Genomic DNA, 57,671 nt, shown 5'->3' with positions numbered 1-57,671 from the left:
TCACCATCGACCCGGCCCGCCGCCTGGCCCAGTCGCTCGGCCTCACCACGCTGGACAACACCCCGCGGGAGGTCGCCGGCATCGACGAGTCCGCCGGTGGGCGGCTCGACGCGATGATGCTGGACATGAAACGGACGTTCGACGAGATCGTCCTGGCGCACAGTTCGCCCGAGCGGGCCCAGGCCCTGCTCGACAACCCCTTCTACCAGACGTTGTCGTCCTCCTTCGCCGGAACGCAGGAGTACATGGCGATGGAGAAACTCGGCCAGCTCGACGCGAGCGACGAGTGGGACCTGATCGTCGTCGACACCCCGCCGACCCGGTCGGCGCTGGACTTCCTGGACGCGCCGACCCGGCTCGGCACGTTCCTCGACGGCCGTCTGCTACGCGTTCTGCTGGCCCCGGCGAAGGCCGGCGGCCGCGCGTACGCGAAGGTGCTCGGCGCGGGTATCGGGATGTTCACCCGGGTGCTGACGAAGGTGCTCGGCGCGCAGCTGCTCACCGATCTGAGCGTGTTCGTCGCCGCGCTCGAGACGATGTTCGGCGGTTTCCGCGCCCGGGCCGACCAGACCTACCGTCTGCTCGGCGAACAGGGCACGTCGTTCGTGGTGGTCGCCGCGCCCGAGGCGGCGGCGCTGCGGGAGGCGTCCTACTTCGTCGACCGGCTCGACGCCGACGGTATGCCGCTGGCCGGGCTGGTGGTCAACCGGACACATCACAGCGATGCCGGGACGCTCACCGCCGAACGCAGCCTCGCCGCCGCCGAGAACCTCGACGAACACGGGGAGCATCCGTTGGCGGCTGCGGTCCTGCGCATCCATGCGGAGCGGGCGCGGCTGGCCGACCGGGAGGCGCGGCTGCGGGAGCGGTTCACCAGCGCTCATCCGGACACCCCGCTGGTCGAGGTCGAGGCGCTGGCGGAGGATGTGCACGATCTCGACGGCCTGCGGGAGATCGGCTGCGCTCTCGCGCGGGTGGAGTAGCGGGGTAGCGCGGTAACGGCGGTGCTGGTCCGCGCCGGGACGTCGTTGTCCTCGGACGGAACCGGGAAGCGGATGGCGTTGGGCCAGGCGGAGCGGCCCGAAGCTACCCGGCGGAGGCTGACCGGTGGTCGGCCTGGGCGTCCGCGAGCAGCTTGCGCCAGGACGTGACGTCCGGACGGCGACGAAGCAGCGCACGGCGCTCTCGTTCGGTCATACCGCCCCAGACACCGAACTCGACGTGGTTGTCGAGGGCGTCGGCGAGGCACTCGGTGCGGACGGCGCAGCCGAAGCACCGGGTCTTCACCCGGTTCTGGGCGGCGCCCTGGACGAACAGCTCATCCGGGTCGAGGTCGCGACAGGCGGCGTGCGCCGTCCAGTCGCCGTCGACGGTGGAGCCCACCAGGGGGTTCGGGTTGGCACGAAGGGGACTGACGGCGGGGGCCAGGCTTCTGGTCATGCCACCTGCCTTTCTTCTCGAGGCCGGGTCAGGGGTCCCGTGCGGGTGGTGACGTGGCGTTGACCCGAAACCGTACGGAGTGGCGTGGCCACGGCCCAGACCCCACACGGATGGTTGTCCAAATGACTAGTCCGGGCCATTGATCCGGATCGCTACGGTAGTGCGTTCTGTGGCAGCCAGATGTCCGTTGCGTGACAGGCCGATGCCGGCACCGCGCGGAGGGTGCGTTCGCCATCCGGTCCTGCCTGGCCGGAAACACGACTCGGCCCACGAGCCCGCCTCGGGATGATCATCGGGGGGAACCCCGTCGGACGGCCCGCCGGATCTGGTTGATGTGGATGTCGTCACTCTGGTCCCGGGCACGCCTTGGTGGCCCCGGCGAGCCCCGACTGTCAGGAGTGCGCCTGCCCAGGTCAGGGCGATTTGGGCAGCTCCACCGGGATGCTCCTCCATAGTTGTACCGGTCTGTGGGTACCCGCCGGGCGCCGTTGATCAGATGTTGGCCCGTATGCTGCGACTGGTGTCCCGGCCTGGCTGGACGGAGGTCCGCCGATGAGCACGCCCCCCGGGCCCCCGGCGCCCGACGGGCCCGCACGGCGGCTTTACCGTCCCGGTTTCGGGGCCGACGGCCCGCTGGCCGGGCGTCGCCGTCCGGTGACCTTCTGGGCCCGCCGCCTGTCCGGCGTGGGTCTGCTGAGCGTGCTCTGCGGCGTCCTCGTCGGCATGCTGGCGCTGCCCGTGGTCGGCGCGGTCGGACTGACCGCCAAGCACAGCGCCGACGACTTCCTCGACCTGCCGGAGAACCTGGTGGTGCGGCCGCTGGCGCAGGCCTCCCGCATTCTGGACGCCCGCGGCAACCTGGTCGCCGTGCTCTCCGGCGAGCAGGACCGTGAGGTCGTCTCGCTCGGCCGGGTGCCCCAGGTGATGCGCCGGGCCATCATCGACATCGAGGACTCGCGCTTCTACGAACACGACGGGCTCGACTACAAGGGCCTGGCCCGCGCCTACCTGACCAACCGGGAGAACGGCTCGGTGACCCAGGGCGGGTCCACCCTGACCCAGCAGTACGTCAAGAACGTCCTGCTGATGTCGGCCACCACCGACGCGCAGCGCCGCGCCGCCACCGAGCAGACGGTGCACCGCAAGCTGCGGGAGGCCCGCTACGCGCTCTACCTGGAAGCGCACCTGAGCAAGGACGAGATCCTCGAGCGCTATCTCAACATCGCCTATTTCGGGGACGGCGCCTACGGCATCGAGGTGGCCGCCCGGCACTACTTCAACGTGGACGTCGAGAAGCTCACCCTGGCCCAGGCGGCGCTGCTCGCCGGCCTGGTGAAGAACCCGACCGCCTACAATCCGGTGCTGCATCCGCAGGCCGCCGTGGCGCGGCGCAACATCGTTCTCGACCGGATGCGCGAGCTGCACCACATCAGCGACGCGGAGTTCCACGCGGCCCACGACAGCCCGCTGGTGCTCGACCGTCCGGCCCGCTCGGCCGACCCGTGCGCCGACTCCGGCGCCCCGTTCTTCTGCGCCCTGGTGCGCCAGCAGCTGCTGAACGACCGGACCTTCGCCCCGACCGAGGAGGATGCCCGCAGGCTGCTGTTCGAGGGCGGCCTGACCATCACCACCACGCTGGAGCCGGTCGCCCAGCAGGCGGCGCAGTCAGCGGCGACCGAGGTCATCCCGGTCGGCAACCGGGTCGCGGCCGGCGTCGTGACGATGCAGCCCGGCACCGGCCAGGTGCTGGCCGTCGCCGAGAACCGGGAGTACGGCCCCACCGCCGACGGGCTGGTGTCGAGCCTTTCCACCGACTTCGTGCACACGAAGGAGGTCTATCCGGTCGACGAGGACTCGTTCAGTCCCGGATCGACCTTCAAGGTGTTCACCCTCATCTCCGCGCTCAAGGCCGGAATGCCCCTCTCGACGACGCTGCACGCGCCGATCTGCTACCAGTCGAAGGTGTTTCCGAACCCGCAGCCGAAGAACATGTACTGCAACGCCGACCCCAGCGAGGACGGCTTCTACTCGCTGACCACGGCGACGTGGAACTCGGTCAACACCTACTACATCCAGCTCGCCGAGAAGCTCGGCGTGCTGCGCACCGCGCAGATCGCCCGGGACATGGGCGTCACGTCGTGCCGTATTCGTCCGCACGGCAACAGCGATCCCGAGTGCAGGGGGGTCGACGGCATCAGCTCGGCCGACGGCTCGGCGATCCTCGGCTCCAACGAGATCAGCACCCTCGACCTCGCGACCGCCTACTCCACCCTCGCCGCCCGTGGCCGCAAGTGCGCGCCGCGCACCGTCACCGCCATCAGCCAGCGGATCGGCGGTGCCGACCGGCCGCTGCCGTTCAACGCCGGGGCAGCCTGCGAGCAGGTCCTCGACCCGAAGATCGCCGACACGGTCAGCTCGGTACTCGAAGGTGTCATCAGCCACGGCACCGCCAGCGGCAACGCCCAGATCGGCCGGCCGGCCGCCGGCAAGACCGGTACCGCCGAGGGCTTCAGCACCGCCTCGTTCGCCGGCTACATCCCGCAGTTGGCCACCGCGGTCACCCTCGCCGACCCGCGCGGTCCGACCGCCCACCCACTGACCGGTGTGTTCGGCCGCAACGTGTTCGGCGGTGGCTACCCGGCCCAGATCTGGGCCCGCACGATGACCCGAACCATCGACGGTCTCGGTCTCCCGGTGGCGCCACTGCCGCCCGAGGACGGCACCCAGCCGCAGGTACCCACCAGGCCGGTGCCCAACGTCGTCGGCCAACCGCAGGCGGTGGCCGAACAGATCCTCGTCCAGCAGGGCTTCCACGTGTCCGCGCAACCCGTCGTCTGGCCTGGCCAGCCGGGAATCGTGGTGGCCACGACGCCGCCGGCCGGCAGCGTCGTGTCCCTGAACACCGAGATCCGCCTGGCCATCTCCGGCGGCCTGACCGGCGCCCCCGTCCTGCCCGGCGGCTCCCCGCCCGGTGGCATCGGACTCGGCGGCGGTCAGCCGGCCGCGGTCACCCCGGCGGTCGGTGACAACGGCCTGGCCGGAATCCTGGCGCAGCTGTTCCCCCGGACCCCGCTCGGGGCCCGCACCTTCGCCAACACCGCCGAACCGGCGCTGAGCCCCGAGCGGCGATCCCGCCGCCCCTGATCGCCCCAGCCCCTGGTCGGTCAGGGGAGATCAGGTGTTGGCGAGGCGGGCCTTCACCAGCGCGGCGACCCGGCCGCCCGTGGCCCGGCCGTCGACGGCGGTCTGCACCGCCTTCATGGCGGGGCCGATGGCCCGCGGCCCGCTCAGGCCCAGCTCGCCGAGCACCCGGTCGATGATCGCGGTCAGTTCGTCGTCGCCGAGTTCCTGGGGCAGGTAGGCGGCGAGCACCTCACCCTCGGCGCGTTCCCGTTCGGCGGCCTCGCTGCGGCCGGCGGCGGCGAAGGCCTCGGCGGCCTCGCGGCGCTTCTTCACCTCGCGAGCCAGTACCCGCAGGACCTCCGCGTCGTCGAGGGCGCGGGCCGTGTCGCCGGCGACCTCGACCTCCTTCACGGCGGTGAGGGTGAGGCGCAGGGTGGCCGTCCGCAGTTCGTCGCGGGACTTCATCGCGGACGTCAGATCGCCACGCAGCCGCTGCTGCAGCGATCCCGGTTCGGTGCGCTGGCCTGGCTCCGGGGGGGTACTCATAGTGCGCCCAGCCTATGGGGCGCACCGGCGGCCTGGTCAGCTCCGACCACACGACGACGACGGTGGTCTCGGATCGGCGGCATCGGCGAGGCCCACCGGCCGCCGCGGCGAGCGGGATGAGACGGTGGAACGCCGCTGGCCACCCCCGGGCATAGCCCGAAGGTGCCAGGCGGGCATGGATCCGCGCGACGGCGGGGGTCCCCGAATGTGTGCTCCCCCTGGGAAGGTCTGGTCTGGATGCGTGGTGTGCCGATGGGTGTGGGCGTGACCGCGGGCATGGGCGTGGGCGTGCTGGCCTACGGTGCGCTGGTCGAGCGCACCGCGTACACGCTGCGTCGGGTGTCGGTTCCGGTGCTGGCGCCGGGCACACCCGCGCTGCGGGTGCTGCACCTGTCGGATCTGCGGGTCACGGTCGGTCAGCGCGGCAAGCTGGCGTGGCTGGGCGATCTCGCCCGGCTCGTCCCCGATCTGGTCGTGCTGACCGGGAACCTGGTGTGCGCGGACGAGGCCCGTGATCCGCTGCTGGCCGCGTTGGAACCGTTGTTCTCCTTCCCGGGCTGCTTCGTGCCCGGGACCCACGACCACCGTGCGCCCACACCGGGTGGCCCGCTCGGCCGCCCGGGCGGTGGCACCCCGGCCGAGCCGCGGGGCCGCGAGCTGGACTGGCCGACGCTGGCCGCGAAGCTCGTCGCGGCCAGCGGATGGCGGGATCTGACCAACACCCGGGCGGTCGCCGATGTCGGCGGGCTGCGGCTGGACCTGCGCGGTGTGGACGACGCCGGACTGCGCCGCGATCGCCTGGAGGCGGTGGCGGGCCCACCCCGGGCGGGCACCGACCTGGCGATCGGGCTGTCGCACACCCCGCGGCCGCGGGTCCTCGACGCGTTCGCGGCCGATGGTGTGCGGCTCGTGCTGTCCGGCCACACCCTGGGGGGGCAGATCCGCCTGCCGGGGATCGGTGCCCCGGTGGCCAGCGCCGGCCTGGCGCGGTCCCGGGTCCGGGGGCTGTCCCGGCAGGTCAGCGGTGGCACCGAGAGCTGGCTGCATGTCTCGCCGGGCCTGGGGACCTCACCGTTCGCGCCGATCCGCCTGGGCTGTCGGCCGGAGGCGACGCTGCTGGGGCTGGTTCCGCGGGTGATCTGACGAATCGGGACGGCCCGACCCGTCGCGAGCCCCGTCGCGTCGGGTATGCTTCTGTTCGGTCGCGGGGTGTGGCGCAGCTTGGTAGCGCGCTTCGTTCGGGACGAAGAGGTCGTGGGTTCGAATCCCGCCACCCCGACCAGGGTCAGGGGCATGATCAGATATTTGGATCATGCCCCTGACGCATGTCCGGTGGCGGTGCGCGGGGCGTCCGCGGCAGTGAGGGCCGGGCGGGCGGCCTCCGGTGGCCTCGTCCTGGTGGGGTGGTGTGGGGTGATGGGCACCGCATTCGTGTGGCCACATCGGGCATTTCGTGACGACCTGGACGTCCGGCGATGGCCGGAGGCGGGTGTTCTACCGTGTACCCAACTCAGCCGAGTTCCATGATCGATCTGACCATGATCGACCAATGTGTCCAGGGCGTTAGGATCGCACGATGGAAAAGGGAAAGCGGGAGACTGTGGCCAAATACCGTCGAGTGGTCGTAAAACTGAGTGGTCGGGCGATTGCCGGTTCCGCCGAATTCGGTTTCGACTCCAACGCGTTGGAACACCTTGCCCGGGAAATCATCGCCGTCCGCCAGTCCGGCGTCGAGGTGGCCATCGTCGTGGGCGGGGGGAACCTGTTCCGCGGCAACCAGTCGGACCGGTGGGGTATCGACCGGGTCGAGGCCGACAACATCGGCATGCTCGGCACGGTGATCAACAGCCTGCTCCTGCGCGGCAAACTGACCGCACTCGGTGAGGACAACCTGCGGGTGATGACGGCGGTTCCGGTGCCCGCGGTGGCCGAACCGTACATCCGGCTGCGTGCTGTGCATCTGCTGGAAAAGGGTGCGACCGTCATTCTCGCCTGCGGCAACGGCCAGCCCTTCCTCACCACCGACTATCCGGCGGTCCAGCGGGCCCTGGAACTTGGCGCGGACGCCGTGCTCGCGGCCAAGGACGGCGTCGACGGGGTCTATGACAGCGACCCGAAGCTCAACCCGAACGCGGAGCGGTTCTCCCATCTCAGCTACGACGAGGTGATCAGCCGTGGGCTGCGGGTGATGGATCAGTCCGCGTTCATCCTGGCCCGGGACTTTGGTATCCCGCTGCATATCTTCGACATCGAGCAGCAGGGCGCGATGACCGCGATCTGTCGCGGCGAGCACCGCGGCACCGTCATCACCGGTTCCGCCCCCGAGGACGGCGTGGCTGGTGCGGACGCCGCCGTGATGGCCGGTTCCGCCGAATCGGTGGGCTGAGCGCCCGGTCAGACCCCTGGGGACCCGACCGGGCGGCCGCCCACCCGGCGTCTCGACGCGCCCCGACGCGCCTCGTCGCTCAGGCCCGGGCCAGATCAGGCCTGAGCGCTCGGACGGCCCGGAAGGTCGATCAGGTGCGGGTGGTCGATCAGGTACAGGTGTAGCTGAGGGCGGAGGAGGTGTCCGTCGCCCGGGCATTGTTCGCGGTGGCGGTGGTGACGGTCTTGAACTGGTTCTGACCGGCGAACGCGCACGGAACGGTCGCGCTTTCGCCGATGCCGGCACCGCCCCAGAACGACTTGCTCACCGGCTCACCGACGTTCGTCCACTTTCCGTTCGCGTACTTCTTCAGCTGGTTGCTGATCGTCATCGATCCGGTGTACCAGCTGTCGCAGACGACGGTGCCGTTGCCGGAGATGGTGGACCCGACGATCGACCCGCTGCCAGTGGGCGGCAGGGCGGAGACGCTGCAGCCGGTTCCGGGCAGGGCCGCCGTGGCGGATGCCGGTGTGGCGGTTCCGATGAAGGCCACCGCCACGGTGCCCGTGGCGCCGATGGCTGCGGTCCGCAGAGCTGTGCGGGTACGGGGCACGGGTTCCTCCTGATGAATGCCGGTACTGCGGGAACACAGCACTGCGGGAATGCGGCACTGCGGGAATGTGGCGCCGCGGGAATGCGGCGCTGGGGGTGGAAGGTCGGCGGTTCAGCCGCGTGGGCCGCCCTGGCCGTGGGTGTAGGTGTAGGTGCGGGTCAGGGGCTGCGGCGGGCCGAAGAAGGTGCTTATGGTGGTGAGGCCGTGCTGGTCGAACGTGGCGACGTCCAGACCGGCGAGTACGACCTGGCCGATGCTGTCGCGCAGCCCCCACTCCCAGCGGGCCCGATCATGGTGGACGTCCACGGCGCTGACCCGCACCGGCCGGTGCCCGGGATACGGCCCGAGGAACTCCCCGATCAGCGCGCTGAGCGCGTCGACGCCGACCGCGGCGCCCAGTGGGTTCGCGTAGCTCACCTGGTCGGCGCAGCAGCCGGCGAGCAGGCGGGTGCGGGTGTCCGGATCAGGCTGCGCCCAGGCGGTGTACAGGCGGTCCGCGAGCCCGTCCACCCGCGTCTGGACGGAGGCGGGCCCGGTCGCGGCGCCGAATCCGAGGCCGGTCATGGCGCCGGTCGTCGGGCTGGTCATGAGGCGAACCTGCGGCGGACCTGGGCGCGCTGCAGCTTGCCGGAAGGCGTCTTCGGCAGCGAACCGGGCGGCAGCACGATCACCGGATGCGGGGTCACACCGAGTGCGGCGCGCACCTCGTCCGCGACAGCCTGGCGCAGCGTCTCATGGTCATCGCCGTGGGTCTCGACGGCGACGGCCAGGCCCTCACCGGCGGGCGGGCCCGGCCGTGGGGCGGCGAAGGCGACGATGTTCCCGGCTCGGGCGCCCGGTGCCCGGGCGGCCGCCCGCTCCACGTCCTCGGGATAGATGTTGCGACCACCGAGGATGATCACATCCTTGTGTCGGCCGCAGACAACCAGTTCCGCGTCGGTGAGGTAGCCGAGGTCACCGGTCGCGAGCCAGCCGTCCGGGTCGGCGGGTGGGGCGCTGTCCGGTGACTGGTCGTGGTACGAGGCGACCGAGGTGCCCCGGACCTGCACCTCGCCGACGGTGCGGGCGGGCAGTTCCACGTCGGTGTCGGGATCGACGACACGGATCGACAGTCCGGCGATCGGCTCGCCCAGCAGCACCAGCCGCCGGGTCCGGGTCCGGCCACCGGCTGTGGGATCCTCCGGGCCCGTCTGCTCCAGCGGGTCGTTTGGACGTGCGATGCCGGCGGCGAGGGCGTCGGCGTCGACGTGGTCGTAGCGGGCGCCGCGGCCGAGGTCGGAGAAGGTCACCGCGACGGTCGCCTCGGCCAGCCCGTACGCCGGCATGAAGGCCTCCGGATGGAAACCGTGCTCGCCCGCGGCGGCCAGGAAGTCGTCCACGGCGGCCGGGTCGATCGGCTCGCCGCCGCACAGGGCGTAGGCGAGGCAGGACAGGTCGAGCCGCGGACCGGTGCGCAACAGCCGGGCGGCGACAGCGTAGGCCGAGCCGGGTCCGACGGTGGTGGTGGCACGGTGATGGGAGATCTGCTGCATCCAGCTGGCCGGCCGGGCGAGGTAGTCCGCCGGGCTGGAGAGCAGGGTGTCGCAGCGTCCGCAGGCCAGCGGCAGGATGAGACCGCCGATCAGCCCCATGTCATGCGACAGCGGCAGCCAGGACAGCATCCGTCCGTGCACCGCCTCGTGGCCGGTCGCGACCCGGATGCCCTCGATGTTCGCCGCGAGGTTGCCGTGGCTGATCCGGGCGATCTTCGGCGCGCCGGTCGTGCCGCTGGTGAGCTGCAGGATCGCCGGGTCCTCGGGGCTGAGCGTGGGCGGCCGCCACGGCGCGCTCGGCTGGGCGTCGACGACCTCGGCCAGCGACGCCACGATCCCGCCACCGCCGGACAGCGCCGCAATCGCCTGTTCCCAGGGGGCACCGACCAGCACCAGCGGGTCGCCGAGGGCGTCGAAGCGCTCCCGGGAGTCGGCCAGGTAGCGGGCCAGGTCCACGGTGCGCGCCGGTGTCGGGGCGAGCGTCACACTGGCGCCGGCGAACCAGGCGGCCATCGCCGCGGTCACCGTGGCCCGGCTGGTCGAGGCGAGCAGCACGACCGGCCGCCCCGGGCGCACCCCACGTTCCTGGAGCCCGGCGGCGACCCGGCGGGCATCGTCGTGCAGCACGGCCCAACCGACCCGTTCACCGCCGTCCGGCGCGAGGAACGTGACACCGTTCGGACCCGCGCTCGCGCGTTTCATGCGATCCAGCAGATACACCATGGTTGCCGGCTTTCCTTGGACGGATGGGCAGGCGTCGTGCGGTTGTTCGGCGGCCCGCGCGGACGTTCGCGATCAGGGGCCGGCGGCTCGTCCGGTCAGCCTGTCCAGATGTTCCGGGTAGGCGGCCAGGATCAGACGGTCCCAGTAGCGACCGTGATAGTAGTCATGTCCGCGCAGACGACCCTCAAGTTCGAGCGCACCGCCCGCCGCATTCGCCCGGTCGGCGCCGGAGAACTGCGGGTAGTTGAATTCTGGGAGCTCGAAGTACAGTTTTCGAAAAGGCCAGATATCAAAGATGTAACGAACGAAGAGGTTCAGGGCCTCGACCGCGAGCCCGGAGCCGGTGTAGTCCGCCGACACGGCCGCGCCGACATACGCGAACCCGAGGGTGAACTCCGGGTTGTAGCAGATCGCGTGCCCCACCGGCCGGCCCGTCTCGACCGACTCGATCACGAACTGCGTCAGCACACCCTGCCACAGCTCCTGCTCGAACTGCGGGTAGGACGGCACCGAACCCCGGTAGCGCCAGCGGAAGCCGACGTCCGGCGTGACGGCCAGCTCGTACAGGAACGGCGTGGATGACGGCAGGACCGGCATCAGCCGCAGGAACCGCCCGGCCAGGCACGGCGCCGGCACCGGCATGGACGCCGGATTCTCCCCGGTCTCGATCGCCCGGACGGGGTCGCCGGAAACGGCCGCTCGGGTGGCTGCCCGCGGGGTGGACGAGGCGGCATCGGCGGCCTGGCCGGCACGATAACTGCCGTACAACTCGCCGATGGTCTCGATCTCCAGCCAGTTGGCCTCGGAGATGTCGGTACCGAGCTCCGCGACGAAAAGACACAGATCAAGCAGGCGGAAGGAATCAAGGCCGAGATCGGCGTGCAGTCGGCTGTCGGCGGTCACCGCTGAGCCGGAAAGACCGAGGCGGCGGGCGACAAGCTGTTCGAATTCGTCCGGTCGGAGCATGATACCTGTTCTGCGGGAACGTAAGGCAAAACGTCAGGACGATTTCGGCCGGGTGGGGTGCCGCTGACGTTAGCAAGGGAGCCGAACGGCCGCAATTTCGCTGACCCGTTTCGGCTAACGCGCCCGGTCGGACCAGGGCCGAAGGGCTGCCCCTTCGGGTGCCACACCGCCGCCCCGGGCCTGGTATGTCAGAGCCGGGGTATCCCAGCCCCGGGTATCCCGGGCTCGGGGCCCGGGCGGCGGCTCTCGCGTGTGGCGGCGCCCCCGGAGTTCGGCTTCGCGGCCTGGCTCCGGGGGCGGGCGGGATCAGTAGGAGCGGGCGATCAGGGCGACGAGCTCGTCGGCGGGGGTGCCGGGAGCGGGGATCTCGCCGTCGGCGGTCTGCAGGCAGCGAACGGTGAGCGCGTCCTCGGCGAGGCGTGCCTCGCCCTCCTCGCCCACGGCGGACCAGGGAATGCGGGCGAAGCCGGTGGCCGCCGCCGCGGCGGCGTCGGCGATGGTGGTCACATCCGCGGTGCGCTGCTCGCGCAGCGCCACGGCCTCGGCGTACAGGCCGGCCTGGACCTCGTCAAGCGCGGCCGACACGCGAGTGGCGACCTCGGCGAGCGGGACGGGGGTCTTCACCGAGGTGTCTCGGCGCACGACGGTGACGGTGCCGGCGGCGAGGTCACGCGGACCGACCTCGACCCGGACGGGCATGCCCTTGATCTCGGCGTCGGTGACCCGCCGACCGAAGGACAGGCCCGGCCGGGCGTCGAGCCGCACGCGCAGGCCGGCGTCGGTCAGCGACGAGACGAGCTCCCGGGCGGCGGCCACCACCGCCTCGTCGTCGCGCACGGGCAGGACGATGACCTGGGTGGGTGCCAGCCGCGGCGGGACGCGCAGGCCACCGTCATCACCATGCGCCATGATCAGGCCGCCGACCATGCGGGTGGAGCAGCCCCAGGAGGTCGTCCAGGCCAGGTGGCGGGCGCCGTCGGCACCGAGGTAGTCGATGTCGAAGGCGCGCGCGAAGTTCTGACCGAGCTCGTGGCTGGTGGCCATCTGCAGCGCCTTGCCGTCGCCCATCATGCCTTCGCAGGTCATGGTGTTCGTCGCGCCGGCGAACCGCTCACGGCGGGTCTTGACCCCGACGAGCACCGGGATCGCGAGCACGTTGGTCAGGAAGTCGCGGTAGACCTCCTGCGCGATCCGCCGGGCGTAGGCGGCCGCGTCGGCCTCGTCGGCGTGCGCGGTGTGCCCTTCCTGCCAGAGGAACTCGCTGCTGCGCAGGAACAGCCGCGGCCTCAGCTCCCAGCGCACCACATTGGCCCACTGATTGAGCAACAACGGCAGGTCGCGATAGCTCTGGGTCCACTTGGCCAGATACTCGCCGATGACGGTCTCGCTGGTGGGCCGCACGACGACAGGTTCCTCGAGCTCCTTGCCGCCACCGATGGTGACGACCGCGAGCTCGGGGCTGAAGCCCTCGACGTGCTCGGCCTCCCGGCGCAGATAGCTCTCCGGGATGAACAGCGGGAAATAGGCGTTCTGGGCACCGGCGGCCTTGATCCGGGCGTCGACCTCGGCCTGCATCCGTTCCCACAGGGCGTAGCCGTACGGTCGGATCACCTGCGTGCCGCGGACGGGGCCGTTCTCGGCCAGTTCGGCCTTGGCGAGCACATCCTGGTACCAGCGCGGAAAGTCGGTTGCCCGGGGGGTGAGTACAGCCACCCGTCCACGATATTGCCTGGGCCCGACAGTTCCGCGCCGGGACGGTCCGGCGCCGCGCTGGTCGGGCGCCGGCGGCGTCCTCACCGCGGCGTCGGCTCCTCCGGCGAGCTGCGGGGCGGCTCGCGAAAGACCAGCGAGACGTCGACGTCGCCGTGATGGCTGATCAGGCTCGCGGCCGGCGGGACCAGGATCATCGCGGTCGTCAGGTCGGCGGCGGTGGCACCGGGCGCGAGGGTCAGCTCGTGCCGCACGGCCGGCCCGTCGTCGACGGTGACCACCTCGGCGAGCGTCGGGGGGCGTCCCCCGAAGCCTGGGCGGGGCTCGGGCAGCAGATCGTCGCTGTCGAGAGTGTTCATCTTCGGGCTGTCCTCCGGTGCGTCGATCGAGTGGGCAGGGGCGGCGCGGGGTGGGACGACAGGTGACGCGGGTGACGCGGGTGACGAGGGTGGTGCGGGTGGTGCGGTCGACCCCGCGATGGTGGTCCTTGCGTGGTCGACGGGATACTCCTGGCGATCCTGGCCGGGGGGTGATCCGGCGGGTCGAACCGCTGGATATCCCTGCGATACTGTCAGCAACCTCGATGTTGCTTGACAGCAAATCACGGGAGAGCTGTGCTGGCTACGGGAGATCTGGGGACGGATCGGACGTCGGGTAACCGTGGCCGAACATCCTGATCATCTGCGTAGCGGCGCGCGTGGCTTGGCCGCTTCGCCGGCTGCATCCCACTGTGTGGCCGGGCGCAGTAGGTCAGGCCAGGGCAGGTGGCACGTGGATGAACATTCGCCGCTGTCGGAACATCCGGTGCGACCGTCTCGATGACCTTCGTCGATTCCGAAATGCCACATTTAGGACGTTCCGCTGTTCATGCGCTCTTCTCGGAGCCACTCGGCGGACACCGTGGCCATCTCGTCAGCGAGCCGGCCATGCCTGGTCGTGCGGGTTGATCTCCAGTTGGGATCACTTTTCGCAATATTGTCGACACACGCCGTCGTAAGTAGGAGGGGTTTCGAGGGGTCAACGGGTCGCAAATCCTCCGACATGGATGTGTTCTGGTTGGTGACTGGTTGGCGTATGCGCCTGTTCATCTTTCGTTCATCCCGAATCGCTTCGATTCTCGCCGGCACCCCGGTCCGGGGGGCGGACGACATTCGGCGCCGGGCTCGGCGTTGGGACGAAGGGTTGCTTGTGAAGCTAGGCAAGCGTCAGGCCGCGGTCGGGGCCGCGATGGTCGCGCTGCTCACCGTGGCAGCGTGTGGAACTGACGACAACAACGACGCGGGTGGCACCACCGAGGCGTCGGCGAGCGCCAGCGCGATCGCCTGCGCCAAGGGCTCGATCACCGGGTCGGGCTCCTCCGCGCAGAAGAACGCCGTCGACGAGTGGGTGAAGGCGTACCAGGACGCCTGCTCCGGCGCGACGATCAACTACCAGTCGACCGGCTCCTCGACCGGTCGTCAGCAGTTCATCTCCAAGCAGGTCACCTTCGCCGGCTCCGACTCGGCGCTCAAGGACCAGCAGAAGACCGATGCCGACAAGCGCTGCGCGCCCGGCACCGCGGTCGACCTGCCGATGGCTGTCGGCCCGGTCTCGCTGATGTACAACCTGTCCGGTGTGAAGGACCTGCAGCTGTCCGCCGAGACGCTGGCCGGGATCTTCTCCGGCAAGATCACCAAGTGGGATGACGCGGCCATCAAGGCGGAGAACAGCGGCGCCTCGCTGCCGTCCGCCACGATCGCCACGGTGCACCGTTCCGACGGCTCCGGCACGACGGACAACTTCACCAAGTTCCTCAAGGGCGCGGGCGGCAGCGCCTGGACGTTCGACTCCGGCTCCGACTGGAAGGCCCCGGGCGGCCAGGGTGCCAAGGGCTCGGACGGCGTCACCTCCACGGTGAAGTCGACCGAGAACTCGATCGGCTACGCGGAGCTCTCCTACGCGGAGAACGCCGGCCTGTCCACGGTCAAGGTCAAGAACGCCGCCGGCGAGTACGTCGCGCCGAGCACCGAGGGCGCCTCCCTGGGCCTTGGCACCGCCAAGATCGCGGATGGCGACGACCTCAAGCTGACCTTCGACTACACGACCGCCACCAAGGGTGCCTACCCCGTGTACCTGGTGACCTACGAGATCGCCTGCACCTCCGGCCTGCCGGCCGAGGAGGCCGCGCTGGTCAAGTCCTTCCTGACCTACACCGCCTCGGACGCGGCCCAGAAGTCGATCGGTGACCTCGGCTACGCGCCGCTGCCCGACGCCGTCGCCAGCAAGGTCCGCGCGGTCATCGCGAAGCTCGCCTGAACCACCGCACCGCCTGAACCACCGCACCACCGCACCACCTGACCGGCCCGGTCGAACCCGCGGTGGGGACATCGCGCCCCACCGCGGGTTCGTCGGCGTATCTAGGAGAGGACCATGACGACGGAGCCGGACAGCTCGGCGCAGTCCGCCGAGCAGCGGGGGGCCGCTTCGGCGACGGTCCCGCCGACAGACGACCCGGTCGGGGCCCCCGCGAGCGGGCCCACCAGCACCGGGTCGGACCAGCCTGATCACGATCCGGCCGCGTTCACCCGGCCCGCGCCCACGACCACCGGCAAGGCCGCGGTCGGCAAGGCGGACGTGGCCTTCAAGAACCTCACCCGGGCCGCCGGCCTCGGACTGCTCGCCCTGATTGTCGCGATCGCGCTGTTCCTGGTGCTGCGGGCGACGCACGCACTCGGCGAGAACGACGGGAACTTCCTCAGCACGCAGGAGTGGTTCCCCAACCAGGACCCGCCGAAGTTCGGTGTGGCCGCGCTGCTGTTCGGCACGATCGTCACCGCCGCCATCGCGATGATCATCGCGGTGCCGGTGGCCGTCGGGATCGCGTTGTTCATCACCGTCTACGCGCCGCGACGGCTCTCCTCGCCGCTGGGCTACATCGTCGACCTGCTGGCCGCGGTGCCCAGCGTCGTCTACGGCCTGTGGGGCCTGCTCGTGCTCGCCCCGCACATGAAGGGCATCCAGCTCTGGCTCAGCGACTACCTCGGCTGGATTCCGCTGTTCAGCGCCGACTCGGTGGGCCGTTCGTTCTTCGTCGCCGGTGTCGTGCTCGCGATCATGATTCTGCCGATCGTCGCGGCACTGTCGCGTGAGGTGTTCCTCCAGGTGCCCACCGCGCACCGGGAGGCGGCCCTGGCGCTGGGCGCCACCCGCTGGGAGATGATCCGCACGGCGGTGCTGCCGTACGGCAAGCCCGGTGTGATCAGCGCGTCGATGCTGGGGCTTGGCCGGGCGATGGGCGAGACGATCGCCGTCGCGCTGGTCCTGCCCGCCTCGTTCAAGATCTCCTGGAACTGGCTGGAGCCGGCCGGGAACACCATCGCGGCCAACGTCGCGAACGGCTGGGGCGAGGCCAACGACATCGGACGTGGCGCACTGATCGCGTCCGGTCTGGTGCTGTTCGTCGTCACGATGATCGTCAACATCATCGCGCGGGCCATCGTGGCGCGTCGCCGTGACTTCTCCGGGAGCTCCGCATGAGCACCGCGACCGTTCCCGAGCCCACCGTTCCCGGGCCCGCCAACCCCGGCGAGGACCGGCTGAACCTGCGCGGCGAGACCCTGCCCCGCTTCGTGCCGCCGGTGGTCGCCGCCGGCTCGCTGGTCGTCGCCCTGCTGATCTATCTGCTGACGCCGATGGACAGCGAGATCCAGATCGTGCTGATGGCCGCCCTGATCTTCGTGGTGGCGATGACCGCGATCTCCACCAGGGTGGAGGGCCGCCGCCGGGCCCGTGACCGGTTCGCGACCACCCTGGTCTACGGCACCTTCCTGCTCGCGCTGATTCCGCTGGTCGCGGTGCTCGCCAGCGTGATCAGCAAGGGTGCGAGCCGGCTCGACATCTCCTTCCTGACCCATTCGATGAACGGCATCGGTGCCCGCGACTCCGGTGGTGGCATCTACCACGCGATCATCGGAACGGTCGAGCAGGTGCTGATCGCCAGCGCCATCGCGGTGCCGTTCGGTCTGCTGGTCGCGATCTACCTGGTGGAGTACGGTCGCGGTCGGATCAGCCGGACGATCAGCTTCTTCGTGGACGTCCTCACCGGCCTGCCCTCGATCATCGCCGGTCTGTTCGTCCTGGCGTTCTGGATTCTGGCGCTCGGCCAGGGCTTCTCCGGTTTCGCCGGTTCACTGGCCCTGGTCGTTCTGATGATCCCGACGGTGGTGCGTTCCGCCGAGGAGATGCTCAAACTCGTCCCGAACGAGTTGCGTGAGGCCGGCTACGCGCTCGGTGTGCCCAAGTGGCGAACCATCCTGCGGGTCGTCGTCCCGACCGCCCTGCCCGGCATCGTGACCGGTGTCATGCTCGCCGTCGCCCGAGTGTCCGGCGAGACGGCACCCGTGCTGCTTACCGTCTTCGGAACGAACCTCATCAACGCGAACCCGTTCTCCGGTGAGCAGAGTTCGCTGCCCCTGTACATCTACTCGCAGGCCGGCCAGCCCCAGCAGTTCGCGATCGACCGCGCCTGGGCTGCCGCGCTCGTTCTGATCATCATCATCATGGTGCTCAACCTCATCGCCCGGCTGTTCGCCGGACGCAACCGGTTGAAGTGACCCCGACCCGGGCCGGCGGTGCGTACCGCCACTGACGCCGAAGCCGCCGCCGGCCCGCTCCGACGTGCACCACCCAGTCACTCCCAGCGTCCAGTCACTCCCCGCGTCCAGCCAGTTCCCAGCGTCCAGCCAGATCGTGAGTCGAGGTTGTCATGGCCACCCGCATCGAGGTAACCGGGCTGACGGCGTACTACGGCAAGTTCAAGGCCGTATCCGACGTCAACCTGACCATCGAGCCGAAGCACGTCACCGCATTCATCGGACCGTCCGGATGCGGGAAGTCCACGGTGCTGCGCACCCTGAACCGGATGCACGAGGTGCTGCCGGGGGCCCGCGTCGAGGGCAGCGTGCTGCTCGATGGTGAGGACCTCTACGGCGCCGGGATGGACCCGGTGAACGTCCGTCGGACCGTCGGTATGGTCTTCCAGCGGCCGAACCCGTTCCCGACGATGTCCATCTACGAGAACGTCATCGCCGGCCTGAAGCTCAACGGGATCCGCAAGAAGGCCCTGCTGGACGAGCGGGTCGAGGAGTCGCTGCGCGGCGCCAACCTCTGGGACGAGGTCAAGGACCGTCTGAACCGCCCCGGTGCCGGCCTCTCCGGTGGTCAGCAGCAGCGGCTGTGCATCGCCCGGGCGATCGCCGTCGAACCGCAGGTGCTGCTGATGGACGAGCCCTGCTCGGCGCTCGACCCGATCTCGACCCTGGCGATCGAGGACCTCATCAACAAGCTGAAGTCCAGCTTCACCATCGTCATCGTCACCCACAACATGCAGCAGGCGTCCCGGGTCAGCGACTCGACCGCCTTCTTCTCCCTGGAGAAGACCGGCGATCCCGGTCGCCTCGTCGAGTTCGACAAGACCTCGAAGATCTTCACCAACCCGACGGAGAAGCGGACCGAGGACTACGTGTCCGGACGGTTCGGCTGACCACCAGCGAAATCACCGGACAGGACGCCACGATGGTTCCGACGTGGACAGGCTCCGGCCTGTCGGCGGCGGAGCGCGGGCCAGCGGGTGACCGCTGGCCGGCGGGGGAGCGCGATCCGACCGCAGCTGATCATGCGTCGAGCCGTGGGCAGCGGCCGGTCGGGCTGGAACGAAAACAGCCCGCGCCGGTCCTGCTCATCGCCGACTCCGAAGTCGAACAGGACATGCTCGCGGCCATCGTCGGTGGCGGTGTGGAGGTCAACCTCGTCACCGACGGAGCCCTGGCGCTGCTGGAGATCGGCCTTCACCAGCCCGATGCCCTCCTGATCAGCGCCCGCCTACCGGTAGTGGACGGTGTGACCGTGGTACGCACCGTCCGTAGCGTCGCCGGCCACGACGACCTCCCGATCCTGCTCGCCGTCGGCCCCGACGACCGCCCCGCGGCCGCCGCCGGCCTGGACGCCGGGGCGAGCGCCTGCGTCGGTAAGCCCTACCGGGTCACCGAGGTCCTCGCGATGGTCGGCGGCCTGCGCCCGGACCGTTCCGGCACACAGACGGCGCGCTCCAACGGCACCGAGGTGCTGCGCGGTGGTCCGGTCCTGCTCGACCGCGCCGCCCATGAGGTGCGCCTGGACGGAACCCTCGTCTCGGTTCCACCCCGGGAGTTCCGCCTGCTCGCCCTGCTGCTGGAGCAGGCCGGCCGGGTGGTGCCCCGCGAGACCCTCCTGCGTGAGGTCTGGGGCTCCGCCCACACCGAGACGAACACGCTCGCCGTCCACGTCCGCCGCCTGCGTCGCCGGCTGGGTGAGGCCGCGGGCGAACCGACCATCATCGAGAGCATCCGCGGCGTCGGCTACCGCTTCCGCGCCGCCCCCGGCTAGCTCACCACCCCTGGTGCCACCGGACGACATCTGTCCGGACGTGCCCAGGTGTCCTGATCGACAGGTAGGTCGTCACCTCGGAGGACCGTCCAGCCCGGGAGGGGGCGGTCCGGTCTCGGAGGACCGTCCAGCCCGGGAGGACCGTCCAGCCCGGGAGGGCCGGTCAGACTGGGAGGGCGTAGACACCCGGGGCGACCTGGACGACCAGACCGTCACCGAGGAGCCCGGCCAGCGCCCGGCCACGCTGGACCGGCTCGTCCCAGACCTGGTCGAGCAGTTCCTGGTGGATGGGATGGTCGGCGTCCCGCAGGACGGCGAGCAGCCGGCCGCGGACCTGCCGGTCGGTGCCGGCGTAGCCCTGTGGCCGCCGGGCCGGGCCCGAACCCGGCGGGCTGCCCGCTCGCACCCACGCGCACCGCTCCAGCAGCGGGCAGGCCGCGCAGCGCGGAGCGCGGGCCACGCAGAGCAGCGCGCCGAGTTCCATCAGCGCCGCACTGGTCCGGGCGGCGGTCTCGGGATCGGCGGGGAGCAGGTCGGCGACGCCGGCCAGATCGGCGCGGCTGACGGTGGCCGGCGGGTCGGCGCGCCCCTCGACCGCCCGGGCGTACACCCGACGGACGTTGACGTCGACGACAGGTTGCCGCTGCCGGAAGGCGAAGGCCGCGACCGCCCGGGCTGTGTAGGTACCGATGCCCGGCAGGGCGAGCAGGGCGTCGAGGTCGGCTGGGATCTCGCCGCCATGGCGCTCCACGACCGCCGTGGCGCTCTGATGCAGCCGCAGCGCCCGCCGTGGGTAGCCGAGCCGCCCCCAGGCCCGCACGGCCTCACCGGACGGCTCAGCGGCGAGGGCCGCGGGCGTCGGCCAGCGCGCGAGCCAGGCCTCCCAGACGGGCAGGACCCGGTTGACCGGCGTCTGCTGCAGCATCACCTCGCTGACCAGCACCGCCCAGGGTGTCGTGCCCGGCCGACGCCAGGGCAGGTCACGCGCGGCCCCGACGAACCAGTCGAGCACCAGCTCGCCGAACGCCGTCGACGCGACGGGTGGCCCGGATGCGAGGGGGGGCACGGCTGCGACGGGTCCCGGGGAACCGCTGGTCGTGGTCATCCCGGCCATCGTGCCATCCCGCCCATCGTGCCATCCCGGCAGCATCGGGCCATACCCGCTCGGTCGGGGTCGGGGTCGGTCGGGGATCGGGTCGGCCATGGGAGGGGACGGATCGGGTCGTGGGGCGAAACGGGGGGCGGGACGGGTCGTGGGGCGCGGGCCCCTAGACGTAGCGTTCGAGGATGCTGGACTCGGCGAGGCGGGACAGCCCTTCGCGTACCGCTCGGGCGCGTGCCTCACCGATGCCGTCGACGGTCTGCAGGTCGTCGACGCCGGCGGCGAGCAGCTTCTGCAGGGTGCCGAAGTGGTCGACGAGGCGGTCGACGACGAGCCGGGGCAGCCGCGGGACCTTCGCCAGCATCCGGTAGCCGCGCGGGCTGATCTGGCGATCGAGGATGTCCGCCCCGCCGGAGAAACCGATCACCCGGGCGAGCACGGTGAGGTCGAGCAGGTCGGTGGGGGACATCGCCGACAGTTCGTTGAGTACCTGGGTGGCCGACCCGGCGCGGGAGCCGGCGGGCAGGTAGTCGCGAACGGTGAGCTCCCGTTCGGTCTCGACGCCTGCCATCAGTTCTTCGAGCTGCAGGGACAGCAACCGGCCGTCGGTGCCGAGTTCGACGACGTAGCCCTCGATCTCGTCGGCGATACGGCGGACCATTTCCAGGCGCTGGCTGACCGAGATGGCATCGCGAACGGTGACGAGATCCTCGATCTCGAGCGCGGAAAGGGTGCCGGCCACCTCGTCGAGGCGCAGTTTGTAGCGTTCGAGGGTGGCCAGGGCCTGGTTCGCCCGGGACAGGATCGCGGCCGAACCGTCCAGCGCGTAGCGCCGCCCGGCGACATACAGGGCGATGATGTGCATGGACTGGCTGACGGAGATGATCGGGTACCCGGTCTGCTTGGCGACCCGCTCGGCCGTGCGGTGCCTCGTGCCCGACTCCTCGGTGGGGACCGTCGGGTCCGGCACGAGGTGGACCGCGGCCCGCACGATGCGCTGCAGGTCGGATGACAGCACGATCGCGCCGTCCATCTTTGCCAGTTCCCGCAGCCGGGTGGCCGAGAACTCGACGTCGAGCTCGAATCCGCCGGTGCACAGGCCTTCGACGACCTTGTCGTGACCGAGCACGATCAGGGCGCCGGTGTGGCCGCGCAGGATGCGCTCCAAGCCGTCGCGGAAGGGGGTTCCGGGGGCGACCGCGGCCAGTGTCGCCCGGAAGATGTCGTCTCCGGGTGGTCGTGCCATCAGGCTCACTCAGCTCCTCGGTTCCCCCACTGTCTCCGCCTCTGCCGTGATGCTATCGGGGCGATCGCCGCGGGAGGTCCGCAATCATAAGGTAATGAAAGGCCACGAAATCGACATCCGTGATTCTTATGTTTTGTACATATGTGTAATCGCGGCGACCAGATCAGGCACCTCGGTGACGGTCATGCCCTCGAAGGTCTTCTCCGTACTGGTAGCCCCCGTGTGGTTCGCCCGCGGGGCCCGGTCGCCCTCGCCGACCGCCCGCAGCGCTCTGGCCTGGGCGCTGTCACCCCTGGTCGCGCCGGCCCGCCCCTGAGCCCCGCCCGGGTCGTGGCCCTCGCCGCCGGTGACGAGCCCGGCGCCGGAGCCGGACGCCAGGGAGCCGGTGGGCACCAGCGCCCGGCGAAAGCCCAGTCGGGCCGCGGCCGCGAGCCTACGGGGGACTCCACCCACCGCGCGGACCTCACCGGCGAGCCCGACCTCACCGATGGTGATCAGATCGGCGGGTAGCGGCCGATCCCGCATGGCGCTCACGACCGCCAGCGCCGTCGCGAGATCGGCCGCGGGCTCGGCCAGACGCACCCCACCGACGGTGGCGGTGTAGACGTCACTGCGACCGAGACGGATGCCGCCCCGGCGCTCGACGACGGCGAGGATCATCGCCACCCGGGCCGGATCAAGCCCGGACACGGCCCGCCGGGGAACCTGCGCGGCCGAGTCTGCCACCAGAGCCTGGACCTCGGCGACGAGGGGACGACGCCCCTCCATCGTCACCGTCACGCAGGTCCCCGGCACCGCGGCGCCGACGCCCCCGGTGCCAGAGCGGGACAGAAACAGGCCGCTGGGGTCGGCGATGCCGTGGATACCGGCGTCGTCCATCTCGAAGCAGCCGATCTCGTCGGCCGGGCCATACCGGTTCTTGCCGGCACGCACGAGACGCAGCATCGAATGGCGCTCACCCTCGAAGTGCAGGACGACGTCCACCAGATGTTCGAGCAGGCGCGGCCCGGCGACGGTGCCGTCCTTGGTGACGTGCCCGACGAGCACCGTCGCGAGGCCGAGTGCCTTCGCCGTGCGGATCAGCACGGCCGCCACCTCACGCACCTGGGTGACCCCACCCGCCGCCCCCTCGACTCCCGCGGCCGAGATCGTCTGCACCGAGTCGACCACCAGCAGCGCGGGGCAGACCTGCTCGACGTGGCGCAGCAGCGCGCCGAGATCGGTTTCCGCGGCGATCCAGAGATCCTCGTGCAGCGCGCCCGTGCGCCCCGCCCGAAGCCGCACCTGAGCGGCCGACTCCTCCCCGGTGACGATCAACGCCCGGGACCCACCCGCCGCGCTGCGCGCCGCCACCTCCAGCAGCAGCGTCGATTTGCCGATCCCGGGCTCGCCGGCCAGCAGGATCACCGCGCCAGGGACCAGCCCCCCGCCAAGCACCCGGTCAAGCTCGTCAACGCCCGTCGGCCGACGCTGGGCCGCCGTGACATCGACATCGATCACCGACTGAGCCGGAGCCGTCACCTCGCTGGCGGCCGCGGCCGCGCTGCCGAGCCCGCCACCCCGCCCACCGCCGAGGGGCGACCCGCGCCGAGGCGCCGGTGTCTGGGCCTCCAACGTCCCCCACTCGTGGCAACGGACGCATCGGCCAGCCCAGCGCACGGACTCCGCCCCGCAGCCGCTGCACCGGAACCCACCTGAGGCCGCCCGTGCCGACGGGCGAGACACACCGGAGGCCCGACTGGAAGTCATGGTCGCCACGTTAGCCGCCGGGTCCGACAGTTCGACGCCCACGCCACGCCACGCCCAGCTCGCCGACGACTCCTCGGTCGTCCGCCCGGCGCGGCGTCCACGTCCGCACCCTGACCCGATCGCGCCCGATGATCGCACGGCGGCGGACTCGCGGGCTCGCGCTGTCGTGCCGGGGCGCGGTGAAGGATGCGGGCCCCGGCGTCTTTCGACTGTCTGATCTGTGCCGAAAAGAGCGACTGTCGGTATGTGGCGCTGGACGCCAGGGATTCCGGCGTCGCCAGATCACGGCCAGATCACGTCGTCCACGGGAGCTCGACCGGCCGAACGGATCGGCGGCCGGTCGAGCGTCGACCAGCTGAACGGGTCGGTCAGCCGGCCGTACGGGTGGGGGCCGGGGTGGCGGTCTGGCCGCTGTCGCCGCCGGTCGAGGAGGACGATCCACCGGCGGCCGCGGACGGTGCGGCGGAACCGGCGGGGGCACCCGGGGCGGCGGACTCGGCCGGGGCGGGCGACGTCGGGGTGGCGGTGGTCTCGCCGCCGGCGGCGGACTCGCCCTCGGTGCCGGCGCCCGGCGCGGCGGGCTCGACCGGGACGTCCAGGGTGATGCTGCCGGCCTTGGCGAAGGTGAAGGTGATCGGCAGCTGGGAGCCGATCAGCAGGTTGCGGGTGAAGCCGGCGAGGCTCGGCGCGGAGCCGTCCGCGATGAAGACCCGGCCACCGCCGGCCGGGATCTCGGCCGGTGTGGACACCCGGCCGGAGCCTGCGGCCGGAGACGAGACCGAGACGAGGGTGTCGGAGGCATCGCTCGCGTTGAAGAACGCCGAGACGATCGGTGCGGAACCCCCCTGGTCGGCGGGGCCGGCGAGGTAGACGTTGCGCAGCGAGATGCCGCCGACAGCGCCGGACGTGCTGTTGGTGGTCGTACGCGCGTAGTTGGTCAGCGCGTCGGTGCCGGCGGCACAACTGGTCAGGCTGGCCGCGCCGAGGACCGAGGCGAACAGCGCGACCCCCACCCGACGGGAGGCCATCCGGCCACGGAACGTGCCGCGCCCGTCGGCGCTGGCGCGTGGGGCCGGCGCGCCGTCGGCGGCGATGACTGACGAGATACGGGCACCCGGACGGCGGCTCACAGCTCGGTGGCTCCTCATGCAAAGACCGACGCCTGGCGACGCCGGTGCTGGTCGACGGCCGTCGCGGGACGGCCGACCCGAGGACGGCGTCGGTGCCGGCCCGTCGGAACCGGACAGCCGGGTCGCCCCGGGGCACGAGGGCCCAGCCGCCGCCGGCCCGATCACCATTGATGATCGGCCGTCGACCGGTTGGGGCCCGGGTGCGGGGCTAACACTAGCCACCTCGAACCCGGACGTGCCCAGGCCGCGCAGGGGTTGCGACCCGGTCCGGCCCGGTTCGGGTGCCGGCCCGGGGTCAGCATGGTTCGGAGCACTGCCCTGACCGGCGCGACCGGCCATCATGGGCCGGTCGGCGACGTGGCCAGTCTCACCCGGTCACCCCCGCCTCACCTGGGCGATCCGGGGTGCTCCGGGGTGTCCCAGGGCGTCTCAAGGCGTTCCTGGGCGGACTTGAGGCGACTTTGTGTGACTTGAGGACACTCCGGGTGACCCCGCGGGGCCCGGATGGCTCTCCCGGACGGCGCGGCGACGACGGTGCGGCGCGGTCACGGGATCTCGTGCGCCGGATCCGACTCCGGTTCGGTCGAGCGGACACGGTTGACGACATCGTGGCTGTTGGTGGACCGGAGGGTCCTCGTCGTGTCGACGGGTGGTCGACGGTTGTGCGCGCTACGGTCTGCCTGACCGCCACGCGCGGTGAGCGCGCCCGAGCTACGTCCCGTTTTACCTGGTAGAGCAGTTGGCTGTGGGGATGTGGATGGGTGCGTCCGTGGATGTGGGTCTGGTGTGGAGCCGGCGCGGATCTGAGGTCGGCTGAGGTCGTCGCGGCGAACGTTGCTGGAAGACGAGGTCGTGGCCGCGACGGATGGTCTTGCTGACGTTGCCCTGGCCGCGCGCGTCTGACCTGCGGCGATGCGTGCGTGTTACGCTGGTAGAGGCGGAAGGGGCACGTGACACATGGCGTTCCAAGTCGGCGAGACCGTTGTTTACCCGCATCATGGTGCTGCTCTGATTGACGCGATTGAAACCCGCGTCATCAAGGGCGAGGAAAGACTCTATCTCGTGCTGAAGGTCGCTCAGGGCGATCTGACGGTCCGGGTTCCTGCCGACAATGTCGGCATGGTCGGGGTGCGCGACGTCGTCGGGCAGGACGGGCTGGAACGGGTGTTCGAGGTGCTCCGTGCACCGCACACCGAGGAGCCCACAAACTGGTCCCGGCGTTACAAGGCGAATCTCGAGAAGCTAGCTTCGGGTGACGTGAACAAGGTCGCCGAGGTCGTTCGCGACCTGTGGCGGCGTGACCGTGAACGCGGCCTTTCCGCAGGCGAGAAGCGGATGTTGAGCAAGGCCCGGCAAATTCTGGTGAGTGAGCTCGCGCTCGCCGAAGGCACTAACGAGGACAAGGCCGAGGCAGTTCTCGACGAGGTTCTTGCCGGCTGATCGGCGAATCTGCCGATGCAGGCATGGTGCAATCCGGCTCCGGTCAGTCAGTACTGATCGGCCCGGGTATCGCCAGATAATCTCATCTTCCGGCTGTCGGATCCGGTGGGTCGGGTGCAGAGATGCCCGGTCTGGCCGGGTTCGTCGCCGGGCGTGGCACGCGAGGCCGCTACAGCAGCCCCTCGCGTCGACGGCACATCCGCTGGCCAGGTCGCGACGCCGCACAGTCGGCTCGGTGGCCGGGCGGCGTCGCCGCACAGCCGACACCACCGCGCAGGCGGTACCAGTGGTACCGCTGGCGATGGCTGTCGGCGCTGCCAGTGGTGCGGTGGTGAGCGGTTGAGGACCGTCCAGTCACGTGTGTACCGCGCCCCGCGGTCGCCCGGTTCGCATCCGGTCGCGGCGATGGGCGATGCTCTCGTGGGTGGACGGCACACGGGAGGTTCTGGTGATGGGCGAGAGTCCCCAACCGCGCGGCAGGGGAGCTCGGGTCGCGGCGATCGTGCCGGCGGCCGGGCGCGGGGAACGTCTTGGCGGGGGCACCCCCAAGGCACTGCGGTCGCTGGGCGGCCGGCCCATGCTGGTGCGCTCGGTCGAGGCACTGCGCCGTTCGGAGCTGGTGACCCAGATCGTTGTCGCGGCCCCACCGACCCTGGTCGAAGTGGTCGCACAACTACTCGGACGGGACGTGCGGGTCATCGCCGGCGGCGCCGAACGAGTCGATTCTGTCCGTCGCGCGCTGAGCGCGATCGATGAGGACATCTCGGTGGTCCTGGTCCATGACGCGGCCCGGCCGCTGACCCCGCCCGCGCTGGTGGACGCGGTGGCCGCGGCGGTGATCGCCGGCCATCCGGCGGTCATCCCGGTGCTCGCCGTCGCGGACACCATCAAGGAGGTCGGGCCGGACGGGCGGGTGATCCGTACCCCGCCGAGAGACGGTCTGCGGGCGGTGCAGACCCCCCAGGGATTCCGACGTGACGTGCTGGCCGCGGCCTACGCCCTGCGCGACGTTCCGGTGACGGACGACGCCGGTCTGGTCGAGGCGCTCGGGGTGCCGGTGACGACGGTGCCCGGCGCGCACGAGGCGTTCAAGGTGACCCAGCCCGCCGACCTGATCCTGGCCGAGGCGCTGCTGGCCCGTGGGGCCACGGCGGCGGACGGCCGGGGCGAGGCCGAGGTCTGCGGGACCACCGACGCGCGGAGGCCTGGATGAGCGCCGACACATCTCCCACCTCCGGCTCCGGCTCCGGGGCAGGAGCCGGAGCCGGCATCGAGGCCGGCCGTCCGGCACCGGCGCCGGGCACGGTCACGACGACGGTGCTGCCCCGGGTCGGCGTCGGGGTGGACGTCCACCCCTTCGAGGCGGGACGAGCATGCTGGGTCGCCTGCCTGCGCTGGCCCGGGGAGACCGGGCTCGCCGGGCACTCGGACGGTGACGTCGCGGCGCACGCGTCCTGCGACGCCCTGCTGACGGCATCCGGACTGGGTGATCTCGGCAAGGTGTTCGGCACCGATCGGCCGGAGTACGCAGGGGCGTCCGGCGCGGTGCTGCTGGGGGAGACCGCCCGGCTGCTGGCCGAGGCCGGCTGGGTGATCGGGAACGTGTCGGTGCAGGTCATCGGCAACCGGCCGCGGATGGCCGCGCGTCGGCTGGAGGCACAGGCGGCGATGGAGGCGGCGCTGGGCGCGTCGGTGAGCCTGTCGGCCACCACCACCGACGGTCTGGGGCTCACCGGGCGCGGTGAGGGCCTCGCCGCGATCGCCACCGCACTCGTCGTCCGCGCCTGATCCCGTCGTCCATCCCTCCACCCGCCTGGGTGGGCGGAGGGGGTATGCCGATCCGGCATCGGACGGTAACGTGTGCAGAACGGAGTGAAAGGCTGAGTTGTCACTGGCCGCTCCCGAGGAGTCTCATGGCAGACCGACTTCCCGAGCCGGTCCGGGCGTTGGCCGACGCACGAACCTACGTCGTCCTGGCCACGGTTCAGGCCGACGGCTCGCCCCGGATGACTGTGCTCTGGGTAGATCGTGACGAGGATGACCTGCTGCTTTCCACCGCCCGTGGGCGGGCGAAGGAGCGCGACATCGCCCGCGACCCTCGGGTGAGCCTGATGTTCCTCGACCAGATCGATCCGTACAGCTATGTCGAGGTGCGCGGTACCGCGACGCTGGCGGAGGAGGGCGGCCGGGAGCTGATCGACCGGCTGTCGCTGAAGTACACCGGCGACATCTACCGCTGGGACGACCCGGAGGAGATCCGCGTGGTCATCCGGGTCGTGGCGGATCGAGTACTGACAGTCGGCTGACACCGTCCCGGCATGGCCTGACCGCCCAGCCGGCCGGCTCGCGCCGTACCCTTGACAGATGGGTCTCCACCTCTACGACACACGTACGCGGCGTGTGCGGCCGTTTGAGCCGCTACGCCCCGGCCACGTGGGCGTCTACGTGTGTGGGCCCACCGTGCAGTCGGCGCCGCATGTCGGGCACCTGCGCACGGCGCTGCCGTTCGATCTTCTGCGTCGCTGGCTGGAGCAGTCCGGTCAGGACGTGACGCTCGTGCAGAACGTCACCGACATCGACGACAAGATCATCATCAATGCCGGGCGGGATGGCACGTCCGTCTGGGAGCTCGCCACCCGGCAGACCCGCGCCTTCGACGAGGCGTACCGGACGGTGGGCATCGCGCCGCCGACCATCCAGCCGCGGGCGACCGGACATCTGCCCGAGATGATCGCGCTCATCGCGTCACTGGTGGACGCCGGCTACGCCTACCCGGGCGCGGGCTCGGTGTGGTTCCGGGTGGGGCGCTTCGCTGACTACGGGGCGCTGTCCCACCAGCGGCCGGAGTCGATGCTGCCCTCCGCCGAGGCGGAGCCGGGCAAGGCCGACCCGCGGGACTTCGCGCTGTGGAAGGCCGCCCGGCCGGGCGAGCCGTTCTGGTCCTCCCCCTGGGGGGACGGCCGCCCCGGCTGGCACCTGGAGTGCTCGGCGATGGCCGGCAAGTACCTCGGGTCGACGTTCGACATCCACGGTGGCGGGCTTGACCTGGTCTTCCCGCACCATGAGAACGAACGCGCCCAGACGCTGTGCGCCGCGGCGGGGGCCGGTCAGCCGGGCGAGATGGCCCGCTACTGGATGCATGTGGGTCTGCTCACCACCGGTGGCACCAAGATGTCGAAGTCGCTGGGCAACTCGGTGCTGGTCGCCGACGCGCTGGAGGTGGTGCGGCCGCAGGTGCTGCGTTACCACCTGCTGTCGGCGCACTACCGCTCGACGCTGGAGTACAGCCCGGAGGCGCTCGCCGAGTCGACGGCCGCCCATGACCGGGTGGAGACGTTCGTCCGCAACGCGCTGGACATCCTGGGTGGTCCGGGCGAGGCGGCGGCGTTGGCGGCCGATGACCGGCCGCGCTCCGCGACCGGCGGCGGGGGCTCGCACGGTGCTGGTGCGGCCGGGGCCTGGGCGGACTTCACGGCCGCCCTTGACGACGATCTGGCCGTCGGTCGGGCGCTGGCCGCCCTGTTCGGTGCGGTGGCCCAGGGCAACCAGGTGCTGTCGAAGGCGCACAGCCGGGCACTGGCCACCTGGGTGCAGGTGACCCGTCGGATGCTCGCCGTGTTCGGTCTCGACCCGCACGATCAGTGGCCGACGGCCGGCGCCGAACTACGCCCGGCCCTTGACGGGGTCATGCAGATCGTGTTGGACCTGCGCTCGGCGGCCCGGGCTCGGCGGGACTACGCCGAGGCCGATTCGATCCGCGCTCGGCTCGCCGCCGCCGGTCTCATCGTCGAGGACACGCCGGAAGGTCAGCGCTGGCATCTCGCCTGACCGGCGGGGCGAACATGCTGGGCGCCGCCACGGGGGTGTCATCGGCGGGCATCAGCCATGGGCGTCAGCGGCGTGTACTTCCGCCAGCGGACGTACTCCTGCCAGCGGACGTACTCCTGCCAGCGGACGTACTCCTGCCAGCACCTCTGCCACGCGGTGCCCAGCCGACCGGAGGTGGTCGGGTCGGGCACCGCGTGGCCAGGGCGGGCGGGGCCTAACGGGCGCGCAGGGTGATGCGCGTCCAGGCGCCGAGGTAGACCCGGTCACCATCGCGTAGCGGAACCGTGTGACCGGGTTCGATCGGGTCCGGCTCGTCGTTGAGTCGGGTGCCGTTGGTCGAACCGGGGTCGCGCACGGCGTAGCCGCCGTCGGGCAGCTGCTCGAACAGCGCGTGGCTGCGGGAGATGCCCGGGTCCTCCGGCGCACCGGACAGGTCGATGTCCGGGTGGATGCCGCGGGACTCGCTGCGCCGACCGATCAGCATCTTCGCCCCGGCCAGGGCGAAGACCCGACGCGGGTAGAAGGTCGGGAACGGCACACGGTGGTCGTCACCGCTGTCGTAGTACTCCCGTTCGGCCTCGACGATCGCCTCCCAGACGCCCACGCTCGCGGCCGCACCGGGACGTTCGTCGTCCCAGCCGGCGGCGGCCCGGGGGTCCTCCGCGTCCCGGGGGTCGCGCACGTCCCTCGGGTCGCGTCGACCGGCTCCCCGGGGGTCGGACAGCTCGGGATCGCCGCCACGGGGATCGCCGCCACCCTGACGGGCGTAGCGCGGGTCGGTGGTGCGCCGCGGATCGCCGCCACGTGCCTGCTGGAAGCCGCGGTCGGCGCCGACTCCCGGCTGCTCCGCGGAGAGCGGGTCGGCCGGGTAGCCGTAGCCGTCGTCGCGCCGGGCACGGCGGTGGGCGTCGGGGTCGAGTTCATCCCCGTAGCCGCGACCACCACGTGGGTCGGCCCGGGGATCGGCCCGAGGGTCGACGCCCCGACCGTAAGGATCGGCCGGCTCGCCATAGCCACCGCGCCCCGCCGGTTCGCCGTAGCCACGGTCGTCGCGAGCCGGCGGCGGATAGCCACCGCCAGGCTCACTGCGGTCGTCGCCGCCGCGGCCGTAGCCGCCGCGGTCGCCGTAGCCACCGGCCGCGCGTTCCTCGGGTGTCTCCCGGCCCGGCGGATAGCCACCGCGGCCATAGGGGTCGGCCGGGTCGGCGTAGCCGCCGCGATCGGCGCGCGGGTCGGCGCCGCGGCCGTACGGGTCGGCCGGCTCGGCGTAGCCACGGTCGGCCTGACCGGGGTAGCCACCGCGGTCGTAGCCGTCACGTCCGCCACGGCCGTCCGCGCCGGAACGGTCGTCGGGGCTGGACCGGTCGTCCCGCTGCCGGGCATACGGGTCACGGTCATAGCCGCCGGGCGCGTCGTAGGCGTCGGCCTGGTAGCCCCGGCCGCCGCGAGGCTGGTCGGTGTAGCCGTTCCGGTCGTAGCCGCCGTCATAGGGGTCGCCGCCGCGGGGCGGGTCCGCCACACCGGCCAGATCGGCTGGTGAACGTCGGATGCCCAGCGGGTCGTAGCCCCCGTCCCCCGCGGAGTCGGGACCGTCCGGCACTGCCGTGCCGCGCCGACGGCCCCCGCCCGGCTCGTCGACTCCGTAGGGAGACCGACCGCCGTCGTCCGGACGGTATTCGTACCTCTCCTGACCAGTCATGATCCCAATTCCGCACCGATCGCAGTAGTCGGGTAGTGAGACAGGCGCCCGCGCAAGCCCAGCGCCATCACCTGATCACCGGTTCACCCGGAGGGTCCTCGTCGACCGTGGGTCCAGGAACACCTCATCGATGACCACTTCATCGATGACCACTTCATCGATGATCATCTCATCGATCTTCTCAACGTTCTTCTTGCACCGAACCGTACCTGTTGTGTCTTCGTCGTTGTGAACCGCCTTCCGTAGGAGGTGGTGCGTGCCCCCGTTTGCCGGCGGCTCGGCCTCCCCGGGCGACCGGGGCAACCTCGGCCGTACGGGCCGAGGAACAGTGTCGCAGTGGTCGAACCGGGCGGTCGACCGGCCTCCGGTGCGGACCGGACCCCGCCACGTTCGGCGCCCCCGCGACGGGGCGGCCATCAGTGATCCACCCGGGCGACGACGGCGGTGATGTTGTCGTGACCGCCGGCGTCGATGGCGAAGTCGATGAGGTGCCGGCCGACCTCGATCGCGGTGCTGTGCGCGGGCAGCTGATTGACCAGTGAGGCCATGACGTCGGGACGGGAGGCGTAGTTCCACAGCCCGTCCGAGCAGACCAGCACGGTGGCCGGCGTCTCGATCGGGAAGACCTCGGTGTGCGGTGCGACGTCCTCCACGTCACCGCCGAGCCAGCGGGTCAGGGTGTGCGCCCGCCGGTGCGTCTCGGCCTCGCTGGCTGGGATGAGACCGGCCCGGGCGGCCTCGGCGGCCCAGGTGTCGTCCGAGGTGAGCCGCTCACACCAACGCGGGCCGAGCAGGTAGACCCGGCTGTCCCCGACCCAGCCGACGGTGACCATCCCCGGCCCGTCGGGCGTCGGCGGGGTGACGATGGCCGCGGCGAACGTGCAGGACGGCGCCATCCGGCCCTCGGCCGCGCTGAGCTGAGCGATCGTGTCCTGAGCCGCGTGGACCGCGGTGTGCAGGACGGCTTCGGCGTCCTCGGGGGAGAAGCCGCCGACGACCGCCCGCGGGGCGGTGCGTGGCTCGTCGTAGGTCGGGTAGTCCGGCTCGAGGATGTCGAGCATGTCGTCGGCTCGGCCGCCCGAAGCCCTGGGCGGCAGCGAGTCGTGGTGGACCGGATGCCCCGGCCCGTGCGCGCGTACCGCGTCGGCCAGGACGGCCATCGCGGTGGCCGCCGCCGCCGCGGAGGCCTGACCGGAGCCGGGGGTCGTCGAGACCCCGTCGCAGACCACCGCGATCAGTGTGCCGTAGACCACGGCGAGGCCCATCGCGTCCTCGTTCGTGGAATGGCGCACGCCACGGTCGCAGACGCCGGCCAGTTCACCGAGGTCGACCTCGGCGTGGTCGGCATCGCCATGGGCCGGGTCGGGCCCCTCCAACGCGTGCCCGCAGACCTCGCAGTAGCGGTCGTCGGCGTAGACGGGCGCGGCGCAGACCGGGCAGCGGCGCAGGTCGTCCTCCGGGTCGAAGGCGCCGGCGCCGGCGAACTGGTAGGCCACCGTCGGGGCGTCGTCGTGCGGGTTCAGGTCCACCGTCACGCCGCCGGGAGGTGACGCCCGAATACGGGCGGTGTGCGCAGAGCCATGTGCTGGTGCCTCCTGCCCCTGCTGGTCCGGTCGTCAGAACTCGCCACGGTGGCCCGCGGTACCGACGAGGCCCGCGTGCTGCTCCGGCGATACGGCCATTGTCGGGGGCCGTTCGCACGCTGCGGACTGGTCGATCGGATCACGCCGGTCATCACGCAATCATGGGGACGTATCTTCCCAGGTTCACCGAGGTGCGTCGATGACCGAGACCGCTACCGGCAGGCCACTGTCCGGCGTGTTCTCCTTCGTCGGCGCGCGAGCTTGGATGAGCGTAAGGGTCTGATGCCGACGACCCCCGGCGGGGACCGCCGCATCAGGATAGGGCGCGATGTCGTCGAGAACGGCAATCTCCGGGTAGGTCGCTGGCCCGGGTCCGGCCTGCCCCCCAGCCGGGGGTCCCCGGCAGCGGCCCACAGCCGGTGTCGCCGGCCGGGCCCGGCGTCCGGTGAAGGACGGCCCGGCGAGGTCGGGCCGGTCCGTGTCGCGGGATTCTCCGCCGGGCACCGGATACCGTGCGTCACGCCAGATACCGTGGGCACATGGTCGTCTCACGTCCGCGCGGGGCATCCGTGTCGGGATCACCCGTATCCGGATCACCCGAGACCGGATCGTCCGTCGCCGGATCGCCCAGGAGCGGATCGCACTCGTCCGCAAGCGGCTCACATCCGGGAATGTCCTCGTTCGGTGCGTTCACCCCGGGGTGGTGCTGAATGGCCGGCGGTGGGCGTCGCGGCGGCGGCGGGATCGCCCGTGGCGGGCAGGGCGGGCGGGCCGGTAAGGCCGGTTCGCACCGCAAGGGAGCGGCGGGTGGCAGCGGCGGGCAGGGTCGGCGGGCGTTGGAGGGGCGGGGCGCGACCCCGCCCGCGCACCTGCGGCCCGGCCATCCGGCCCAGCGCCGGGCCGCCTCGGCGGCGAAGGCGGCGACCGATCGTGATCGGCCCGCCCCACGCGATGGCGAGGGCCCGCGGGGTGCGGGTGCGCGCGGGCGGCGCGGCGGTGAGGACGACGAACTCGTGGTCGGTCGCAACGCCGTCGTGGAGGCGCTGCGCGCCGGGGTTCCGGCCACGACGCTGTTCGTCGCCGCGGGCCTGGATTTCGACGAGCGTCTCGACGAGGCCCGCCGGCTGGCGACGCGCCGCGGCATCTCCGTCGTCGACTCCGCGCGGCCCGATCTTGACCGGTTGTGTGGCACCGCCCCGCATCAGGGGCTGGTGCTCGCGGTGCCGCCCTACCGCTACGCCCATCCCGATGACCTGCTCGAGCGGGTCCGGCCCGGTGCGGGCGGATCGGCGCGTTCCGGCTCCACCGCGGCTGGCCTGGTGGTCGCGTTGGACGGGGTGACCGACCCGCGCAACCTCGGTGCGGTCGTGCGCTCGGCGGCGGCCTTCGGCGCGGACGGTGTCCTGCTGCCCGAGCGGCGCGCCGCCGGGATGACCGCGTCCGCCTGGAAGACGTCGGCCGGGGCCGCGGCGCGGCTGCCCGTCGCCCGGGCCACCAACCTGACCCGCACCCTGACCGCCTACGCCGAGGCGGGCCTGTTCCTGGTGGGGCTGGCCGCCGACGCCGCACTGAGCCTGGACGAGCTCGCCATGGCCACCGACCCGCTGGTCCTGGTGGTCGGCTCCGAGGGCCGGGGTCTGTCCCGGCTGGTGGAGCAGCGCTGCGATGTGACGGTGCGGATCCCGATGGTCGGCGCGGTCGAGTCGCTGAACGCCGGTGTCGCGGCCGCGGTGGCCCTCGCGGAGATCGCCCGCCGCCGACGCGGCGCCTGAGCCCCGCACCGCGCACGGATCAGGCCCCGCCCCCGGGAGGAGGGGCGGGGCCTGATGTGCCGCGCGCTGGGTCGCGTCGCCTCGCGCCGGTCGGCTCACGATCTGTCGAGCACGATCCGATCGATCATGTGCGGATCAGAACCGGCCGAGAGCGGATGTCGGCGCGGTGTCGGGGCCTCAGATCCGGTGACCCCAGCAGGGCTTCGAGGCGTACCACGGGCTGGTGCCGGCCTGCGCGTAGAGCTTGCGGGCCATCTGCCACTGCTCGCCGACACTGGCGTGCTGCGGCAGGCCCCGGCCACCGAGACCGTGCCAGGTGCTGGGCAGGAACTGGAACAGGCCGCCCGCGCCGATGGAGTTGACCACGTGGGGATTGCCACCGGACTCGCAGGGAATGACGGCGCGCAGGAAATGGTCCGCGTTCGGGGCGGCGCTGGCCGGCTGGGAGAGCGCCAGCCCACCGCCCACGGAGGCGGTAAGGGTGGCGGCGAGAACGGCGGCACGAGTGCCAAGCTTGATCCGGTTGAGGCCCCGACCGAGCGTACGAGCGTTGGACATAGATTGTCCTTCCCCACGCCTGCGAGGTGAGCTGTCGGGTTCGGGCTGGGAATGCCCGGCCACCAGTGGCGGCTTCACCCCAAGGACGTCTGCCTTCGACGCCCGGAAGTGGTTCCCCCGTCCCTGCCACAGGTTTGGTTCCTACCGGGCGGGGGCAGGATTCGGCGTGCCACCCGGCGTCTGCCGTCACTCGACGACATGGCTACGAACATAGCTGGGCGTGACCGGGGTAAATCAAGGGTCCGTGAAGATGGCCACAATACCTTCCGGATTATCGCTTCGATCTTTTCCGCCGATTATCGCGCGGGCGCCTGCGCTCGATCCTAGTCGGCTCTGCCAGGGCATTGGAACACCGATTTTGAATTTGTTCCGCCACGCTGGCGAAAGAATAACACGGTCTGCTCGGTGTCCGGTCTCCCTGCGTGCCGTGAACTGCTTTCCGTGACACCCTGGTGGCATTCGGGTTCGCCCATTCACGAAGACGCTCGTGTGCCCGGAATAATTTCCGTATCGGGTGGGGCTTCATGAACTGTACGTTGTTTACGGGTACGTCCGCCATAGTGGGCGGTATCGCTTTTTTCGGACTTGGGCGTGCGGCCACAGCCGGTGTCCGCTCGGGTGGCCGCCGGCCGACCCGACCGGCCTGACGGTCACGCGTAGTGGCGGATCAGGGGGTGTAGGTCCAGGCCGAGCCGGTGCCGCGGTACTGCTCCACGGGGATCGGGGCGCTGCCGGGCCGCATCCGTTCGGTGTAGAGCCGGCCGACCAGATGGTCGATCTCGTGGCCGACCAGGCGGGCGAGGCCCTGCCGGTAGACGGTGATGCGCCGGCGTCCGGAGATGTCGGTGTGCTCCACGTGCAGCTCCAGGGGCCGGGGGACGAGCCCGCGGACGTCGAAGAAGCTCAGGCAGCCCTCGTACTGCTCGTCGGTCTGCGGCGAGGACTCGATGACCCGCGGATTGAGCAGGGTGAGGATGTCCGCGTCGGCGGAGCGCACGATCGCGGCGGCCCGGTTGATGCCGATCTGTGGTGCGGCGATCCCCATGCCCTTACCGAAGGTGTGCAGGGCGGAGACCCGCTCCATCGCCGAGGACAGCTCGGCGACCACGCGCCGGGCGTCCTCGGCCTCGGCCGGCAGATCAAAGGAACGGGCCGGCTGCGCCAGCGCCGGATCATCGGCCTGGACGATGCCCGCCGCCGTCATCTGTTCACTGGGCCGTGGACCGACGGTCTCACGCTGCTCGCCGGTATCCGGATTCCGACCGTCGGAGACAGCCCGGAAGTTCCATTCCAGCCGATACCGGGCGTGCAGTGGCGGATTGCTGGTCGACCAGGTGAAGATCCGCCGGTCGCCTTCGTCCACCCGGGCGATCGCGGTCCGGAACGCGAACGCGTCCGCGGTCATCGAGGTCTCCATTCCCCAGACCACCGGGTCGACCTGAGCGGGGAAGTCCAGGACGACCGACAGGCTGCTCGTCGGTACCCGGACGGCCCGTTGGAACCACGGGCCCCACTTCTGCTCACCGACCTGGTAGGAGTACTCGATCCAGGCTGATTCGCCCGGATAGAGCGGAAACCGTCCACTGCTGTTCTCGAACAACAGCCAGACCTCTTTGAGGGCATCCCAGTCGGTTTTGACCTGCCAGGCCATCTCCTCCTGCCCGCAGTGGGCGCGCAGCCGCAGTTCCTCCCACCGCAGCGGATCGCTGCGGTAGAGACGTGCGGCCCGTTCCTGGTCGCCGGGAAAGCGATCGACGGAGATGCGCATGAGGTAGCGGGTCACGGGCTCGTCGCCGATATTGGTGATCCGGCGCCGCTGATGGGCGAGGTAGACGCCGTCGTCGTAACGCAGTCGGGCGGTGTCCTGCTCGACGAGCAGCCCGCCGCTCGGGCCCTGCCCCGCACCACCCGCACCACCCAGGCCGCCCGCTGCGCCCAGACCACCCGGACCGCCCGACCCACCTGGCCCGCCGGAGCGAAGTGGATCGGACTGGCGGGCCGGCGGCGCACCGGCGACGGGCCGCACGCTGGCGCCGGTCTCCCAGGGGCGGGCGGCCAGCTGGAAGAAGGCCCCGGGAATCCGCAGCGCGTCGGAGACGCGTTCGATCAGCGACAGCCGCGCGATATGGTCCTCGCCCTGCATGATCCGGCTGACCCGGCTCTGGCTGAGGCCCTCGACCGGTGAGGCGATCCGGTTCTGGCTCGCGCCGTCGTACTTCTTCATCAGCCGGAAGGCGGTGCGAAAGTCCCGGGCCGCGCAGGCGGCCTGGAAGTCGGCGCGAGCCAGCAGGTCCGCGGAGACGCGGTAGGGGCCGGACTCGTAGGACATCAGCCGGCCCTCCGGGTGGCCGCACACCCCTCGCCTGCGGGCGGGCACATCGCCCGATGCGTGGCCCCGACTGACACATCAGGATAACGACGCTATGCCACCCGCACACCGCCTTTGGGTGATCCCGCGTTGTCCGACCTTGCCGCGTGGGTGACGCCTGGGAGGGTGACATCTCCCTGGGTCATGCCGGTTCCCCCAGCAGAGGTGGCCGGAGCACCCACCGGATGGCCGGCGGTGGTGTCCCGGCGGGGCCATATGAGAAGAGCATGCCTGACTGACGTTTCCGGCCGCCGCCGATCGGACGACTCTGGACGCAGGCCGGCCCCGCCCCGCGTCGAGCCGCGACCTCCGCCGGGCGGGGCCGGCGCCAGGCCGCCACGGCTGGCCGCGGTCGCCCGATTGGGAGGGAGGGAGACCGCAGCCGGCTGTGGCGGCCAGCAAGGCCGGCGCCGCACCTGTCCGTTCGGGCCTGACCCGTCGCCCGAGCGGCCGCTGACTGGTGGCCCTGCCCTGCCCAAGCAGGGCCACCATCCTGCCGCCGCCGATCCGGGGAGTCCGCCCGGATCGGCGGGGGCGGAAAAGGGCTCAGAAGGTGTCGTCGCGGAACCGGACGCTGATCCGGTCGGTGCTCGAGGGCCAGGCGGGCACCTGCACGGTGGTGCGGCCCGCCGCGACACCACGCGGGGTCATCGTCACCGCCACCGACCGGTCGCCCGCCGGGATGAACAGATCCGCACCGGTGACGAAACCGACCGCGAAGTAGAACGGCAGGGGCGCGGCGAGATCGGTGACACCGTCGGCGCCCTGGTCGAACAGGAACACGCGCAGGGTGAGTTTCGACCGGGGCGTGTTCGCCGGGTTCAGCACACCGTGGCCGTCGACGGTGAGCTGGTCGCTGGTGCGGCTCTGGTCGCCCTGCCACTCCTGGCCCCGGCTGACCACGAGGTTGGTCTGGCGGGGACTGGCCGTCATCCCACCGCCGATCTCCTCGGCGGGTTTGCTCGTGAGCAGGCGAATCAGTCGGTCACTGCGCCGAAACGGCTGGTAGTAGAAGTGCTGCACTGGTTCACCGGGGTGGATGACGGCGAACTCGTAGCTGGCGGTGCCGTCCGCCCGCAGCGGGCCGAAGGTGCCGTCCGGCGGCAGGTTGACGAAGCTCCGCAGACCTGAGGCGAGCCGGCGGCCGGTCCGCGGGTCGACCCGGTAGAGCTCGAGGCGGGCCGGGCCGCCACCGGCGTTCGCCGGATACAGCACGACCCGACCGCCGAGTTCGATCGGCCCGGCCTGGTCGGTCACCTCGGTGGTGAAGGGCTGCTCGCCGGTGAGGAACTGGTACATCTGCTTGAAGGTGCCGGTGGAGGCGAGCAGTTCGCCGCGGTCGTCGGTGGGAAAGCGCGCGTTCTGGGCGCCGGCGATCCGCCGGGTCGGGTCGCCGATGCCCCACACCGCCAGCGTGCGCACCCCGCGGGGCGGCCCGGCGGGCTGCGGTCCGGCCACGCTGACCAGGTGCGCGACCCGGGCGGCCCGCGCGGGCGTGCTGGCCAGATAGCGCACGGCGAGGTCGGCGCCCTCGGCCTGGCCCACCAGGTCGACGGCCTTGCGGCCGCTCAGGGTGAGCAACCGGGCGATCTCGGTGTCGAGCCCGGTGAAGATCCGCTCCGCGGGTGGCTCCGGGTCCGACGCGTCGTAGTCGAAGGCCGCGATCCGGTCCGCTGGGTACCCGTTGCTGGTGAAACGCTGCGCCTGGACCCCGAACTGGTCGCCGGAGCCGAGGTTTCCCGGTACGAAGAGGATCGGCAGCCGGGCGGCGTCGGGTGGCGCCGCCGGACGCGCGATCTCCCGGGCGAAGGTGCCGGGGTCGGCCCCGGACGCGCGCTGGCTGGCGCTCCCGGAGCAGGCGGCAGCCGTCGCCAGCACGGCGAGGATCAGGCAGATCCGGCGGCGACGAGGCATGCCGCGCCCCTTCCTGCGGGAGGTCCGGCGGCTTCGTGCGCTGCGACCGGTGCGGATGTCTTGCGGGTACGGCTGTCACGCGAGTACGGCTGTCATACGGGTACGGCTGTCGGGTGGGCGCGGCGACCGGCGCTGGCGAACCAGTCAAAAGATCCCGGACACCGCGGGGAACGACAGAAGATATCGTTTCCCGGCGTCGTCCCGCGCGCCCTTCGCGACGCACGGCGACGCTGTTGGGTGATTGATGGGACGGACACCGGCTGTCGCCTCATGGTGGTAACGCCTGTCACGTCGATGTACGCCTCCGGCGTTGACCCGGACGCGGCCACCTGTCCGTCTCGGCTGGGCCGCCCATCACCCGGATCGTCATCACGGCCGCCGTGGTCACCGGCACAGTGGCAGCACCCTCGCGGGCAGGCATCCGCAGCGGCATGGAAGCCGGCGAAAAACCAGATGCGGTCCATGGTGTTGCCTGCCACCATGCTCGTATGCGTCCGACGGGGGAGGAGATTCCCCGGCAGCAGCCGCGGGGCGCCGTTTCGCGAGCCGATTCCCAGGTGGATGGCGGCGCGCTCGGCCCGCATGCCGGCCTGCGGTTCCTGCTGGGTTTTGTGGCTACTTTCCGGGGTGCGCTGCTCGCGGTCATGGCGAGTTTCGTGGCGTCGAGTCTGGCGATCTCCGTTCTGCCGGTCCTCGTCGGCCGGCTCGTCCAGGCCGTGGCCCGTGAGGGCGTCTCGGCCGGTGTCGTGTACTGGTACGCGCTGCTGCTCATCGGCGCCAACCTGATACACGATCTCTTCTGGCGCGGCGGTGAGGTGCTGTACCGGCGGCTGCTCGTGCACCGCGGCTACGAGTGCGAGGACGTTCTTTTCGGTCGGGTCATCGGGCAGCCCTACCCCTACTTCGTCGGGAAGTTCACCGGAAAGATCAGTAGTTTCGTGGCCACGATAGGCCGCGAGTTCCGTGACACCCTTGACGCCGCGTGCTTCACCTACGTCGAACTGGTAGTCCGTATTCCCGCGACGGTTTTCATCATGTTCGCCGTCAACGTCTGGTCCGGCCTGACCTTCCTGGGCGCGGTGCTGCTGATGCTGGTGGTCGGCCGGCGCACGGCTCGGCGCGCGTTTCGTGCCGAGAAGAAGCTCGCCGACGAGACCTCCGAGCTCGACGGCCATGTGATCGACATCATCGCGAACTTCGTCAGCGTGAAGTCGTTTCACCAGGAGCGGGCCGAGTACGCCGAGGTCCGGCGGCGGCGCCGGCGGGTCATCGACGCGGCCCGCCGATCGTCGCTGTGGGACATCGTGTTCTGGGCCTCGATGGCGGTGATCGTGCGCTACCTGGTGTGGCCGCTGTCGATCCTGCTCAACCTGTACCTCTACCGCAGCGGGCAGCTCAGCCTGGCGGAGTTCGCGACGTTCCTGTCCGTGCTGGTGATGTTCTCGGACTTCATCTGGATGATGGTGTGGGAGATCGCGCAGCTCAACCTGCGGCTGGCTCGGCTCGAGGAGGCCTACCACTACCTGTTCGGCGCCGATCCGGTCCAGGCGGCGATCGCGGTCGGTCCGGAGTCGCCCGCGTCCGGCCTCCAGGTCGACGCCGGTTCGTCGGCGGTGGTCAGCGGGCAGGTGGAACTGCGCGGTCTGGCGTTCGCCTATCCGGACAGTCCGACCCGGTCGGTGCTGTCCGACATCACCCTGGCGATCGCGGCCGGTGAGAAGATCGGGGTGGTCGGCCGTAGCGGGAGCGGAAAGACGACCCTGGTGAAACTGCTGCTCGGCTACTATCCGCTGCCGGCCGGCACGGTGCTTGTCAGTGGGTGTCCGGTGTCGAACGACCGGCTCGCCGCGGCGATCTCCTATGTGCCGCAGGACACCGCGTTGTTCCACCGGTCCATCCGCGACAACATCACATACGGGGCATCCGTCGCGGTACCCGAGCAGGAGGTCCAGACGGCTGCGACCCGGGCCCACGCGCATGGTTTCATCACCCGCGCCCCGCAGGGGTACGACACCCTGGTGGGCGAGCGTGGTATCCGGCTTTCCACCGGTCAGCGGCAGCGAATCGCGATCGCCCGGGCCTTCCTCGACGACAAGCCGATTCTGATTCTGGACGAGGCGACCAGCGCGCTGGACAGCGAAAGCGAGGTGCTCGTTCAACATGCCCTTGAACAGCTCTGGGCCGGCAAGACCGTGATAGCGGTCGCCCACCGGCTTTCCACCCTGCGCAACATGGACCGCATCATCGTTCTTGCCGACGGCGAGATCGTCGAACAGGGGACGCACACGGAACTGCTCGCGGCGGCTGGGCGTTACCAGGCGCTCTGGGAACGCCAGAGCGGCGGGATGCTCCCGGTCGACTGACCGCCGGTTCCCACCGACGGCCAGCCGACCACGACGGTCCGCCGTGGGGCCGCCCGGTCAGTCGGTGGTGCTGGTGGAACCGGGAAGCCGGACGGAATGGACGGTCAGCGGTCCGGGAACATCCACGTCCACGGTGATACCGATATCGGCCAGCAGCGCCGCGATATCAGGATCGACATTGATGTCGATGGTCGCCTCGCCGCTGGCGGCGAGGCTCGACAGCGCCGCGGTGATGATCGACCACAGCTGTTGCAGGGTGATGCCCGCCCATCCCAGGCAGAACGGATCGGTCGCGATGCTCTCGGCGACCGACTGTCCGGTGCCGGTGCCGGACCGGGTGGTGACCGGATGCCCGGTCGCGGTGTGTCCCGCGGCGGTGCGGGCGGCCATGATCCGGGTGAGCAGCGCGCGGGCGGCCACGATCTGCGCCGGGGAGGCGCTGGTGGTCGCGCCTGTGCCACCACCGGATGAGCTCCCGGTGCCGGAGCGGGTCGGGGAGCCCGCCGTACCACCCGCGGCCACCCCGCCGGCCACCTCGTCCGAGCCGGTGGGCTGGGCGGCGCCGGAGCTGGTGGAGCCGCTCGTGGCGCTGGCCAGTCGGACCGCCCGGAGGTCAACGGTGGCCGTGTCGGTGGTGTCGCCCGGGTCGTCCCCGGTGGCGCCGCCGAACGCCCGGGCGAGGTCGCCGCCGAGCGCGATCCAGCCGGCGGCCGAGGTGGGCCATTCGGAGCGACCGGCACCCGCCGCGTCCGCGCCCGAGGTGAGACCGAGGATGCGGCTCCAGTCGGTGGGGCCGCCGGTCAGACCGGGGTTGGTACCCGCGCGGGCCGGTAGGCCCTGGGTGGTGGAGCGGACCGCCAGGCCACCGGTCGAGCCGGAGTCAGAGCCGGAACCCGAACCGCCGCCGGAACCGGAACCGGACGAGCCGGGGCCCGAGCCGTCGCTGGAACCCGAGCCGCCCCTGGAACCCGAGCCGCCCCTGGAACCCGAGCCGCCGCCGGAACCGGACGAGCCGGCGCCGGCACCGAACGGTGCGGTGGGGCCGGAACCGTCCCCGGCGATACCCGGCCAGCCCAGCAGGGGCGGCGCCAGCGCGGCGGGCCGTGGTTCGGTGGACCCGGTTGGGCCCGTGCCGTTGTCGGGGGTGGAGACCGGCGCCTGGAGGCCGGAGGTGCCGAACACGATCAGGGCGGTCACGGCCGCCGCGACCGCGGTCGCGGCCATGCTGGGGACGAGCGCGCCGCGGCGCAGGCGGCGCGCGGCCAGCTGGTCCGCCTCGGCTCGGTTCCTGGCATGCCGGCCGCGTCTGGCCACGGTGGCGGCCTCGCGGCCCCCCGGGTCCGCGGTCGCGGCGGTGTCGAGGCTGGTGGTCTCGTCCAGACGGGGGATGACGGCGCTGCTGTCCACCCCCTGCTCCGGGGTTCCCAGGGCGGGGGCGCCCATCGACGGGAGGAGGACGCCGCTTCCGGCGGCGGCCGCGGCGGCGGCGACCTGGGTGCGCAGCCGCCGGGAGTCCGGCCGGCGCTCGGGCTTCTTGCGCAGCGTCGCCGCGACCACGCCGCGCAGCGGTCCGGGTAGGCCGCCGAGTTCCGGTTCGCTGTAGACGGTGCGGTAGAGCAGGGTGTCGAGCGGGCCGGTCCCGAACGGCGGCCGGCCGGTGGCCGCGAAGGCGACCGTCAGGCCCCACGAGAACACGTCCGCGGCCGGCCGGGCCCGGCGTGTGGTGGTCAGCAGTTCGGGGGCGAGATAGCCGATGCTGCCCAGCACGACGCCGGAGCCGGTCATCGTGCCGGGCGGGCCGGCGACGATCCCGAAGTCGATGAGCTTCGGACCCTCCTCGGCCAGCATCACGTTGCCCGGTTTGAGATCGCGGTGCACGACCCCGGCGGCGTGGATGGCACTGAGCGCCTCGGCGAGCCCACCAGCGAGGCGCCACAGGGCGTCACCGGAGAGCGGACCATCCGTGGTGACCGAGGCGAACAGCGTCGGTCCCTCGACGTACTCGGTGGCCAGCCACGGCACGTCGCCGTCCACGTCGGCGGCCAGCAGCCGGGCGACGCAGGGACTGTCGACGCGTGCGACCGCGGCCGCCTCCCGGTGGAAGCGGTGGCGCGAGCTGTCGTCGGTCGCGTACTCCTCCCGCATCACCTTGACCGCGGCGCGGACGCCGGCGGCGTCCACCCCGAGGTACACGATGCCCATCCCACCGGTGCCGATGCGTCCGACGAGACGGTATGGGCCTACTTGGGACGGATCGTCCGCCTGCAAGGACTTCCAGGACATGTCATGTCCCCCTCGGATGCTCCCCTCGCACGGCAGCTGCCACGAATGCCACCGTGCCGGGCACCGGGCGACGCGCGAAACCACTCGGCCACGAGGAAGGAATCATCGGCGTGCCCGGGCGCGGCTGTGCCGCCACCCGACGCATTCGTTTGTACCCGGACAATTCCGTTCTGGCTCGGGTGTGCACGCGCGGGGTAGCTACCACGAACGGGCGGTTCCAGGAGTTCCGAGGGGTGCGGGCTAACGGGTGACGAGGCCGCGGACGTCCGTGGTCGCAGTGCCGATCCCGGTCGGGGTACCGAAGGGACGACGCCCCACGGCCGGGTGGTAGCGCAGCTCGGCCTCCTCATATCGGTGGGTCCCCTGGTGCCAGCGCAGAATTCCGGCCAGCCAGTGCTGCAGTTCGAGCACATAGCCGCGCAGCGCTTCCCGGGCGTCCTCGTCGAGCTCCAGCTGGTCGTACAACGTGGGCAGTTCCTCGGCGACGATGTGCTGGAACTGTGCGATCCGGGCGTTCATCAGGTCGGCGACGATCTGGACGGCGCGTTCCCGTGAGCAGTCGAGAAAGTTCTCGATGACCAGCACACAGTTGTGGATCTCGCCCTCGAACTGGATCTCTTTCTGGTACGAGAAGACGTCGTTGAGCAGGCAGGCGTAGTCGGCGGCGGCGTTTTCCAGGGAGCGCATCGGTCGCGCCTGGAAGACCTCGGGCGGTATCGCCGGGCCCTGGGCGATCCGGCACAGCGCCATCGTCAGATCCGACCCGAAGGTCGCCCGGCGCATCTCGATGTAGTCGACCGGGTCGGGGATGCGGTTGTTGGCCTGGTTCGCGAGCTCCCACAGCCAGCTGTCGATCATCACTTCGACCGCTCGGCGGAACGTCGCCCGCTCGCCTGGTTCCATCGGGCCGGCGGTGCGCGCCCACAGGTCGGCGAGGCCGCGTTCCAGTGCGTCCATCGGGATGTCGGTGGGCGGACCGTCCAGTGGCATGAACGCCCGCAGCCGCTCGTTGTACAGCTTCGCGCCGGCCAGGTCCCCGGTCCGCCCGAAGATCACCGGGTAGAGGTCGTCCCCGTAGGTGCCCCAGGTCAGCCAGCCGGTGGTGAGATCCAGCTCGGCGGCGGAGGCGTCCGGGTGGATGCCGGCCGAACACAGCGCGAAGTCGAAGGCGATCAGCTTGTGTTCGTCCCAGATGCCGGGGATCGGATCGAGCATGCCGATCGCGGCCGCCCAGCGCACGATCTCCCGTCGGGAGGCGTCCAGGTGCGGGCTCTGCCCCGTCCCGAACGGCATCGAGAACGTCGGCAACCGGGTCGGGCCGACCACCCGGAACGGGACGTTCGCGTGCCGACGCAGCCGCTGCGGCGTCGTCGCGAGCAGGGACGGGATGATCTGCGCCGCCGAGGTGCCCAGGCTGGGCAGCCCGGGCAGGCCGGGTGGGGTCTGGGGCAGGCCGTTCGCGAGCAGGTCCGGGTTGGCGTCCTGGTTCATGTAGCGGCTTGACCGCAGGTGCCATTCGTGGCCGCCGGACTGCCAGTCCTGCAGGCCCTTGACGTACGCGAAGGTCGCGAGCCGACCCGCGGCGTCGATGCCGGACTCGTCGAGCACGGCCGGGACCTCGGTGAGGGCGGTGTGCTCGAACTGGTGCAGCCGTGAGGTGAGCAGATCGTTGACGGCGTCGGCGGCCTCCTGCGTCTCGAGGTCGAGGAAACGTTCGACGACGAGCACGCCGTTGGAAAGCTCGCCCTCCTCGGTCACCTCCCGTTCGTAGGAGAACAGGTCGTTACGCAGATGGACGGCGTCGGCGAAGGTGTCCCGCAGGACCTGCAAGGGTCGGGACGCCGCCACGGCGGCCGGGACCTCGGCGTCGGCCGCGTGCTCGACGAGGTTCGCCGACCAGGGTGCCCCGCCGACCTTGCGGCGCATCTCGATGTACTCGATCGGGTTCGACAGGCGGTCCGCGTTGATGTTGGCGAGTTCCCACAGCGACTCGTCGAGCAACGCACGGGTGCTGTCGACGAACCGGGCCCGCCAGGCGGGGGAGCGGTCCGGCACGGTGCGCGTCCACAGGTCGGCGAGGCCGCGTTCGACCGGGTTCGTCGGTTCCTCGGTGATCGGGCCGTCGACCGGCATGAACGCCGGCAGTCGGTCGAGGTAGGCGCGGGCGCCGGACATGTCGTGAGTGCGCTTGAACAGTTCGAGGAAGTGGTCGTCGAAGAAGAACACCCACACATACCAGTCGGTGATGAGGTTCAGTCGTTCGGCCGTGGCATCGGGGTGGGTGTAGGCACACAGCAGGGCGTAGTCGTGGGCGTCCAGATCCTGTTCGGTCCAGATCGCGAGCTCGCCCTCGGGCGGGTCGATCATTTCCATGGCCCGTGCCCAGACCCGGCTGTGATCCCGCGCGATGTCCAGATGCGGACTCAGTCGGGCCGGATAGGGCACATAGAACTCGGGCAGGGTAAACGGCTGCATGGCTCTCCGGGAAAACCCTTCTGTGCCGTTGGGAAATGCCGGGAAGGCGCCGCCGCCGCAGGGATCGAGATTCCTGCGGCGGCGGCACCGATGGCTGGGATCAGCGCCCGACTTCGACACCTTCGAGGATTCCGAGCGCGTCCGGGACGAGGACGGCGGCGGAGTAGTAGGTCGTCACGAGATACGAGATGATCGCCTTGTCGTTGATGCCAGCGAAACGTACCGACAGGCCCGGCTCGTACTCGTCGGCGAGACCGGTGTAGTTCAGGCCGATGACGCCCTGGTTCTCCTCACCGGTACGCACCGCGATGATGGAGCTGACACCCGTGGCGGAGACCGGAATCTTGCTCAACGGCAGGATCGGAACGCCCCGCCAGGCCGGCACGTGCTGGTCGTGCAGCAGCACGGTGGCCGGGTAGATCCCGCGGGCGGTGGCCTCCCGGCCGAAGGCGGCGATCGTGCGGGGGTGCGCGAACAGGAAGTGCGTACTGCGCCGACGGCTGAGCAGTTCGTCGAGGTCGTCCGGGGTCGGCGGGCCGGAGCGGGTGGGGATGCGCTGGCGCAGGTCGGCGTTGTGCAGCAGACCGAAGTCGCGGTTGTTGACGAGCTCGTGCTCCTGGCGCTCCCGCAGCGACTCGATGGTGAGCCGCAGCTGCTGCTCGAGCTGGTTCTGCGGCTCGTTGTACAGGTCGGCGACCCGGGAGTGAATCCGCAGCACGGTCTGGGCGACGCTGAGCTCGTACTCGCGCGGTGCGAGTTCGTAGTCGACGAAGGTGCTGGGGATGTCCGGCTCGCCGGTGTGCCCGGACGCGATCGCGATCTCCGCCTCGCCGTGCTTGTTGGCCGCGGGCACCGGACGGGCGCGGTACTCCGCCAGGTGCTCGCCGAGCTCGGCGTCCCGGTCGGCCACCTCGGCGAACTGGTCGCGGGTGAGCACCAGCACGGTGGCGGCGGTCAGGGCCCGGGCGGTGAACTCCCAGCTCAGGTCGGACTCGACGAGCACCTCCTCGCCGAAGAAGCCGCCGTCGGCGGTGACACCGAGGGAACGGTCATCCCCGTACTCGCCCGGGCCGAACCGCTCGACCTTGCCGTGGGCGATCAGGTACACCGCGTCGGCCGGGGTGCCGGCCTCGACGATGACGTCACCCGGTGCGTACTCCCGCTGGGTGAAACGGTCGGCGAGCGCACCGAGGGCGTCCCCGCCGTAGCCGCGCAGCGCGGGCAGTTCCGCGAGCTCGCCGGGAATCACCCGGACCTCGGAGCCGGTAGAGGTGAACGTGATGATGCCGTCGCCCAGCACGTAGGCCAGCCGCCGGTTGACCCGGTAGACACCGCCTGCGGTCTGGACCCAGGGCAGCACGCGCAGCAGCCAACGGGAGGTGATCTCCTGCGACTGCGGAACGGACTTGGTGGTCGTCGCGAGATTACGCGCGGCCGCCGTGCTGAGGCTCAGCTGAAAATCCTCGCCAGGCGCCGCGGAGTCGGTCGAAACGGGCTCGGTCATGGGGCTCCACCTCTCTGTGGTGCTGCAGGGCTCTGTGAGCTCGTGCGGGACAGGTCAGTTGGGGTCGTGCTCTCGTTTCCCGGCGCGCTGGCACGCCAGCGGGACGGGTGTCCGCCCAGGACAGGCGCCAGGCGGCGGGCGGTCTGCTCCCGGGGAGGGGCGCAGGCGATCTCGGACGGGTTCCCCAGCCCGGGTTGCCGACCGAGGCAGGGACGCGACCACGTCAGGGACGCACCCGTGCCGGGACACGCGAAGGCCCGGGATGCGAGGACGGTCCGGGCCAGGCCCGCGAACACGGCCACGACCGATGGCAGGACCGTGGCCGGGCATGGCGAACCGACCGTGACACCAAAATCGCGCGGATTTCCGCGCCGCCTGGTGCTACGGCGAAAATTCCCCGGGAAATGAAGTCGACCACGGCGGCTCCGGCGGAGCCGACAGCAGTGGATTTCGGTGTTACCGGAAGAGGATCAGCCCGGCAGAATCAGGCCCGAAAAAGATCCTGCTTCCGCGGGCACCGTACACCGCATCGTCGACCGTTCCATACCGCTAGAACCCCCGTGGCGTTACGCGGCTGGCATCTTGTGCCGCACTCATGATCTGGGACGAAGCGCTCCTCGGCGTGCAACGGGAGCCTCCCTCAGAACTGGCATGGGCGGCAAGCACTTTGGCGAACCAATCGAAGACTGGTCACCGGATGGTCCCCGGCCACCGCCATCGGGATCTTCGAGGTTACCGACGGTTAGTGCCGCGGCGGCCGGCGGAAAAGATTGCACGTGGCGCCGGTAGCCGCCCTTCCCGGATGGACGGGCATCGGAGCGGAAGAGGAGCGCATGGTTTTCGATCGGGCTGAGGTGATTCTAGTAGAAGTCGGTTTCCCGGTCACCCCGCTCGCTTCGGCTCGGTCGGTAGCCCGCGGCGAGGATATCCGGGCGTCTGGTGTTCCGCCGTACCTTCGGGTCGGCCGGAGCGAAGCACGATGCCCCGTGGTGGAGCTCGGCGCACCACGGATGGTGTGCGGCGTTCCAATAACGTGAACACGCCTGCCGGGATGGGCCGCGTACTCGTGTCGGCCCGCCGGCCGGGCGCCGGCGAGTGGCCATCGGCCGACGGGGCCTGGCGGCGATCTGGTCGGAGGCGACCGTGGGCTGGTAGGACGGCTCCACCGGCGGTGGCTGGTGAGCCGCGGATCCGGCCGGTCAGGGGCGCCGACCCCACCGCCGTCGACAACTGCCGACGGCGGTGGGAGGTCGGTCGGACACGCAAATCTGATTAGGGACCAAATACCCGGTTACTCGACGTCCGTGGGATGTTGCCAATGCGGATCCGGCCGGGTTCGCGAACCTGGCCGGACTTTCCGGCGCGGTGCCCGGAGGTCCGGACGCGGTGCTCTGGATGTCCGCGGAAGTTCCCCGCCGGACTCGGGGGGCCACGGACCCGCGGGCGGCTGGGCCGCGCTTCGCCTACCGCCGGATCCGGTCGAGCATCGTGTGCCGCAAGTGACCTGAAGCGCACGGGCGGCGCATTGAATGCCACACCCGGGGTGGGTCGTTACGCGTTGAACTTGTCACCCTTAGTAAGCGCTCGCCAGTCATTCATGGCTAGCTGTGGCTAGCTGATTCGACCAGACTCTAGTCATTAGTGACTAGTAATCACCGGTGGCCTCGCTCGGCTTCGGACTACCGGACCCGGCGGGGGAGCGAATCAGTGGCTGGCCGGGGCAACGATGGCCAGCGGGTGGGTGGCCCTGGTGAACGCGGCCATCTGCTCGACGGACCAGGGGCTCAGCGCCCACGGGGTTCGTTCGGCCGCCACGCGGTAGTCATCCCACTCGACCCAGCGCCACTCGACCACCTCGCCGGGATCCGGGTTCGGCTCGCCCACGGCCCGCGCCACGAAGACGGGGCAGAACTCGTTCTCGACCAACCCATCCGCCGCCGTCGCCCGGTAGGCGAAGTCGGGCAGCGCGCAGCGCAGATCCGTGACGACCAGGCCCAGCTCCTGGGCGATCCGCCGCTCGACGGCGGTCTCGATCCGTTCGCCCGGTCGAGGATGGCCGCAACAGCTGTTGGTCCACACGCCCGGCCACGTCCGCTTCTCCAACGCCCGCCGGGTGACGAGCAACCGCCCGTCCTCGTCAAAAATGTACGAGGAAAAGGCCAGATGCAGGGGCGTGTCATGGTCATGTACGGATAGCCGTGGCGCCGTCCCGCACGGTTGGCGGTCGGCGTCGAGCAGCACCACCTGATCGTCGACGTCCACGAGGGGAACCGATGCTTGCGGACTCACGCGTCTGGCCTCGCCTTCCCGAAACAGCTTGCAGGGGTCTCCCCATCCTCCCGGTGTCCCGGTTCGACCGCGGCCCGGGGCCCGAGCACCTCTGGTCACATCCTGCGTCGACCCCCACCGCCCAGGGCCCACCGCCCCGAAGGCCCACCCCGACGAGGTAGTCCGCAGGTGGGCGATGGGTGGGCGCCGTGACGGACGAGCAGACCGGCAGAGGCCAGCTGGTCGCTGGTCGCTGGCCGCGGCGCTCAGGTGCTCAGGAGGTCAGCATGCCGCAGCGGTCACGGATGCCGGCGAGCAGTTCCCAGTCGTCGCTGGACAGGACGGAGAGCGCCGCGGGGAAGAGACCCTCCTGTTCCTTGACGATGTGCCGGCGCAGCAGGGTCAGCGTTTCGATGACCCGGGCGGGCCAGGCGGGATCGGTGCCGGCGGTGCCATCGGTCGCACCGGCGAGGACGGCCTCGATACGGCGATGTTCGCCGCACAGAATGGCGATCTTCTCGGGGAACTCGACAGCCATGGGTGGGAAAAGGCCTCGTTCCTCGACCTCGGTATGCGGTCCGAGAACAGACGTGATCGCGGTGCAGCTCTCGACCAGCGCCTCGATATCGCCACACCGATAGGCCGCGCGGGCCAGAGCGGACAGTTCGACGAGTTCGTCGTGTTCCCGGATCAGGTCGTCGATGGCCGGGGTGGCCAGGCACCAGCAGTAGTCAGACACAGTAGGGCCGTCCTCGGGGTCGGGGGGAGACCGGCGTGGATCGCCGACCGCGGTTACGCCGGACGCGCCGCCAGCCAGTGGGGGAGCGCCGGGCCGGCCGGCGACGAAAGGCAACGTGTGAGGCGTTGACCTGCGCAGTTGCCCGGACAGTGGCGTACGCGCCGTCGTGGCCGAAGGCCAGGATGTGCGGGTACGGCGGGCAATCGTGCCGGTCGGTTCGGGCCGGGTGGACGCGAGGAGTGCCGGCGGGCGTGGGGCACCCGCCGGCGGGGGTCGCGAAGCCGTGGCCCGGGTTTCGGCTCCGGCCCCGCCATCGGGAAAATCGCCAGTGCCGTCATGTCACCTCTGTTCCGCCCGGCGGCGCACAGGGTCGCGCCACCGCATCCATCATGCGGCGGCCCGGGCGGGACCAATATGGACCTTGGTCCCGTTGGTCGCCGTCCAAACGACCGTGCTGCCGCGGACCGCAATCCTCGATGCGTCCCTGCCGGTTCGCCCGAAAAGTGGAAACGGATTATCCGGCGAATTTTCGTGCCGAGGTCGTCCGTATGATTCCTTGTTTTCCTGGAGATCTGCTCTTTTTCCGGAGGTGTGCGGATCGCGGTGCCCGGGAAACGGGAGGTCGCTCATCCGAGGGCGCCGGTGGCCGTGGGCGGGTTCCCCTGGACATGCCAGGCGTCCGCGGGCGCGCCCTCGGGCCTATGCTCCAGTCTGCGCGACCAGGGTCGATGGTGAGGTTCCGGTGCCGCTATGACCCGGCCGCGCGCGGTGGTCGCCTGCCATCACCACGCCCCGGTCTCCGATCCCGGTCGCTGGGCCTCGGTCGTAGGGCGTGGTCCTCGTGCCTGGTCGAGGGATGGTCGGATGGTTGGCCGGCCGGGATGCTGGTTCGGGCGTACCGGCCCGAGTGGGGGATGCCGATGTCGAGCGCACCTGAACCGCTGCTTGCCGCGACGCAACGACAGTTGCTGCACCGGGTGGCATCCGAACAGGCGGATGCCCGGGCCCCGTCGCTGGTGGCGGCCGTGGCCCGGGATGGCCAGACCGTCTGGTCCGCCGGCCGGGGTCGCGCGGTCGGCCCGGCCAGGGCTCCCGCCGACGACATCGGTGGCGGGGCGGCGCCTGGCGCGGGCACCGCCGACGGGGGCGGACGGGTGACGCTGGGGGAGGCGGGCCGGCCGGGCCCGGATACCCAGTATCGGATCGGGTCGATCACCAAGACGTTCACCGCGGTGCTCGTGCTGCGCCTGCGGGACGAGGGCCGGTTGTCACTGGCGGATCCCCTCGACCGACATGTGCCGGGCACAGCGGTCGGCGACAGCACGATCGCCCAGCTCCTGGCCCATCTGGGCGGGATCACCGCCGAGACGCCACCACCCTGGTGGGAGCGGGTGGCCGGCAGTGAGCACGCCACCCTCGACGAGGCCGTCGGGCCTGACCCCCGGCGGTTCCGTCCCGGGCGGCGCCATCACTACTCCAACGTCGGTTTCGCCGTTCTCGGCGAGCTGGTCGCCCGCCTGCGTGGGATGAGCTGGGCGCAGGCGCTGGACCGGGAGCTGCTGGCGCCGCTGGGGCTGACCCGCACCACCGGGGCGCCGATGGCCCCCCACGCGCAGGGGTACGCCGTTCATCCGCATGCGGATGTTCTGCTGCCCGAGCCGGCGCATGACGCGGGGGTGATGGCGCCGGCCGGTCAGCTGTGGTCGACGGTGACCGACCTGGTTCGCTGGATGGCGGTCCTGGGCGGCCACAGCGACGCCGTGCTGTCGCTGGACACGTTGGCCGAGATGCGGGAACCGGCGGCGGTCGAGGCAGACAGCGGCGAGTGGCAGCTCGGCGCCGGCCTCGGCCTGCAGCTGATCCGCCGCCCGAACGGTCTGGGCGGCCCGAGTGGCCAGCGTGGCCTGGCTGGGACGAGCACCGTGTTCGTCGGGCATGGTGGTTCGATGCCGGGGTTCGTCGCCGCGGCGTGGAGCCGTCCGGGGGGCACCGCCGCCGTGGCCCTGTCGAACGCGACGAGCGGAGTCGCGGTCGGGGAACTCACCCTTGACCTCATCGACTCGGTCGACGCGCTGCAGCCGTCGCTGCCCACCGAATGGCTGCCCGGCCCGCTGGTCGACGGCGACACGTTGGACGTCACCGGTGTCTGGTATTGGGGGCCAGCTCCCTACATAGTGACGTTGCGTGGTGACGGCACGTTGGTGCTCACGCCGCAGGGTCGCTACGGTCGGGCCTCCCGGCTGCGGCCGGGCCCCGCCGCCGGGACCTGGACCGGGCTCGACGGCTACTTCGCCGGTGAGACTCTTGTCCTCGGTCGGGACGCGTCCGGTCGGCTGACGAACCTCGAGCTCGCGTCGTTCGTGTTCACCCGCAGGCCCTACGCGCCCGCCGACCGGATTCCCGGTGGTGTCGATCCACATGGCTGGCAGTAACGGCCGGCGGGGCGCGGCGGATTGGCGGGGTGTGGCGGGCCGGCGGGGTGTGATGGTCGGCGGGTCGTGACAGGCAGGTAAGAAGGGTCAGGGGAGGGCGCATGTTCCGCCGTCTGGGTCGGCGCGGGGTGTTGCAGCGCGCGCTGTACGTGCAGGTGGTGCGCCCGGGTGGGCGCCGCAGGTGGGTGCTCGTCGGGCTTGGCTTCGACGCGGCGGACCCGATCGCGGTGACCCTCACGGTAGGCGGGCCAGGGGTCGATCAGATCGTCTGGCGGTTCGCGCGTCGGCTGCTCGCCGAGGGCACCCGACGGCCGGTGGGTCTTGGGGACGTGCGGGTCCGGCCGGCGGTGGCCGCTGGCGAGGCGGCGCTGGCCCTGCGGTTGTCCAGCCCGTCGGGGATCGCCGAGTTCGAACTGCCCGCCCGTGAGGTGGTCGCCTTTCTCTGGCGCAGCTTCGCCATGGTCCCGGCGGATGCCGAGGTCGACCGGATCGACTGGACCGCCGAACTGCGATTTCTGCCCGGTGGCCCGGAGGGGCCGCCGGGGTCCGCCCTGCGTCGGCGGGCCAGGGGCCGGTTCCCGGCCGGTCCGCGTCACGCGGGTGCCTAGCGCGCTGGCCCTGAGCGTTTCCGGCTGTGGTGCGGTGGCCGTGGGCACATGCTCCGGGACGGCCCAGCCACATCGGGCTGGTGGCCGATGGCGCGCGGCGCCTTGTCGCGCCGTGCAACACTGGATGGACGGGGACGGCTGACGGTCCGTCCACGGCCGACCATGCCCGGGGTGATGCGGCCCACGGGGAAAGGAGCAGCAGTGGCGGTGCGACTGAACTGCCCGTGTGGCGAGTTCATCGAAGGTGCGGACGAGGACGAGCTCGTCGAGAAGACCCAGACGCACCTGGCGGAGAACCACCCCGGTCACGAGTACACCCGCGACCAGATTCTCTTCCTGGCCTACTGAGGGCGGCTTACCGAGCCCGCCGACGCGGAGGCCGCTGGCGGCACGGCGCCAGCGGCGATTCGTCGGGGCCCGTCCGGCCGGCTCCCGCGCCCGGCGCCCGCTTCGTGCGCGCCGGGCGCAGGAGCCGCCGTGGGGCCAGTCCGATCAGGGGCCTCGCTGGCGGGGCGTCATCCTGGTCATCCGGCGCCGGGTACCGTCACGTTGCGCTCGTTGAAACCGAAGCCGTTCTGCGTGGCGGTCTGCTGCAGGCTGGTGAACGCCTGCTCGGCGCTGTTGACGTCCGCCTCGGTGGCGGTCCCACCGCGCAGGCGGCCGGTGAGAGTGGAAAACGTGTTGCGTACTGACTGGGTCGCTCGACACAGACTTGGATTCGCCAGCGCGAAACTGTTCGCAACCTTGATCTCATGGACGACGAAGACCCCGGCGATCGCGGCCTTGGCAAACGTGCGCTTGCGCTTGTCGGCACCGGACTTGAAACCGCCGTTCTTCAGCGGCTTGTAGATGTACCGGTGGAAGGCTCCGAGCGCAAGGCCAGAATGCAGTGCAAAACGGGTCTTGGCGAATGCCTTGGTGTTTCCGTTTGTCGGACACGCGCCGTTGAACTCGGCGTCCGAGGACGTCGATGTGGCGGAGCTCCCGGTGACCGACGACGAGGACTTCGGCCCGCAGCCAACCAGCAGCACCAGGGCCAGCAAGGAGGCCGTGACCGCTGCCAGACATCGCGCGTTACGCACGCTTGTACCCTTCTGTCCTCAGCGAACGTGACCTCGGCGGCGCCACGGTAGGGCTGGTCCGGGGCGGGACGAGGCGGTGGCCGTTGGCCACCTGTCCGAGGCGTCGCGAAGCCTACCGATGATCAGCTCTCCGCGCGGGCCGTCGTCGGATATTGGACGCCACCGCACTCCGGGGGTCGCGGGGGTGCGGGCCGGCCAGGCGATGCCGAGCGTCCACGGGTGGGTGGTCGGGGTGGTCGGGGCCACTCGGGCGGGGGATTCGGTCGGGCGCTCCGACCGTGGAGGAAAAACGCGCCCCGACCATTGTTTTCGGCACTAAAAGGCGACACGCTGCGACTGTCCTCGATCCGCTCGCTGTCACGTTCGGGCGGTCATGTCGTCGGCCCGGGTAGGCTCCGGAAGAAGATGGCTCAGGCATTCTTCCGGTATTCGTGGAAACGCGATGCGGGGCTTCTGAAGGGAACAGGGGCGGATCACGTGGGTGATAATCCGGTACTGACTCCGGAAAGCACCGCGGTGCGGGTCGCGTTGTGGCGGGCCCTGCATGTCCAGCTCGACCCGCCGCCGCACGTGCTGGCCGACGAGGTGGGGTTGGCCCTGGTCGAGCCCGGCGACGGTTGGCAGGGGCGTCCGGACATGGACCCGGGGGCGACCCGGCGCATCCGCGCGTCCATGGTCGCCCGCGCCCGACTGCTGGAGGATCTGCTCGCCGAACAGGTCGCGCGCGGGGTCGGCCAGTATGTGGTTCTCGGCGCGGGGCTGGACACCTTCGCCCAACGCCGGGTGGATCTCGCCGCCGGGCTGCGGGTGTTCGAGGTCGACCAGCCCGGCCCGCAGGAATGGAAACGTCAACGGCTGGTGGCGGGCGGGTTCGGCGTCCCGCCGTGGTTGCGGCTGGTGGCGGTGGATCTCGAGGCTGACGGTGACTGGTGGCCGCGGTTGGTGTCCGCCGGTTTTGATCCGACCAGGCCCGCCGTGGTGGCCGCCACCGGGGTCTCCCAGTACCTGACCAAAAGCGCGACCGCGGCGACGCTGCGTCACAGTGCTGTCCTCGCGGCTGGTTCGACGCTGGTCGCCACGTTCATGCTGCCGGAGGAACTCATCGAAGCGCAGGAGCGGCCCGGGCACGCCCGGGCGCGGGCCTCGGCGCAGGCCGCCGGCACACCCTTTCTCAGCTTCTTCACGCCGACGCAGTTCCAGGATCTCGCCCGCGGGTGCGGCTTCGCCACCACGCGGCACGTGTCCGCCGCGGACCTCGCCGAGCGCTACTTCACCGGCCGTCCGGACGCACTACGCCCGTCCAGCGTGGAAGATCTGATCGTCGCCACCGTCTGACCGTGACGTCGCCCCGGCCCGAGCCGAGCAGAGCCGGGGCGATCAGCCGAGGGCACCGGTGAGCAGGGCGCCGGTGACGCCGCCGTCGACGAGCAGGTCGACACCGGTGATGAAGGAGGCGTCCGCGCCGAGCAGGAAGGCGGTCGCGGCGGCGATGTCGCTGGGGGTGCCGAGCCGTCCGGTGCCGGAGGCGTCCACCATCATGCGCATGAAGACGCCGTTCTCGCCGGCGAGTTCCGCCCGGCCCATGACGGTGTCGATGATGCCGGGGCTGATGCTGTTCACCCGGGCTCCGCGCCGACCCCAGGTGGTGCTGGCGGCCTGGACACGCAGGTGGTTCGCCCGCTTGGCGATGCCGTAGGCCGAGGCCGGGTCGAGCGGCGGGTCCGGGGTGAGCAGCGGCAGGGCGAGCAGCTGGTCGGTCGGGGTGGTCGCGAGCTCGCGTTCCTGCTCGGGGGTGAGGGACGCGGCCAGGTGCCCCGCCATGCTGGAGATGATCACGCCGGCGCCGCCGGGTGCGATGACCGGTCCGAACGCGTCCAGGACCAGGGCGACGCCGAGCAGGTCGACGGCGAGCACGGCACTGGCCGACGCCTGCACGGGGGACAGACCCGCGGTGTGCACGATGTTGATCACCGGTCCGAGTCGGTCGGCGACATCGGCGAGTTCCTGGACGGAGTCCGCCGAGCTCACGTCCACGACCTGCGAGACGACGGTGAGCCCCTCGTCGGAGAGTTCCCTCTCGACCCGGGTGAGCGCCTGCTCGCCGATGT

45 protein-coding genes, 1 tRNA gene and 1 riboswitch (2 of these 47 running past the window's edge) are annotated in these 57,671 nt (G+C 71.1%); of the genes, 21 read left to right on the top strand and 25 right to left on the bottom strand.

The genetic code is table 11. From position 1 onward, the window contains the following. Positions 1-983, top strand: partial view of an ArsA family ATPase gene (gene bagB, locus MXD59_RS00660; protein ID WP_248811533.1) — the 3' portion only. The gene continues 115 nt to the left of window position 1, outside the view; 983 of the gene's 1,098 nt are visible here — the last part of the coding sequence; the start codon falls outside the window, past its left edge; it ends in the stop codon at positions 981-983. A gap of 103 nt (positions 984-1,086) precedes the next feature. Here the strand turns inward: bagB and MXD59_RS00655 are convergent, their stop codons facing one another. After that, positions 1,087-1,440 (bottom strand): WhiB family transcriptional regulator, encoded by a 354-nt coding sequence (locus MXD59_RS00655; RefSeq protein ID WP_163547791.1) that lies wholly within the window; start codon positions 1,438-1,440, stop codon positions 1,087-1,089. A gap of 552 nt (positions 1,441-1,992) precedes the next feature. Between MXD59_RS00655 and MXD59_RS00650 the strand changes: the two genes are divergently transcribed. Next, positions 1,993-4,584: a penicillin-binding protein gene (locus MXD59_RS00650; protein WP_248822995.1), complete on the top strand. Its 2,592-nt coding sequence runs from the start codon at positions 1,993-1,995 to the stop codon at positions 4,582-4,584. A gap of 30 nt (positions 4,585-4,614) precedes the next feature. Here the strand turns inward: MXD59_RS00650 and MXD59_RS00645 are convergent, their stop codons facing one another. Beyond that, positions 4,615-5,109, bottom strand: a complete 495-nt coding sequence (locus tag MXD59_RS00645; RefSeq protein ID WP_248822994.1) for a GatB/YqeY domain-containing protein — start codon at positions 5,107-5,109, stop codon at positions 4,615-4,617. 237 nt (positions 5,110-5,346) lie between these two features. Between MXD59_RS00645 and MXD59_RS00640 the strand changes: the two genes are divergently transcribed. The 3 genes from MXD59_RS00640 to pyrH all read left to right on the top strand — a co-directional run bounded on the left by MXD59_RS00640 (position 5,347) and on the right by pyrH (position 7,495). Continuing rightward, the gene (locus tag MXD59_RS00640) at positions 5,347-6,252 is read left to right on the top strand and encodes a metallophosphoesterase (protein WP_248822993.1); all 906 of its coding nucleotides are present in this window, start codon (positions 5,347-5,349) and stop codon (positions 6,250-6,252) included. Between the two features lie 62 nt (positions 6,253-6,314). Further along, a tRNA-Pro gene (locus MXD59_RS00635) sits at positions 6,315-6,391 on the top strand. 294 nt (positions 6,392-6,685) lie between these two features. Then, complete coding sequence (gene pyrH, locus MXD59_RS00630; protein ID WP_248822992.1) at positions 6,686-7,495, top strand: UMP kinase; 810 nt, start codon at positions 6,686-6,688, stop codon at positions 7,493-7,495. 148 nt (positions 7,496-7,643) lie between these two features. On the opposite strand, the gene MXD59_RS00625 is transcribed toward pyrH, so the two are convergent. The 6 genes from MXD59_RS00625 to MXD59_RS00600 all read right to left on the bottom strand — a co-directional run bounded on the left by MXD59_RS00625 (position 7,644) and on the right by MXD59_RS00600 (position 13,377). Then, positions 7,644-8,087, bottom strand: a complete 444-nt coding sequence (locus MXD59_RS00625; protein ID WP_163549216.1) for a hypothetical protein — start codon at positions 8,085-8,087, stop codon at positions 7,644-7,646. A gap of 111 nt (positions 8,088-8,198) precedes the next feature. Further along, entirely contained in the window at positions 8,199-8,675 is a 477-nt protein-coding gene (locus MXD59_RS00620) for a nuclear transport factor 2 family protein (RefSeq protein WP_248822991.1), read from the bottom strand. Then, on the bottom strand, positions 8,672-10,321 hold the full coding sequence (locus MXD59_RS00615; protein ID WP_308301609.1) for a long-chain-fatty-acid--CoA ligase: 1,650 nt from the start codon (positions 10,319-10,321) through the stop codon (positions 8,672-8,674). The genes MXD59_RS00620 and MXD59_RS00615 overlap by 4 nt, the downstream gene beginning before the upstream one ends. Positions 10,322-10,414: 93 nt before the next feature. Further along, positions 10,415-11,308 carry a phosphopantetheine-binding protein gene (locus tag MXD59_RS00610; RefSeq protein WP_248822989.1) on the bottom strand — a complete coding sequence of 298 codons (894 nt, stop codon included), beginning with the start codon at positions 11,306-11,308 and terminating at the stop codon, positions 10,415-10,417. Between the two features lie 306 nt (positions 11,309-11,614). Then, positions 11,615-13,021, bottom strand: a complete 1,407-nt coding sequence (gene proS / locus MXD59_RS00605) for a proline--tRNA ligase (RefSeq protein ID WP_248822988.1) — start codon at positions 13,019-13,021, stop codon at positions 11,615-11,617. 80 nt (positions 13,022-13,101) lie between these two features. Beyond that, entirely contained in the window at positions 13,102-13,377 is a 276-nt protein-coding gene (locus tag MXD59_RS00600; protein ID WP_248822987.1) for a hypothetical protein, read from the bottom strand. An 829-nt stretch (positions 13,378-14,206) separates the two neighbouring features. Here MXD59_RS00600 and pstS point away from each other — a divergent pair. The 5 genes from pstS to MXD59_RS00575 all read left to right on the top strand — a co-directional run bounded on the left by pstS (position 14,207) and on the right by MXD59_RS00575 (position 19,420). After that, a complete protein-coding gene (gene pstS / locus MXD59_RS00595; RefSeq protein ID WP_248822986.1) occupies positions 14,207-15,313 on the top strand; it encodes a phosphate ABC transporter substrate-binding protein PstS in 1,107 nt (368 codons plus the stop codon). A 114-nt stretch (positions 15,314-15,427) separates the two neighbouring features. Continuing rightward, positions 15,428-16,534 carry a phosphate ABC transporter permease subunit PstC gene (gene pstC / locus MXD59_RS00590; protein ID WP_248811509.1) on the top strand — a complete coding sequence of 369 codons (1,107 nt, stop codon included), beginning with the start codon at positions 15,428-15,430 and terminating at the stop codon, positions 16,532-16,534. Beyond that, entirely contained in the window at positions 16,531-17,610 is a 1,080-nt protein-coding gene (gene pstA / locus MXD59_RS00585; RefSeq protein WP_248822985.1) for a phosphate ABC transporter permease PstA, read from the top strand. The genes pstC and pstA overlap by 4 nt, the downstream gene beginning before the upstream one ends. Before the next feature lie 152 nt (positions 17,611-17,762). Beyond that, entirely contained in the window at positions 17,763-18,539 is a 777-nt protein-coding gene (pstB, locus tag MXD59_RS00580; RefSeq protein ID WP_163549208.1) for a phosphate ABC transporter ATP-binding protein PstB, read from the top strand. 32 nt (positions 18,540-18,571) lie between these two features. After that, positions 18,572-19,420, top strand: coding sequence for a response regulator transcription factor (locus MXD59_RS00575; RefSeq protein WP_248822984.1), 849 nt, complete (start codon positions 18,572-18,574; stop codon positions 19,418-19,420). 163 nt (positions 19,421-19,583) lie between these two features. Here MXD59_RS00575 and MXD59_RS00570 read toward each other — a convergent pair whose 3' ends face one another. From MXD59_RS00570 to MXD59_RS00555, 4 genes are all read right to left on the bottom strand, one after another. Beyond that, positions 19,584-20,534 (bottom strand): HhH-GPD family protein, encoded by a 951-nt coding sequence (locus MXD59_RS00570; protein ID WP_248822983.1) that lies wholly within the window; start codon positions 20,532-20,534, stop codon positions 19,584-19,586. Between the two features lie 154 nt (positions 20,535-20,688). After that, complete coding sequence (disA, locus tag MXD59_RS00565) at positions 20,689-21,768, bottom strand: DNA integrity scanning diadenylate cyclase DisA (protein WP_163549067.1); 1,080 nt, start codon at positions 21,766-21,768, stop codon at positions 20,689-20,691. Positions 21,769-21,894: 126 nt separating this feature from the next. Then, complete coding sequence (gene radA, locus MXD59_RS00560; RefSeq protein WP_248822982.1) at positions 21,895-23,517, bottom strand: DNA repair protein RadA; 1,623 nt, start codon at positions 23,515-23,517, stop codon at positions 21,895-21,897. A 368-nt stretch (positions 23,518-23,885) separates the two neighbouring features. Further along, positions 23,886-24,647, bottom strand: coding sequence for a copper chaperone PCu(A)C domain-containing protein (locus tag MXD59_RS00555; protein ID WP_248822981.1), 762 nt, complete (start codon positions 24,645-24,647; stop codon positions 23,886-23,888). 957 nt (positions 24,648-25,604) lie between these two features. Between MXD59_RS00555 and MXD59_RS00550 the strand changes: the two genes are divergently transcribed. The 5 genes from MXD59_RS00550 to cysS all read left to right on the top strand — a co-directional run bounded on the left by MXD59_RS00550 (position 25,605) and on the right by cysS (position 29,915). Then, a complete protein-coding gene (locus MXD59_RS00550) occupies positions 25,605-26,087 on the top strand; it encodes a CarD family transcriptional regulator (protein ID WP_163549059.1) in 483 nt (160 codons plus the stop codon). A 451-nt stretch (positions 26,088-26,538) separates the two neighbouring features. Beyond that, positions 26,539-27,300 (top strand): 2-C-methyl-D-erythritol 4-phosphate cytidylyltransferase, encoded by a 762-nt coding sequence (ispD, locus tag MXD59_RS00545; protein WP_248823218.1) that lies wholly within the window; start codon positions 26,539-26,541, stop codon positions 27,298-27,300. After that, positions 27,297-27,875 (top strand): 2-C-methyl-D-erythritol 2,4-cyclodiphosphate synthase, encoded by a 579-nt coding sequence (ispF, locus tag MXD59_RS00540; protein WP_248822980.1) that lies wholly within the window; start codon positions 27,297-27,299, stop codon positions 27,873-27,875. The genes ispD and ispF overlap by 4 nt, the downstream gene beginning before the upstream one ends. Positions 27,876-28,000: 125 nt before the next feature. After that, positions 28,001-28,393 (top strand): PPOX class F420-dependent oxidoreductase, encoded by a 393-nt coding sequence (locus tag MXD59_RS00535; RefSeq protein WP_163549061.1) that lies wholly within the window; start codon positions 28,001-28,003, stop codon positions 28,391-28,393. A 58-nt stretch (positions 28,394-28,451) separates the two neighbouring features. After that, positions 28,452-29,915 carry a cysteine--tRNA ligase gene (gene cysS / locus MXD59_RS00530; protein ID WP_248822979.1) on the top strand — a complete coding sequence of 488 codons (1,464 nt, stop codon included), beginning with the start codon at positions 28,452-28,454 and terminating at the stop codon, positions 29,913-29,915. A 214-nt stretch (positions 29,916-30,129) separates the two neighbouring features. On the opposite strand, the gene MXD59_RS00525 is transcribed toward cysS, so the two are convergent. The 3 genes from MXD59_RS00525 to MXD59_RS00515 all read right to left on the bottom strand — a co-directional run bounded on the left by MXD59_RS00525 (position 30,130) and on the right by MXD59_RS00515 (position 33,149). Further along, on the bottom strand, positions 30,130-31,614 hold the full coding sequence (locus MXD59_RS00525) for an FHA domain-containing protein (protein WP_248822978.1): 1,485 nt from the start codon (positions 31,612-31,614) through the stop codon (positions 30,130-30,132). Between the two features lie 75 nt (positions 31,615-31,689). Further along, positions 31,690-32,031, bottom strand: coding sequence for a hypothetical protein (locus MXD59_RS00520; protein ID WP_504858068.1), 342 nt, complete (start codon positions 32,029-32,031; stop codon positions 31,690-31,692). Then, positions 32,031-33,149 carry a PP2C family protein-serine/threonine phosphatase gene (locus MXD59_RS00515; RefSeq protein WP_163549065.1) on the bottom strand — a complete coding sequence of 373 codons (1,119 nt, stop codon included), beginning with the start codon at positions 33,147-33,149 and terminating at the stop codon, positions 32,031-32,033. The genes MXD59_RS00520 and MXD59_RS00515 overlap by 1 nt, the downstream gene beginning before the upstream one ends. 758 nt (positions 33,150-33,907) lie before the next feature. On the opposite strand from MXD59_RS00515, the gene rlmB reads away from it, so the two are divergent. Then, positions 33,908-34,969 carry a 23S rRNA (guanosine(2251)-2'-O)-methyltransferase RlmB gene (gene rlmB / locus MXD59_RS00510; protein WP_248822977.1) on the top strand — a complete coding sequence of 354 codons (1,062 nt, stop codon included), beginning with the start codon at positions 33,908-33,910 and terminating at the stop codon, positions 34,967-34,969. A gap of 177 nt (positions 34,970-35,146) precedes the next feature. Here rlmB and MXD59_RS00505 read toward each other — a convergent pair whose 3' ends face one another. The 3 genes from MXD59_RS00505 to MXD59_RS00495 form a co-directional block, all read right to left on the bottom strand. Then, positions 35,147-35,527 (bottom strand): transglycosylase family protein, encoded by a 381-nt coding sequence (locus MXD59_RS00505; protein ID WP_248811496.1) that lies wholly within the window; start codon positions 35,525-35,527, stop codon positions 35,147-35,149. 2 nt (positions 35,528-35,529) lie between these two features. Continuing rightward, positions 35,530-35,677: riboswitch (cyclic di-AMP (ydaO/yuaA leader) on the bottom strand. Between the two features lie 517 nt (positions 35,678-36,194). Continuing rightward, on the bottom strand, positions 36,195-37,856 hold the full coding sequence (locus tag MXD59_RS00500; protein ID WP_248822976.1) for a peptide deformylase: 1,662 nt from the start codon (positions 37,854-37,856) through the stop codon (positions 36,195-36,197). A 585-nt stretch (positions 37,857-38,441) separates the two neighbouring features. Next, entirely contained in the window at positions 38,442-39,809 is a 1,368-nt protein-coding gene (locus MXD59_RS00495; protein WP_248822975.1) for a lipase, read from the bottom strand. Between the two features lie 557 nt (positions 39,810-40,366). On the opposite strand from MXD59_RS00495, the gene MXD59_RS00490 reads away from it, so the two are divergent. Next, a complete protein-coding gene (locus tag MXD59_RS00490; RefSeq protein ID WP_248822974.1) occupies positions 40,367-42,172 on the top strand; it encodes an ABC transporter ATP-binding protein in 1,806 nt (601 codons plus the stop codon). Between the two features lie 57 nt (positions 42,173-42,229). On the opposite strand, the gene MXD59_RS00485 is transcribed toward MXD59_RS00490, so the two are convergent. The 5 genes from MXD59_RS00485 to MXD59_RS00465 form a co-directional block, all read right to left on the bottom strand. Beyond that, on the bottom strand, positions 42,230-44,455 hold the full coding sequence (locus MXD59_RS00485) for a serine/threonine-protein kinase (protein WP_248822973.1): 2,226 nt from the start codon (positions 44,453-44,455) through the stop codon (positions 42,230-42,232). A gap of 240 nt (positions 44,456-44,695) precedes the next feature. Continuing rightward, positions 44,696-46,930, bottom strand: a complete 2,235-nt coding sequence (locus tag MXD59_RS00480) for a family 2 encapsulin nanocompartment cargo protein terpene cyclase (RefSeq protein ID WP_248822972.1) — start codon at positions 46,928-46,930, stop codon at positions 44,696-44,698. A gap of 100 nt (positions 46,931-47,030) precedes the next feature. Continuing rightward, complete coding sequence (locus tag MXD59_RS00475) at positions 47,031-48,434, bottom strand: family 2B encapsulin nanocompartment shell protein (protein WP_248822971.1); 1,404 nt, start codon at positions 48,432-48,434, stop codon at positions 47,031-47,033. A gap of 1,704 nt (positions 48,435-50,138) precedes the next feature. Further along, positions 50,139-50,723, bottom strand: coding sequence for an isopentenyl-diphosphate Delta-isomerase (idi, locus tag MXD59_RS00470; protein ID WP_248822970.1), 585 nt, complete (start codon positions 50,721-50,723; stop codon positions 50,139-50,141). Between the two features lie 253 nt (positions 50,724-50,976). Further along, a complete protein-coding gene (locus MXD59_RS00465; protein WP_248811488.1) occupies positions 50,977-51,441 on the bottom strand; it encodes a hemerythrin domain-containing protein in 465 nt (154 codons plus the stop codon). Between the two features lie 920 nt (positions 51,442-52,361). Here MXD59_RS00465 and MXD59_RS00460 point away from each other — a divergent pair. The 3 genes from MXD59_RS00460 to MXD59_RS00450 all read left to right on the top strand — a co-directional run bounded on the left by MXD59_RS00460 (position 52,362) and on the right by MXD59_RS00450 (position 54,829). Continuing rightward, positions 52,362-53,873 carry a serine hydrolase domain-containing protein gene (locus MXD59_RS00460; RefSeq protein WP_248822969.1) on the top strand — a complete coding sequence of 504 codons (1,512 nt, stop codon included), beginning with the start codon at positions 52,362-52,364 and terminating at the stop codon, positions 53,871-53,873. 101 nt (positions 53,874-53,974) lie between these two features. Then, positions 53,975-54,481 (top strand): SsgA family sporulation/cell division regulator, encoded by a 507-nt coding sequence (locus MXD59_RS00455; RefSeq protein WP_248822968.1) that lies wholly within the window; start codon positions 53,975-53,977, stop codon positions 54,479-54,481. Positions 54,482-54,682: 201 nt separating this feature from the next. After that, positions 54,683-54,829, top strand: coding sequence for a DUF1059 domain-containing protein (locus MXD59_RS00450; protein ID WP_163549684.1), 147 nt, complete (start codon positions 54,683-54,685; stop codon positions 54,827-54,829). Positions 54,830-55,005: 176 nt separating this feature from the next. Here the strand turns inward: MXD59_RS00450 and MXD59_RS00445 are convergent, their stop codons facing one another. Beyond that, the gene (locus tag MXD59_RS00445; protein WP_248822967.1) at positions 55,006-55,563 is read right to left on the bottom strand and encodes a hypothetical protein; all 558 of its coding nucleotides are present in this window, start codon (positions 55,561-55,563) and stop codon (positions 55,006-55,008) included. Positions 55,564-56,040: 477 nt separating this feature from the next. Between MXD59_RS00445 and MXD59_RS00440 the strand changes: the two genes are divergently transcribed. After that, a complete protein-coding gene (locus tag MXD59_RS00440) occupies positions 56,041-56,898 on the top strand; it encodes a class I SAM-dependent methyltransferase (RefSeq protein ID WP_248822966.1) in 858 nt (285 codons plus the stop codon). 42 nt (positions 56,899-56,940) lie between these two features. Here MXD59_RS00440 and MXD59_RS00435 read toward each other — a convergent pair whose 3' ends face one another. Next, positions 56,941-57,671: the 3' portion of an SDR family oxidoreductase gene (locus MXD59_RS00435; protein ID WP_248822965.1), read on the bottom strand. The gene runs 94 nt beyond the window's last position; only the last 731 of its 825 coding nucleotides appear in the window; the start codon falls outside the window, past its right edge — the gene reads right to left on this strand; it ends in the stop codon at positions 56,941-56,943.

Source organism: Frankia umida (genome assembly GCF_023242945.1).
Classification (GTDB): Bacteria; Actinomycetota; Actinomycetes; order Frankiales; family Frankiaceae; genus Frankia; species Frankia umida.
This window is presented reverse-complemented; position numbering and strand designations above follow the sequence as displayed.

What these genes read in the sequence shown, in the direction of transcription:
- MXD59_RS00655 (WP_163547791.1), bottom strand. Translation starts at nt 1,440, where the DNA reads ATGACCAGAAGCCTGGCCCCCGCCGTCAGTCCCCTTCGTGCCAACCCG.
- MXD59_RS00650 (WP_248822995.1), top strand. Translation starts at nt 1,993, where the DNA reads ATGAGCACGCCCCCCGGGCCCCCGGCGCCCGACGGGCCCGCACGGCGG.
- MXD59_RS00645 (WP_248822994.1), bottom strand. Translation starts at nt 5,109, where the DNA reads ATGAGTACCCCCCCGGAGCCAGGCCAGCGCACCGAACCGGGATCGCTG.
- MXD59_RS00640 (WP_248822993.1), top strand. Translation starts at nt 5,347, where the DNA reads ATGCGTGGTGTGCCGATGGGTGTGGGCGTGACCGCGGGCATGGGCGTG.
- pyrH (WP_248822992.1), top strand. Translation starts at nt 6,686, where the DNA reads ATGGAAAAGGGAAAGCGGGAGACTGTGGCCAAATACCGTCGAGTGGTC.
- MXD59_RS00620 (WP_248822991.1), bottom strand. Translation starts at nt 8,675, where the DNA reads ATGACCAGCCCGACGACCGGCGCCATGACCGGCCTCGGATTCGGCGCC.
- MXD59_RS00615 (WP_308301609.1), bottom strand. Translation starts at nt 10,321, where the DNA reads ATGAAACGCGCGAGCGCGGGTCCGAACGGTGTCACGTTCCTCGCGCCG.
- MXD59_RS00610 (WP_248822989.1), bottom strand. Translation starts at nt 11,308, where the DNA reads ATGCTCCGACCGGACGAATTCGAACAGCTTGTCGCCCGCCGCCTCGGT.
- MXD59_RS00600 (WP_248822987.1), bottom strand. Translation starts at nt 13,377, where the DNA reads ATGAACACTCTCGACAGCGACGATCTGCTGCCCGAGCCCCGCCCAGGC.
- pstC (WP_248811509.1), top strand. Translation starts at nt 15,428, where the DNA reads ATGACGACGGAGCCGGACAGCTCGGCGCAGTCCGCCGAGCAGCGGGGG.
- pstA (WP_248822985.1), top strand. Translation starts at nt 16,531, where the DNA reads ATGAGCACCGCGACCGTTCCCGAGCCCACCGTTCCCGGGCCCGCCAAC.
- pstB (WP_163549208.1), top strand. Translation starts at nt 17,763, where the DNA reads ATGGCCACCCGCATCGAGGTAACCGGGCTGACGGCGTACTACGGCAAG.
- MXD59_RS00575 (WP_248822984.1), top strand. Translation starts at nt 18,572, where the DNA reads ATGGTTCCGACGTGGACAGGCTCCGGCCTGTCGGCGGCGGAGCGCGGG.
- MXD59_RS00570 (WP_248822983.1), bottom strand. Translation starts at nt 20,534, where the DNA reads ATGGCCGGGATGACCACGACCAGCGGTTCCCCGGGACCCGTCGCAGCC.
- disA (WP_163549067.1), bottom strand. Translation starts at nt 21,768, where the DNA reads ATGGCACGACCACCCGGAGACGACATCTTCCGGGCGACACTGGCCGCG.
- radA (WP_248822982.1), bottom strand. Translation starts at nt 23,517, where the DNA reads ATGACTTCCAGTCGGGCCTCCGGTGTGTCTCGCCCGTCGGCACGGGCG.
- MXD59_RS00550 (WP_163549059.1), top strand. Translation starts at nt 25,605, where the DNA reads ATGGCGTTCCAAGTCGGCGAGACCGTTGTTTACCCGCATCATGGTGCT.
- ispD (WP_248823218.1), top strand. Translation starts at nt 26,539, where the DNA reads ATGGGCGAGAGTCCCCAACCGCGCGGCAGGGGAGCTCGGGTCGCGGCG.
- ispF (WP_248822980.1), top strand. Translation starts at nt 27,297, where the DNA reads ATGAGCGCCGACACATCTCCCACCTCCGGCTCCGGCTCCGGGGCAGGA.
- MXD59_RS00535 (WP_163549061.1), top strand. Translation starts at nt 28,001, where the DNA reads ATGGCAGACCGACTTCCCGAGCCGGTCCGGGCGTTGGCCGACGCACGA.
- cysS (WP_248822979.1), top strand. Translation starts at nt 28,452, where the DNA reads ATGGGTCTCCACCTCTACGACACACGTACGCGGCGTGTGCGGCCGTTT.
- MXD59_RS00525 (WP_248822978.1), bottom strand. Translation starts at nt 31,614, where the DNA reads ATGACTGGTCAGGAGAGGTACGAATACCGTCCGGACGACGGCGGTCGG.
- MXD59_RS00520 (WP_504858068.1), bottom strand. Translation starts at nt 32,031, where the DNA reads ATGGCCGCCCCGTCGCGGGGGCGCCGAACGTGGCGGGGTCCGGTCCGC.
- rlmB (WP_248822977.1), top strand. Translation starts at nt 33,908, where the DNA reads ATGGCCGGCGGTGGGCGTCGCGGCGGCGGCGGGATCGCCCGTGGCGGG.
- MXD59_RS00505 (WP_248811496.1), bottom strand. Translation starts at nt 35,527, where the DNA reads ATGTCCAACGCTCGTACGCTCGGTCGGGGCCTCAACCGGATCAAGCTT.
- MXD59_RS00500 (WP_248822976.1), bottom strand. Translation starts at nt 37,856, where the DNA reads ATGTCCTACGAGTCCGGCCCCTACCGCGTCTCCGCGGACCTGCTGGCT.
- MXD59_RS00495 (WP_248822975.1), bottom strand. Translation starts at nt 39,809, where the DNA reads ATGCCTCGTCGCCGCCGGATCTGCCTGATCCTCGCCGTGCTGGCGACG.
- MXD59_RS00485 (WP_248822973.1), bottom strand. Translation starts at nt 44,455, where the DNA reads ATGTCCTGGAAGTCCTTGCAGGCGGACGATCCGTCCCAAGTAGGCCCA.
- MXD59_RS00480 (WP_248822972.1), bottom strand. Translation starts at nt 46,930, where the DNA reads ATGCAGCCGTTTACCCTGCCCGAGTTCTATGTGCCCTATCCGGCCCGA.
- MXD59_RS00475 (WP_248822971.1), bottom strand. Translation starts at nt 48,434, where the DNA reads ATGACCGAGCCCGTTTCGACCGACTCCGCGGCGCCTGGCGAGGATTTT.
- MXD59_RS00460 (WP_248822969.1), top strand. Translation starts at nt 52,362, where the DNA reads ATGTCGAGCGCACCTGAACCGCTGCTTGCCGCGACGCAACGACAGTTG.
- MXD59_RS00455 (WP_248822968.1), top strand. Translation starts at nt 53,975, where the DNA reads ATGTTCCGCCGTCTGGGTCGGCGCGGGGTGTTGCAGCGCGCGCTGTAC.